The sequence below is a fragment of the Desulfosporosinus sp. genome (genome assembly GCF_014237355.1).
Classification (GTDB): Bacteria; Bacillota; Desulfitobacteriia; order Desulfitobacteriales; family Desulfitobacteriaceae; genus Desulfosporosinus.
The window spans coordinates 1-57671 of sequence record NZ_JABZFS010000076.1 but is presented as its reverse complement, the minus strand read 5'-3'; the positions used below and the strand labels follow the sequence as shown (position 1 = coordinate 57671).

The 57671-nt window shown below is 44.3% G+C and carries 57 protein-coding genes, 1 riboswitch and 1 other annotated feature (1 of these 59 running past the window's edge); of the genes, 2 read left to right on the top strand and 55 right to left on the bottom strand.

Annotated elements, in window-relative coordinates:
* The 19 genes from gcvPB to HGJ98_RS16940 all read right to left on the bottom strand — a co-directional run.
* Window positions 1–796, bottom strand: partial view of an aminomethyl-transferring glycine dehydrogenase subunit GcvPB gene (gcvPB, locus tag HGJ98_RS17030; RefSeq protein ID WP_291352890.1) — the 5' portion only. The gene continues 668 nt to the left of window position 1, outside the view; only the first 796 of its 1464 coding nucleotides appear in the window; it begins with the start codon at window positions 794–796; its stop codon lies off the left edge, out of view.
* Window positions 793–2133, bottom strand: a complete 1341-nt coding sequence (gcvPA, locus tag HGJ98_RS17025; RefSeq protein ID WP_291352889.1) for an aminomethyl-transferring glycine dehydrogenase subunit GcvPA — start codon at window positions 2131–2133, stop codon at window positions 793–795. The genes gcvPB and gcvPA overlap by 4 nt, the downstream gene beginning before the upstream one ends.
* Window position 2134: 1 nt before the next feature.
* Window positions 2135–2521: a glycine cleavage system protein GcvH gene (gene gcvH / locus HGJ98_RS17020; protein ID WP_291352888.1), complete on the bottom strand. Its 387-nt coding sequence runs from the start codon at window positions 2519–2521 to the stop codon at window positions 2135–2137.
* 94 nt (window positions 2522–2615) lie between these two features.
* Entirely contained in the window at window positions 2616–3716 is a 1101-nt protein-coding gene (gcvT, locus tag HGJ98_RS17015; RefSeq protein WP_291352887.1) for a glycine cleavage system aminomethyltransferase GcvT, read from the bottom strand.
* 377 nt (window positions 3717–4093) lie between these two features.
* A riboswitch (glycine riboswitch) is annotated at window positions 4094–4202 on the bottom strand.
* A gap of 58 nt (window positions 4203–4260) precedes the next feature.
* Window positions 4261–7032: an isoleucine--tRNA ligase gene (gene ileS / locus HGJ98_RS17010; RefSeq protein WP_291352886.1), complete on the bottom strand. Its 2772-nt coding sequence runs from the start codon at window positions 7030–7032 to the stop codon at window positions 4261–4263.
* 77 nt (window positions 7033–7109) lie between these two features.
* Window positions 7110–7320: a binding site (T-box leader), on the bottom strand.
* 36 nt (window positions 7321–7356) lie between these two features.
* On the bottom strand, window positions 7357–7845 hold the full coding sequence (locus HGJ98_RS17005) for a hypothetical protein (RefSeq protein WP_291352885.1): 489 nt from the start codon (window positions 7843–7845) through the stop codon (window positions 7357–7359).
* An 84-nt stretch (window positions 7846–7929) separates the two neighbouring features.
* Window positions 7930–8391, bottom strand: coding sequence for a DivIVA domain-containing protein (locus HGJ98_RS17000; protein WP_291352884.1), 462 nt, complete (start codon window positions 8389–8391; stop codon window positions 7930–7932).
* Window positions 8392–8401: 10 nt separating this feature from the next.
* Window positions 8402–9199 carry a YlmH/Sll1252 family protein gene (locus HGJ98_RS16995; protein ID WP_291352883.1) on the bottom strand — a complete coding sequence of 266 codons (798 nt, stop codon included), beginning with the start codon at window positions 9197–9199 and terminating at the stop codon, window positions 8402–8404.
* Entirely contained in the window at window positions 9196–9426 is a 231-nt protein-coding gene (locus HGJ98_RS16990) for a YggT family protein (protein ID WP_291352882.1), read from the bottom strand. The genes HGJ98_RS16995 and HGJ98_RS16990 overlap by 4 nt, the downstream gene beginning before the upstream one ends.
* A 43-nt stretch (window positions 9427–9469) precedes the next feature.
* Window positions 9470–9925, bottom strand: a complete 456-nt coding sequence (locus HGJ98_RS16985; protein WP_291352881.1) for a cell division protein SepF — start codon at window positions 9923–9925, stop codon at window positions 9470–9472.
* Window positions 9926–9958: 33 nt separating this feature from the next.
* The gene (locus HGJ98_RS16980) at window positions 9959–10654 is read right to left on the bottom strand and encodes a YggS family pyridoxal phosphate-dependent enzyme (RefSeq protein ID WP_291352880.1); all 696 of its coding nucleotides are present in this window, start codon (window positions 10652–10654) and stop codon (window positions 9959–9961) included.
* Window positions 10655–10720: 66 nt separating this feature from the next.
* Complete coding sequence (locus HGJ98_RS16975; RefSeq protein WP_291352879.1) at window positions 10721–11653, bottom strand: HlyD family efflux transporter periplasmic adaptor subunit; 933 nt, start codon at window positions 11651–11653, stop codon at window positions 10721–10723.
* A gap of 52 nt (window positions 11654–11705) precedes the next feature.
* The gene (locus tag HGJ98_RS16970; RefSeq protein WP_291352878.1) at window positions 11706–13076 is read right to left on the bottom strand and encodes an ATP-binding protein; all 1371 of its coding nucleotides are present in this window, start codon (window positions 13074–13076) and stop codon (window positions 11706–11708) included.
* A gap of 5 nt (window positions 13077–13081) precedes the next feature.
* On the bottom strand, window positions 13082–13768 hold the full coding sequence (locus HGJ98_RS16965; protein WP_291352877.1) for a response regulator transcription factor: 687 nt from the start codon (window positions 13766–13768) through the stop codon (window positions 13082–13084).
* A 198-nt stretch (window positions 13769–13966) separates the two neighbouring features.
* A complete protein-coding gene (gene pgeF, locus HGJ98_RS16960) occupies window positions 13967–14779 on the bottom strand; it encodes a peptidoglycan editing factor PgeF (RefSeq protein ID WP_291352876.1) in 813 nt (270 codons plus the stop codon).
* Between the two features lie 180 nt (window positions 14780–14959).
* Window positions 14960–15235 (bottom strand): YlmC/YmxH family sporulation protein, encoded by a 276-nt coding sequence (locus HGJ98_RS16955; protein ID WP_291352875.1) that lies wholly within the window; start codon window positions 15233–15235, stop codon window positions 14960–14962.
* Window positions 15236–15483: 248 nt separating this feature from the next.
* Complete coding sequence (gene sigG / locus HGJ98_RS16950) at window positions 15484–16257, bottom strand: RNA polymerase sporulation sigma factor SigG (protein WP_291352874.1); 774 nt, start codon at window positions 16255–16257, stop codon at window positions 15484–15486.
* A gap of 57 nt (window positions 16258–16314) precedes the next feature.
* On the bottom strand, window positions 16315–17040 hold the full coding sequence (sigE, locus tag HGJ98_RS16945; protein WP_291352873.1) for an RNA polymerase sporulation sigma factor SigE: 726 nt from the start codon (window positions 17038–17040) through the stop codon (window positions 16315–16317).
* Window positions 17041–17958 (bottom strand): sigma-E processing peptidase SpoIIGA, encoded by a 918-nt coding sequence (locus HGJ98_RS16940; RefSeq protein WP_291352872.1) that lies wholly within the window; start codon window positions 17956–17958, stop codon window positions 17041–17043.
* A 538-nt stretch (window positions 17959–18496) separates the two neighbouring features.
* Here HGJ98_RS16940 and HGJ98_RS16935 point away from each other — a divergent pair.
* Window positions 18497–20116: a methyl-accepting chemotaxis protein gene (locus tag HGJ98_RS16935; protein WP_291352871.1), complete on the top strand. Its 1620-nt coding sequence runs from the start codon at window positions 18497–18499 to the stop codon at window positions 20114–20116.
* A 134-nt stretch (window positions 20117–20250) separates the two neighbouring features.
* On the opposite strand, the gene HGJ98_RS16930 is transcribed toward HGJ98_RS16935, so the two are convergent.
* From HGJ98_RS16930 to HGJ98_RS16830, 21 genes are all read right to left on the bottom strand, one after another.
* Entirely contained in the window at window positions 20251–20427 is a 177-nt protein-coding gene (locus tag HGJ98_RS16930) for a hypothetical protein (protein ID WP_291352870.1), read from the bottom strand.
* 146 nt (window positions 20428–20573) lie between these two features.
* Entirely contained in the window at window positions 20574–21635 is a 1062-nt protein-coding gene (ftsZ, locus tag HGJ98_RS16925) for a cell division protein FtsZ (RefSeq protein WP_291352869.1), read from the bottom strand.
* 250 nt (window positions 21636–21885) lie between these two features.
* Complete coding sequence (locus tag HGJ98_RS16920; RefSeq protein WP_291352868.1) at window positions 21886–22215, bottom strand: small basic family protein; 330 nt, start codon at window positions 22213–22215, stop codon at window positions 21886–21888.
* 20 nt (window positions 22216–22235) lie between these two features.
* Window positions 22236–22961, bottom strand: a complete 726-nt coding sequence (locus HGJ98_RS16915) for an FtsQ-type POTRA domain-containing protein (protein WP_291352867.1) — start codon at window positions 22959–22961, stop codon at window positions 22236–22238.
* A gap of 141 nt (window positions 22962–23102) precedes the next feature.
* Complete coding sequence (gene murA, locus HGJ98_RS16910) at window positions 23103–24383, bottom strand: UDP-N-acetylglucosamine 1-carboxyvinyltransferase (RefSeq protein WP_291352866.1); 1281 nt, start codon at window positions 24381–24383, stop codon at window positions 23103–23105.
* 14 nt (window positions 24384–24397) lie between these two features.
* Window positions 24398–25291, bottom strand: a complete 894-nt coding sequence (gene murB, locus HGJ98_RS16905; RefSeq protein WP_291352865.1) for a UDP-N-acetylmuramate dehydrogenase — start codon at window positions 25289–25291, stop codon at window positions 24398–24400.
* Window positions 25206–26081 carry a hypothetical protein gene (locus HGJ98_RS16900; protein ID WP_291352864.1) on the bottom strand — a complete coding sequence of 292 codons (876 nt, stop codon included), beginning with the start codon at window positions 26079–26081 and terminating at the stop codon, window positions 25206–25208. Before HGJ98_RS16900 ends, murB begins: the two co-directional genes overlap by 86 nt.
* 212 nt (window positions 26082–26293) lie before the next feature.
* Window positions 26294–27403, bottom strand: a complete 1110-nt coding sequence (murG, locus tag HGJ98_RS16895) for an undecaprenyldiphospho-muramoylpentapeptide beta-N-acetylglucosaminyltransferase (RefSeq protein ID WP_291352863.1) — start codon at window positions 27401–27403, stop codon at window positions 26294–26296.
* 61 nt (window positions 27404–27464) lie between these two features.
* Complete coding sequence (spoVE, locus tag HGJ98_RS16890) at window positions 27465–28559, bottom strand: stage V sporulation protein E (protein WP_291352862.1); 1095 nt, start codon at window positions 28557–28559, stop codon at window positions 27465–27467.
* 14 nt (window positions 28560–28573) lie between these two features.
* Window positions 28574–29950: a UDP-N-acetylmuramoyl-L-alanine--D-glutamate ligase gene (gene murD, locus HGJ98_RS16885; RefSeq protein ID WP_291352861.1), complete on the bottom strand. Its 1377-nt coding sequence runs from the start codon at window positions 29948–29950 to the stop codon at window positions 28574–28576.
* Between the two features lie 50 nt (window positions 29951–30000).
* Window positions 30001–30348 carry a PAS domain-containing protein gene (locus HGJ98_RS16880; RefSeq protein ID WP_291352860.1) on the bottom strand — a complete coding sequence of 116 codons (348 nt, stop codon included), beginning with the start codon at window positions 30346–30348 and terminating at the stop codon, window positions 30001–30003.
* 127 nt (window positions 30349–30475) lie between these two features.
* Window positions 30476–31477, bottom strand: a complete 1002-nt coding sequence (gene mraY / locus HGJ98_RS16875) for a phospho-N-acetylmuramoyl-pentapeptide-transferase (RefSeq protein WP_291352859.1) — start codon at window positions 31475–31477, stop codon at window positions 30476–30478.
* A 15-nt stretch (window positions 31478–31492) separates the two neighbouring features.
* Window positions 31493–32914, bottom strand: coding sequence for a UDP-N-acetylmuramoyl-tripeptide--D-alanyl-D-alanine ligase (murF, locus tag HGJ98_RS16870; RefSeq protein ID WP_291352858.1), 1422 nt, complete (start codon window positions 32912–32914; stop codon window positions 31493–31495).
* Window positions 32895–34382, bottom strand: a complete 1488-nt coding sequence (locus HGJ98_RS16865) for a UDP-N-acetylmuramoyl-L-alanyl-D-glutamate--2,6-diaminopimelate ligase (protein WP_291353123.1) — start codon at window positions 34380–34382, stop codon at window positions 32895–32897. Before HGJ98_RS16865 ends, murF begins: the two co-directional genes overlap by 20 nt.
* A gap of 103 nt (window positions 34383–34485) precedes the next feature.
* Complete coding sequence (locus HGJ98_RS16860) at window positions 34486–36540, bottom strand: penicillin-binding transpeptidase domain-containing protein (protein ID WP_291352857.1); 2055 nt, start codon at window positions 36538–36540, stop codon at window positions 34486–34488.
* Between the two features lie 53 nt (window positions 36541–36593).
* Window positions 36594–37076 (bottom strand): septum formation initiator, encoded by a 483-nt coding sequence (locus HGJ98_RS16855; RefSeq protein WP_291352856.1) that lies wholly within the window; start codon window positions 37074–37076, stop codon window positions 36594–36596.
* A 29-nt stretch (window positions 37077–37105) separates the two neighbouring features.
* Window positions 37106–38038, bottom strand: a complete 933-nt coding sequence (rsmH, locus tag HGJ98_RS16850; protein WP_291353122.1) for a 16S rRNA (cytosine(1402)-N(4))-methyltransferase RsmH — start codon at window positions 38036–38038, stop codon at window positions 37106–37108.
* 16 nt (window positions 38039–38054) lie between these two features.
* Window positions 38055–38486, bottom strand: a complete 432-nt coding sequence (gene mraZ / locus HGJ98_RS16845) for a division/cell wall cluster transcriptional repressor MraZ (RefSeq protein ID WP_291353121.1) — start codon at window positions 38484–38486, stop codon at window positions 38055–38057.
* A gap of 551 nt (window positions 38487–39037) precedes the next feature.
* A complete protein-coding gene (lpdA, locus tag HGJ98_RS16840) occupies window positions 39038–40420 on the bottom strand; it encodes a dihydrolipoyl dehydrogenase (protein WP_291352855.1) in 1383 nt (460 codons plus the stop codon).
* Between the two features lie 318 nt (window positions 40421–40738).
* Entirely contained in the window at window positions 40739–41368 is a 630-nt protein-coding gene (locus HGJ98_RS16835) for a LysM peptidoglycan-binding domain-containing protein (protein WP_291352854.1), read from the bottom strand.
* Window positions 41369–41702: 334 nt separating this feature from the next.
* On the bottom strand, window positions 41703–41900 hold the full coding sequence (locus HGJ98_RS16830) for a DUF1858 domain-containing protein (protein WP_291352853.1): 198 nt from the start codon (window positions 41898–41900) through the stop codon (window positions 41703–41705).
* Between the two features lie 486 nt (window positions 41901–42386).
* Between HGJ98_RS16830 and HGJ98_RS16825 the strand changes: the two genes are divergently transcribed.
* The gene (locus tag HGJ98_RS16825; protein WP_291352852.1) at window positions 42387–42605 is read left to right on the top strand and encodes a hypothetical protein; all 219 of its coding nucleotides are present in this window, start codon (window positions 42387–42389) and stop codon (window positions 42603–42605) included.
* Between the two features lie 39 nt (window positions 42606–42644).
* Here HGJ98_RS16825 and HGJ98_RS16820 read toward each other — a convergent pair whose 3' ends face one another.
* From HGJ98_RS16820 to HGJ98_RS16750, 15 genes are all read right to left on the bottom strand, one after another.
* On the bottom strand, window positions 42645–43709 hold the full coding sequence (locus HGJ98_RS16820; RefSeq protein ID WP_291352851.1) for a methionine synthase: 1065 nt from the start codon (window positions 43707–43709) through the stop codon (window positions 42645–42647).
* Window positions 43710–43753: 44 nt separating this feature from the next.
* Complete coding sequence (locus HGJ98_RS16815; protein ID WP_291352850.1) at window positions 43754–45946, bottom strand: glycosyl hydrolase; 2193 nt, start codon at window positions 45944–45946, stop codon at window positions 43754–43756.
* A gap of 194 nt (window positions 45947–46140) precedes the next feature.
* Complete coding sequence (locus HGJ98_RS16810) at window positions 46141–46569, bottom strand: Fur family transcriptional regulator (RefSeq protein ID WP_291352849.1); 429 nt, start codon at window positions 46567–46569, stop codon at window positions 46141–46143.
* Between the two features lie 548 nt (window positions 46570–47117).
* Window positions 47118–47288, bottom strand: coding sequence for a DUF362 domain-containing protein (locus HGJ98_RS16805; RefSeq protein WP_291352848.1), 171 nt, complete (start codon window positions 47286–47288; stop codon window positions 47118–47120).
* Between the two features lie 466 nt (window positions 47289–47754).
* Window positions 47755–49107 carry a VWA domain-containing protein gene (locus HGJ98_RS16800; protein ID WP_291353120.1) on the bottom strand — a complete coding sequence of 451 codons (1353 nt, stop codon included), beginning with the start codon at window positions 49105–49107 and terminating at the stop codon, window positions 47755–47757.
* Window positions 49100–50011: a MoxR family ATPase gene (locus tag HGJ98_RS16795; RefSeq protein ID WP_291352847.1), complete on the bottom strand. Its 912-nt coding sequence runs from the start codon at window positions 50009–50011 to the stop codon at window positions 49100–49102. The genes HGJ98_RS16800 and HGJ98_RS16795 overlap by 8 nt, the downstream gene beginning before the upstream one ends.
* Window positions 50012–50340: 329 nt before the next feature.
* Window positions 50341–51471, bottom strand: a complete 1131-nt coding sequence (gene bshA, locus HGJ98_RS16790) for an N-acetyl-alpha-D-glucosaminyl L-malate synthase BshA (RefSeq protein ID WP_291352846.1) — start codon at window positions 51469–51471, stop codon at window positions 50341–50343.
* Window positions 51472–51538: 67 nt separating this feature from the next.
* Entirely contained in the window at window positions 51539–51898 is a 360-nt protein-coding gene (locus HGJ98_RS16785; RefSeq protein ID WP_291352845.1) for a YlbF family regulator, read from the bottom strand.
* 283 nt (window positions 51899–52181) lie between these two features.
* Window positions 52182–52874, bottom strand: coding sequence for a hypothetical protein (locus HGJ98_RS16780; protein ID WP_291352844.1), 693 nt, complete (start codon window positions 52872–52874; stop codon window positions 52182–52184).
* A gap of 73 nt (window positions 52875–52947) precedes the next feature.
* Window positions 52948–53448 carry a hypothetical protein gene (locus HGJ98_RS16775; protein ID WP_291352843.1) on the bottom strand — a complete coding sequence of 167 codons (501 nt, stop codon included), beginning with the start codon at window positions 53446–53448 and terminating at the stop codon, window positions 52948–52950.
* A gap of 13 nt (window positions 53449–53461) precedes the next feature.
* Entirely contained in the window at window positions 53462–54223 is a 762-nt protein-coding gene (locus tag HGJ98_RS16770) for a histidinol-phosphatase HisJ family protein (protein WP_291352842.1), read from the bottom strand.
* Window positions 54224–54247: 24 nt separating this feature from the next.
* Window positions 54248–55567, bottom strand: coding sequence for a metallopeptidase TldD-related protein (locus HGJ98_RS16765; protein WP_291352841.1), 1320 nt, complete (start codon window positions 55565–55567; stop codon window positions 54248–54250).
* A complete protein-coding gene (locus HGJ98_RS16760) occupies window positions 55564–57057 on the bottom strand; it encodes a TldD/PmbA family protein (RefSeq protein WP_291352840.1) in 1494 nt (497 codons plus the stop codon). The genes HGJ98_RS16765 and HGJ98_RS16760 overlap by 4 nt, the downstream gene beginning before the upstream one ends.
* Window positions 57058–57097: 40 nt before the next feature.
* Window positions 57098–57271, bottom strand: coding sequence for a hypothetical protein (locus HGJ98_RS16755; protein ID WP_291352839.1), 174 nt, complete (start codon window positions 57269–57271; stop codon window positions 57098–57100).
* A 243-nt stretch (window positions 57272–57514) separates the two neighbouring features.
* Window positions 57515–57671 (bottom strand): N-acetyltransferase (locus HGJ98_RS16750; RefSeq protein WP_291353119.1); only part of this gene is annotated, 157 nt, incomplete at its 5' end.

The window sequence follows — 57671 nt, the reverse complement described above, 5'->3', positions numbered from 1 at the left end:
CAACATCGAAACCCATATCTCCTGGTCTGGCAATACCCATTACTGCATTCGTATTCGCTCCATCGTAGTAGAGGAGACCGCCTGCATCATGAACCAGCTTAGTAATCTCTAGAATATCTTCTTCAAAAAGCCCCACAGTGTTAGGGTTTGTCAGCATTAATGCTGCAACTTCATCGTTAAGGACCTTTTTTAAGGCTTCTAGGTCAACCCCACCTCGTTCATTAGAGGGAATCTGAATCGTTTCGTATCCAGCCATTGCTGCTGTTGCAGGGTTGGTTCCATGGGCAGAATCCGGAACAATGACTTTTTTGCGTTTCGTATCTTGACGGTGATCGTGATAGGCTTTAATAATCAGTATCCCAGTCATTTCTCCATGGGCACCGGCAGCTGGTTGAAGAGTAAAGCCATCCATCCCCGATAATTCGCAAAGATCCTCTTGAAGTTCAGCCATAAGCTGTAAGGCTCCTTGAGTCAAGGACTCAGGCTGATAGGGGTGAAGGGCTGTGAACCCGGAAAGCCGGGATAACATTTCATTCACTTTTGGATTATACTTCATCGTACAAGACCCAAGTGGGTAAAAGCCTGTGTCTACGCCATGATTAAAGGTAGAAAGACGAGTAAAGTGACGAACCACATCAACTTCCGAAAGCTCAGGAAGTGACGGCTCCTGCTGGCGGAGCAAATCCTTTGGAATCAGAGTTTCAACGGAAACTTCCGGCACCTCACATTTAGGTAAACTGACAGCGCTTCGGCCATCGGCACTGAGATCAAATATTAGCGGTTCAAGATTTTTCATTGAATTGCCCCCAGTCTGGCCACGAGCCGGTCAATATCTGCTTTAGACTTGGTTTCAGTTACACAGAAGAGAAGATGATGATTGAGTTCTGGGTAAAAACGAGCCAGATCAAGCCCTCCGATAATTTTATCTTCTAGGAGAGCTAAGTTAATTTTAGCTGGCTCAAGCTTAGTCTCAATAACGAACTCATGGAAGAACGGTCCAGAGAAAGCTAAGCTCATTCCAGGGATCTTGGCAATCTCTTGCGCTGCGTAATGAGCATTTTGCAAATTAAGGTTCGCCAATTCTTTTAGTCCTGTTTTTCCAAGGGCACTTAGATGCATTGTGAAGGCCAGAGCGCAGAGGGCCTCATTCGAGCAAATATTTGAAGTAGCTTTTTCTCGACGAATATGCTGCTCCCGGGCCTGAAGGGTCAGAACGTATCCTTTTTTCCCATTCTTGTCAGTCGTTGCCCCTACGATCCTACCTGGCATCCGACGTACATATTTATCTCTACAGGAGAGAAATCCTAAATAAGGTCCTCCGAAATTTAGGGGATTGCCAAAGGGCTGTCCTTCCCCGACCACGATATCTGCACCACATTCACCTGGGGATTTTAGCAATCCTAAAGAAACCGGGTTGACTGACATAACCACTAATGCTCCTTTGGCATGAGCAAGATGCACAATGTCCTGGGCCTTTTCAAGGTTTCCAAAAAAGTTCGGGTTTTGAACGAGTACACCTGCAATATCTTCTTGAAGAGCAGCTTCAAAAGCGCCTTGGTCCATAACCCCATTTTGGAAAGGAATTTCAACAAGTTCTACTCCACGAGGGGGCAGATAGGTTTTTAGCACGTCTCGATATTCCGGATGTATGGTTTGCAAGACAAGCACTTTCTCCCGTCGTGTTGCGTCGCAGGTCATCAGAGCTGCCTCTGCTAAGGCCGAGGCACCATCATACATCGAGGCATTCGTTACATCCATGCCGGTTAATTCACAGACTAACGTTTGATATTCATAAATTGCTTGAAGCGTTCCTTGGCTAATCTCTGGTTGGTAAGGTGTATAGGCCGTATAAAATTCAGAACGCAGCAATAATTGGTCAACGAAACTTGGAATAAAATGCTCATAAGCTCCGGCACCAAGGTACGAGCTGTATCCTTCTACCGTTGTATTAAGATTAGCTAACCCTTTAACGTGTTTGACTAATTCCTGCTCTGACATTCCACCAGCAATCGCTAAAGGACGTTTCAAACGTACTTCCTTTGGAATATCTGCAAAAAGATCCTCAACAGACTCAACCCCGATACGGGCTAAGAGCCGTTGATTTTGGCTGTCCGTATTCGGTATAAAGTTCATTCTAATGATCCTCCTGTGCTAAAAACGTCTCATATTCATCAGCTGTCATCATACCATCCAGCGAGGATAAATCATCTGCTTCGACTTTAACCAGCCAGCCTTCTCCATAGGGATCAGAGTTAAGCAAATCTGGAGAATCCATGACCTGAGTATTGACTTCAACAACGTTTCCACTAACCGAAGCAACGATATCCGAAACTGCTTTTACTGATTCCACGGTGCCGTAAGATTTTCCAGCGGTTACTGTTGCGCCCTCATCTGGAAGCTCAACAAATACAACATCCCCAAGGCTATGCTGCGCATGATCTGTAATTCCAAAGGTTACTACATTTCCCTCAACTCGTGCATACTCATGCTCTTTGCTATACTTTAATTCTACTGGATTCATTAAAATCAGCCTCCTCATTTTTTGGTTATCCTACCCTAGGGTATAAAGGGTCATCCACATTTTTTCGCTAAAAACTATCGACTTGGGGCCTCGATCAAGTGCTTCGCTTGTAAAAGAGGGAAGGAATGATCTTAGCTTTCACTGCTTTTCCGCGAATCATAACGTCTAGGGTCTCACCTTGAATCGCTAACTCAGCTCGAATTAATCCCAGAGCAATATTTTTATTTAACGTGGGAGAGAATGAACCTGAAGTTACAAATCCTATTTCTTGCCCATCTTTTTGTAATGGGTAATGGGATCTGGCAATTCCACGGTCAATCATTTCAAGCCCAACCAACTTACGCGGTATCCCTTGTTCCTTTTGAGTAAGGAGTATATCCCTACCAATAAAATCTTCTTTATCCAACTTAACGAAAATTCCAAGACCTGCTTCAAGCGGAGTTATCTCGGCCCCTAACTCATTCCCGTACAAAGGAAGACGGGCTTCAAAACGCAACGTGTCGCGAGCGCCTAAACCTATCGGTTGTACTCCATCCGGTGCTCCAACTTCCAAGATCTTTTGCCATAGTTTTCGTCCATACTCAGGAGAAAGATAGATTTCGAACCCGTCTTCGCCTGTATATCCCGTTCTGGAAATAAGACAGCTGATCCCCTGAATGTCTCCATGTGTAAAGGTATAATACTTAATTTGTGCAAGATTAACCGTTGTTAAACGCTGTAAAACGATTTCTGCCAGCGGTCCCTGCAGTGCAAGTTGAGCGTATTGATCCGACACATTCTCCACGCTGCAATTAAAGTTTTTAGCTTGCTCTAACATCCAGGCAAAATCTTTATCCGCGTTAGATGCATTGACGACTAGGAAAAAATGTTGTGGGTTATAACGATAGACAAGCAAATCGTCAACAATACCCCCACTTGGATAGCACATGGGTGAATAAAGGATTTTGCCATCCTCAAGCTTACTGGCGTCATTGGTAATCAGCATATGGACAAAAGCCAAAGCCTCTTCTCCACGAACATCAATCTCTCCCATATGGGAGACGTCAAATAGACCCGCTTTGGTACGCACCGTATGATGTTCATCAATAACACCAGCATACTGAACAGGCATTTCCCAACCGCCAAAGTCAATGAGCTTAGCCTTAGCCCCTAAGTGTTCTTCGTAAAGCGGCGTACGTTTTGCTTCAGCAGCCATATTTAAACCTCCTCCAAATAAATCCTTGAAACTTTAAATCCCGATTCCTAAACGTTTATAAAAAAGTTATTAGAAACAATCTTATGTCATATACGTTTATGTTTATCGTTCCACCTAATAGCTCATGTAACCCGTGAGAAATCCTTCCAAAGAAAATCAATAAAGAAAACTTGGCTGGCGCCAAGCCGCAGGCGCAGGCGGCAACCTTAGTTGCACTTATGCTTCAGAAAGTATCAACGAAAGTTATACTTTCTGATTAGTATAAAAAAGGACAGAGAAGGTGCGTATTCGCACCTTCTCTGTCCTTTAACCTGAGAGATTCACTGTCGCCAGCTTCCCCTTTGGTGTTCTCTTTTACAAGAAACTCTCCAGAGTCCCGTCTTCTAGCAGTACATTTGCCTGAGAGCTTCCCCCCTTGAAAGAGCGACTTCAAGGGATTTCTCCTTCGGCGTCTGAAATTAATCAGATCTCTCCTGCTAGTGTCATTCGGTATTAACTATTAACTTATCATAATAATATGCGTTTTCACTCAAATTGTCTACTGTTATTTTTTCTCTGAAATAACAGAACTGCATCGTGGGCAAATTGTGGGATGCTCTTCGTTCTTTCCAACGTCCTCATGAAACATCCAGCATCGTTCGCATTTTTCCCCTTTGGCTGGCTGTACGAGAATCCCCAATCCCTCGTGTCCTTCCGCAGCCTGTACCCCTTCAGGTCGTTCTTCTTGAGGCCCGTGCACAATTAAATTCGAAACAATAAATATTTCAGCAAGGTTTGGAACCTTTGTCAAAAATTCAAACTGGGCAGCTGTTGGATAAAGATCTACCTGAGCAGTTAAAGGATGATTAATTAATTTTTCTTGACGAGCTTTTTCCAGAACTTTGGAAACATCCGACCGCAACTCTAAGATCTGATCCCAATGGTCAGCAATTTTCTCATTCATCCACTCTGAATTTACCTTTGGCATTTCAGCCATTTGGACATTTTCGGTGGTTTTTTCCCCTGGAATATATGGCCAGATTTCTTCTGTCATAAACGACAAGATTGGGGCCAATAAACGAACCATAGCATCAAGGACTTCATAAAGAACTGTCTGTGCAGAGCGACGAAGGAGCGAGGTTTTCCCTTCAACATAAAGTCTATCCTTAACAATATCCAGATAGACGGCACTTAATTCAATGGTGCAGAAATTATGAATTGTATGGTAAGCCCAGTGGAATTCATAAGTCTCATAACCAAGGAGTACGCGTTCCACGACCTTAGAAAGTTTAAGCAAAGCCCACCGATCAATTTCCTGAAGGTCTTGATAAGCAACTTTGTCCTTAGCAGGATCGAAATCATTTAGATTGCTAAGCAAGAAACGCAGGGTATTACGGATTTTCCGATAGGCTTCAGACATTTGCTTCATAATACGGGGGGAAGCCGCCACGTCATTCTTATAATCAACGGAACTAACCCAAAGCCTCAGAATGTCCGCACCTAGTTCTTGAACAACTTTAAGCGGATCAACTCCATTGCCCAGGGATTTTGACATCTTACGTCCTTGTTCATCAACAACGAAACCATGGGTTAATACATTGCGGTAAGGCGCCTGACCAAAAGCAGCCACTGAAGTTGATAAAGAGGAGTTGAACCAACCCCGGTGTTGATCAGACCCTTCTAGGTAGAGATCTGCCGGCCAAGAAAGCTCAGGCCGCTGCTTCAAAACACCCGCATGACTTGTCCCCGAATCGAACCAAACGTCCATGATATCCGTCTCTTTGCGGAATTTTGTACCTCCACAGTCACAAACGGTCCCTTCTGGCAACAGTTCCATGGCAGAATGGGCAAACCAAGCATCTGACCCTTCCTTTCGGAAAAACTCCTGAACCTTTGAAATGGTCTGGTCGTTCACCAACACTTTTCCGCAATCTTCACAGTAGAAGATAGGAATCGGGACCCCCCAGGTCCTTTGTCGGGAGATACACCAATCTCCCCGGTCTGCAATCATGTTATAGATCCGATCTCTTCCCCAAGCAGGAATCCAGCGAACCTTCTCAATTTCTTCTAAGGTTTCTTTTCGGAATCCATCTATAGAGGCAAACCATTGTTCTGTTGCTCTGAAGATGATCGGGCTCTTGCAGCGCCAACAATGAGGATAGCTATGTTCGATGGTTTCTTCAAGTACAAGATCTCCGGTAGTCTGAAGGTCCTCTACGATAACAGGATTCGCTTTTCCCGTTTTAAGTCCGACATAGGCACCGCCTTCTGAGGTGAATTTTCCTTGGTGATCCACCGGACACAAGGCAGGTAAACCATATTTCTTTCCAACTAAAAAGTCGTCTTCTCCATGGGCTGGTGCCGTATGAACACAGCCTGTACCAGCTTCCAAAGTGACATGTTCTCCGCAAATCACAACAGAATCTCTGTCCATGAGAGGATTTCTACAAATAACCCCTTCAAGTTCCTTACCAGAGAGAGTCCTTTCAACGGGCAGTTCTAACTTCCACAAGGAGCGAAGAGACTCTAACATTCCCTCAGCAACCACCCAATGCTCTTGTTCAACAGTAACGACCGCATACTTTAGCTCCGGATGTACGCTAATTGCTAGGTTTGCTGGCAGGGTCCAAGGGGTGGTCGTCCAAATAACGATAAAGGTTTTATCATCGTTAAGAGCACTTAAGCCATCGCGCACCGCAAATTTTACGTAAATTGCTGTGGCAGGCTTGTCTGCATATTCTATTTCAGCCTCAGCCAGAGCCGTCTCGCAAGACGGACACCAATAGACGGGCTTTAACCCTTTATAAATGTACCCTTTCTTAGTCATGTCCCCAAAGACCCCAATTTGAGCAGCCTCGTACTCTTTTTGCAAAGTTAGATAAGGATGATCCCAATCCCCTCGTACTCCGAGACGCTTAAACTCTTCTCGTTGAATCCCGACATATTTCTCCGCATAATCTTTGCATTTCTGCCTGAATTCCAGAGTTGATACCGCATGACGGTTTACTCCTAATTTCTTAATGACTTGTTGCTCAATAGGAAGGCCATGGGTATCCCATCCCGGCACATAAGGTGCATCAAAACCCATCATGGTCTTGTATTTTACAATGATATCTTTCAATACCTTATTAATAGCATGCCCAAGATGTATATCACCGTTCGCATAAGGCGGCCCATCATGAAGAATAAACTTCGGTCGACCTTCACGTGCCTTCTGAACCTTCTCATAGAGTTTTTCATCTTCCCAAGCTTTGAGGATTTCCGGCTCCTTTTTGGGGAGATTTCCTCGCATTGGAAAATCAGTTTCGGGTAGATTTAATGTATCACGATAATCCATTGATGATGTCCTCCTTTGATTAACTGTGTTTGTAAGGCAATTCATGAATTGCTCTAACAATTAAAAATCTCGCCCAAAAAAGGGGCGAGATTATACTCACGGTACCACCCTTGTCGCTATTGATAGCCACTCGGAAGTCTTATAACGGAGACGAACCGAACAAGGCTTACTCTATAGTTCAGCCTTTCACTCCAAGGGGATTCTCTTTGTCACTCCTCACGGGCTCACACCATTTCCCGCTCGCTGTTGAGTTCAATTAACAAAGACTGTCCTTTTCAACGTGTCTATACAATTTGGTTATGTTACACGAGTATATTATAACTATTAATCCTTTAAAATAACCTTGCGTAAGATGGTGACAAGTTTCGCTTGTCCTTCCGAATCAATTGGGTCGACCATCCAAAGACATAGGAAGGAAATCTTTCGGCTTCTCCACTCTTGAACAAAGGGATCGAGTTGTTCTTTAGATACGTATAAATGCTTAGAATCTTGAGGGGGTGTTAAACTAACTACAACTCCACGTTGCTCTATTTCATCCATGGCCCGAAACGCACGATCAAGTAAGTCATCACTACCGGTCATTAAGATATCCCCGGAGCGAAAATGTTGATCCGCCTCAGCAAAGCCAACACAAAAAATTTTTATATCCTTTTCATCTAATTGAAAACTTTCAGACTGTAAATTATCGATGGATGGTATAAGTTGAACCTCTTGACCCCCTACTTTGCCGACGTAAATCTCATTCTCATCTTGATGTAATCCAAATCCTTGAATGAGAAAGTCCGGAGATATCTCACTAATTAATCTATACATTGATGAAATCCTTCTCCTTCAAAGTCATCTGTAGACCATTTTACCATGAAACTAGACAGCTTCGCAACAAACACTCTAATACCGCTAAGCGATACCTTCGTTTCTCTCTTGTAACGTTTCCAAATCTAGGTGGGCTAACAGAAAAGACTTAAGTTGTGTCCGTAGCAAATCTCGTTTTCTGGAAAGGCCTTGGATCTCTTCCTGTATTTCTTCCCACTTTTGTTGTGCTTCAGACACTTTACTCATTTTTTCATGCTCTGCTTCTCTTAATATAAGTGACGCTTGACGATGCGCTGCCTCCTTGACCTCTTCCGCAGTTTTTTGGGCCAGCAATAAAGTCTGCTGTAAGGTACTTTCAATTTGACGGTAATGGCTAATTTCCGACTCCAGATCTTTTGTCTTTTCCCGCAGTTCAAAGTTCTCTGTGTATGCTGATTCGAATTCCTGACTTACAGTTTCGAGAAACCGTTCCACTTCCTCACATTGATAGCCCCGAATTCCCTTGCGAAATGTTTTATTTCGGATATCGAGAGGTGTCATCTCCATTTTATCCCTCCTACTGCCGTTTTGACCGAAAAAGTACGATTTGCCATGCTATTCGTTCTTTGCGGGTCTCTGAACGCTCCAAAAGTTTGATACGCCCATACCCTCGGCAAGAGATCATATTATCAGGCTGCACTTCTACATCCGCTTTGCACACCACAAGGCCTTCTCTTCTTACCTTCCCTTGGGTAATCCATTCCTGCGCTGTCCCTCGCGAAACTCTAAAAGCACTTGCGATGACTGCGTCTAAGCGGGACGAATTGACCGTAATACGGCGCTCCTCACCTAAATCAGGAAGCAAATCCGGTTGTCCTTCAAAGAGCGTAACCTTAATTCTCTCACGGCCCGACTGCGTCCATTGATTTAACAAAAACGGGGCAATTTCTAACGTTGTAGCGATATAGTAACCCTTCAGCCCCGCTTGAATATCTCCAAAGACATCCCGTCTAAAACCTAACCCCATAAGGGATCCTAGGATCTGCCGATGCTCGAGTTGTGCGCGGGGATCCGTCGGACGTACCCAGAGCAGAGAAATCTGTGAGTCCCTGACATCTAAGATTTTCCCCTTAGGGCCTATAACAATTCGAACCCGTTCCGTTTCTGGAAATCCTCCCTCCGCTAAATACGCGAGATGTTCCTTACGTAGAACTGATTCAGTCCATTCTCGCATGGCAAAGCTTAAAAATGGGGTGACCTGTTTAGACTGTTCATTCATCACCAGGTTCATCTGATCCAACAAATGCGCTGCTTCTAAACGTGCTTCTTTTTCATCCCAGAATTTAAGTACACTCCGATCAATTGAATTCTTCATCTGAAGAAAATCTGACCAATAAGCCACTGAGCAATATTAAGGGCAAAAATGGCGAAAATCGGAGAAAAATCTACGGTCATTCCTGCATTACCAAATTGAAAACGTTGAAACGGCTTAATAATTGGGTCGGTTACGTCATAGAGGACACTGACTAACTTGTTATTGTGAGGTGATAATTTAGGTCCAAACCACGACAAAATAACTCGAATAAAAATCGCGTATATCAAAATAGTGATCACTTTACTGATAACTTGACCGACGAATAAAATATTAATCCCTCCCTATTTTTGAACTTGGCCAAAACAAGCCTTTATCTTGCAGCTCGTCACGCATCTCTCCGGAAATATCCACATTATTTGGCACAAACAGAAAAATACCATTTCCTACTTTTTGCATATTACCATTTAAAGCATAGGTTGTCCCACTTATGAAGTCAACGATTCGTTTAGCCAAAACTTTTTCAGCGTTTTCAAGGTTAACAATAACTGGCCGGCGTGTTTTAAGTTGATCCGCAATATTTTGAGCCTCTTCGAAGGAATTTGGTTCCATAACAACCACTCTCATTTGTTTTTGAGTGTGTATGCTTACAACCGGAGCATTTTTCCGGCTTGTTCGAACCTCTTCTTGAGCCGCCTTTTCACGTTCATTCTCTTCAAAGATATCCTCGTCAGGCTCTTCATCTGCAAATCCCATTATTCCTATCACTTTATCAATTAATTTAGCCACTTCATTAACCCCTCCCCTTCCATTGAACCATAATTAACGTTTACCGAAAATCTGGGTACCTACACGAATAAGGGTTGCCCCTTCCTCAATAGCCAGTTCAAAATCTTGACTCATCCCCATCGAAAGCTCCTGCAAGTCAACTCCGGGAAAAACTCTAGACTGCAAAGTATCACGCAACTCACGAAGTCGCCGGAAAAACCCTTGTGTTTCCGTTGCGCTTGCCCCTAAAGCACCAATGGTCATTAACCCTTGAACCCGGACATGGGAGCATTCTCTAACTGAACTCAAGAAGTCTGGTACTTCCTCTGGCATAAGTCCTGCCTTAGCCGGATCCCTAGCGGTATTCACCTGAACTAGGGTCGTCCAAACAATTCCACGTCGTTCACCTTGTGCATTAAGTGTTTCCAATAACGGAAACCGATCCAAAGAATGGATCATGGCAACGTTCTGATCTAAATACTTTACCTTGTTCGTTTGAAGCCTTCCCACTAGATGCCATTGGCAATCATCCGGCAGCGCAGGCGCTTTCTCCAGCCATTCTTGAACCCGATTTTCTGCAAAGACTCGTTGTCCCGCCCCATAAGCCTCCTCTATAACAGAAATCGGTTGGGTCTTAGAAACCGCCAATAATCGAATCCTACTCGGGTCTCTTTTACTTCGTGCAGCGGCTTGGGTTATCCGCTGACGAACCTCAGTCAAGCGTTGCTCGATACCCGCTCTTGCCAACATCAGACTATCTCCTTCGCCATAAATTCTACAAGCTTCCGTTGGTTTCCTGCTAATTAAAAGCTTGGTCTAGATATTTTTTACCTTAGCTACTAATCCCTCAAGACCTTCACGGGGGGTTATTACAACAGGGATACCGCTAGGTAGATTCTCTATACAGGCCATATCATCATCTTCGTCAAGAACTTTCACCTTTCTAAACTCTACAACCCCCTCACTCCAGAGAAAAACTCCCAGCTCCTCGCCCTGAGTCCACAATGCAGTTTTCGGTATTAGAATTCCATTCGTTGGCGGTCGATAGATCCAGGTCACTTCTTGCCGTCTTTGGGCCGTTGTACCATCTATATAGTGAGGAAATTGAACAATTACTCCCTTGGGTTGATCCGATTTGCGTAATATTTTCGCACTAACCGTTTGATTTGCAATCGTTAGACGTATCAACTTACCATTGGAGAGTCCGTCAAGACTCGACATTTCAAGAAAGGCCACTGTAGGAACGAGGTTATTTACAATCTTTCCAATGATTTCTCCTGCTTGTGCTGTTGCTCCTACTACCCTTACTTGGGATGTCTGAGTCAGTAGTTTGTTAAGATCCATCATGATTAGGTTTTCGCTAGTCAAAATGGTTTCCAAGCCATCACTTTGGCGAAAAAACAGCCCGCCCATAGCCGCTGTAATTGTCTGGTTCTGTAGGCTTTCTTTTGTTCCAGGAGCTGCCCCTTCAGGCAAAACTACAGCCACTGGCTCTCCACGCCTAATGCGCTGACCATCCTCCGCTATGTATTGTACCTTACCAGAAAGCGGTGCAATGACTGGTAATTCTTGATTAGCAAACGTTGCAGCTACAGAGTGTTCATGGTTAATGGTTCCCGTTTGAGCCGTTACAAATTTGATTGTTCCGGCAATATAAGTAGAACGATAAGACCATACAATTCCACTTACTAAAACAATAAACAGTATACCCCAAAACCAATAATATTGTTTTCTTCTTTTCCCCTCCATTTTATCCTCCCCAGTGAATTACCTATCTGACGTTCGAACTACGAACCACTAACTACGATTTCGCCCTTGGTAAAATACACGTAAAGACAGTCCCAACTCCTACCTTAGAATTTACGCTAATACTTCCGCCTAGACCTTCAACCATGTGTTTTACAATACTTAGTCCAAGTCCAGTCCCGCCTTGTTCTCGTGAACGGGCCTTGTCCACTCTATAGAAGCGCTCAAAGACTCTTGGCAAAATATCTTCTGGTATGCCGCAACCCGTGTCTCCAAACTCTAAGCGAAGATATTTGGGCCCTACTTGTGCATGCAGCCAGACTCGACCTGATGCTGTATATTTGACTGCATTTTCTAAAAGATTTAAGAGAAGCTGACTTAATAAATCTTCGCCTATGATAAGCGGAGGCAAGTTTTCCGGCAGCTCTACTTCCACCTGAATTCCTTTGGCTTGAGCTATACTTAGAATAACTGGTTTAATCTTATTGTACGCTTTTTGTACATAACTCACCTTACTAGAACTCACTTGCATCCGATTTTCCTGTCCTTCAAAACGGGCTAATGTTAGTAGGTCTTCAATGAGTCGTTGCAAGCGTAAAGTCTCTGCTTGAATTATATTCAGGAATCGATTCCGTAACGAGGGATCATCTGCAGCTCCATCGAGAAGTGTTTCTACAAACCCTTTAATCGAGGTTAAGGGAGTTCTTAATTCATGGGAAACATTGGCCACAAATTCTGTACGCATTTGTTCCAGTCGCCGAAGCTCTGTGACATCATGAAAAACAATGACCGCCCCTCGTGACTGACCCTGCTCCGTTAAAATGGGATTTATCTTACTTTGCACTGTCTTTTGCGCAATTTGTAATTCTTTCGTTGCCGAAGGTTGCCCCGAAAGCACCTTGCGGGTTAGTTGCTCTAGCTCTAAGTCACAGGTTAGCTCCAGGAGATATTCCAAGTCTCGAACAGTACCTTCTCGTTCAAAAATCTTCTCAGCTGCAGTATTCACTAAGACAACTCGCCCTACATGGTCTACAGCTACTACACCTTCTTGCATCCCTGCCAAAATTGCCTCCATTTTTTGTGCTTCTTGAGTACCATTCTGAACAATCTTCTCGACGTGACGGGAAAGACTATTGAGCTCCACAGTAAATTGTCCTAATTCATCCGTAGAATCTGATAAATCAATATGCCCAAAATCTCCTCGAGCAATTCGTTGGGTTGCAAAGTGAAGTTTTTCCATTCGACGTGTTAGCTGGCTAGTGAAGAAATAAACGACTCCAGCAGGTAAAAGCAGCGCAAGGGTAATAACTCCTATACTCTGTTGCTCTCCGGTTACCAGCCTCGCGCTTTCCCCCACCCAGAATAGCAGCAGGGAAAGCCCAGTCATACCCAGGAATAATCCGGTTAATCGCCATTTTAAACTCATATCTACTATCCTTTAAAGCGGTAGCCAATTCCGCGTAACGTTTCAATGTACTCAGGATGCGAAGGATCCTTTTCGATTTTTAAGCGCAGATGACGAACATGTACGTCAACTGTACGGGTATCCCCGTCATATTCATATCCCCAAATTCGCTCTAGTAAATCATCCCGGGAATAAACCCGACCAGGATGTGTCATCAAGACACGCAGAAGTTCAAACTCCTTGGGGGTTAATTCGGTCTCCTCACCCCGCACATAAACACGGAACCCATTTACATCAATTCTCAATTCCCCCCGTATAACCTGAGAATCTGCCTCCTCAGACGAATTGATTCTGCGCAAACGTGCTTTAATTCGAGCTAACAATTCACGAGGACTAAAGGGTTTTGTCATATAATCATCGGCCCCGAGCTCAAGGCCTAGGACCTTATCAATAACTTCACCTTTGGCAGTTAACATGATTATGGGCAATTGCTGGAATTTTGGAATTAAGCGAATTCTTCGACAAACCTCTAAACCATCCATTCCCGGCAACATAAGGTCTAACACTATAAGATGAGGTTGTTCCTTCTCAACAGAATCCAAGGCCTCCTGACCATCCTTTGCTACACATACACGATACCCTTCCTTCTCTAAATTAAATGTAAGAAGTTCAAGAATCGGTTCCTCATCATCAACCACTAAGACGGTTGCCACTGACCCACCCCCCTAATCGATGTTCGATGTTCGATATTCGAGGTTCGAAGCTCGAATTGGTTCTCTCGAACATTTAGCACATGCATCGTGCATGGTTCCTTGAATATTTAGCCGCTTTGTCCTAGAACTCGTCTGTACTTAAGGTTAGACGAAAGTTCATTATTTCGCGCCTTATGTATCTCTCGTGCCTCGAGTATCTCACCTCGTACTTCGCACTCGGATCCATCCTGCCATCCGCCCTGTCCGGACACCATCTCGACGATGGGAGAAAAACCATTCTGGATTATCTGCGGTGCAAATTGCAGCAACATTAATATTTTCCGGGCGAACTCCTGTTTCTAAGACCACCATTCGGTTAGCTTCCCATAGATCAAGCAAGTAATGTCCATCCTCTTGGGGACGAAGAAACGGGGTTTTATCAAAGTTGGACTTAAATTGCAGAGCTACCCGTTCGTCAACAACGTAACAACATGGACCAATGCTTGGTCCAATCGCTACCCAGGCATTTTCCGTGCGACCTCCAGCGTCTTCGAAACATTCTAGCGCTTTTTGTCCGATTTTATTGGCAGTTCCCTTCCACCCTGCATGTACAATTCCCACTGCCTTAAGATCTGGGTAATAAAAATAGAGAGGAACACAATCTGCAAAAAAAGCCATTAGGCCAAGAGAACTTTGGGTTACTAACCCGTCGACGGCTGGAATCGCCGTCTCTAATTCCCTCGCGCCTCGTCCCCCGTCTTTTTCTTTAACCCATATCACATCAGTCCCATGAACCTGTTCTCCCACTACTACCCTAGTCCAGGGAACTCCCCATTGATCAAACCAACGCCTGCGGTTTTCGAGAACGACGTTCGAATCATCTCCAACATGGAGCCCTAAATTCAATGTATCATAAGGAACTATGCCCGCTCCCCCAACACGAGTTGAAAACCCCAAATCAATACCTTCAGCTTGCCATTTTGGAACAGTAAGGTAGTTTAAACTACCACTATTGTGCCATTCCCAGCTCATTCGTTTAACTCCTTCAGTTTACATTTAATATATCATTTAATACCCTTAAGGACAAACCTCCAAAAGTCCTAGTATAACCGGAAATGCGACTATTCTTTTAATCTAAGTCCCTAGAAATACAAATAGACATAAACCTTTGCCCCGAGCGAGAACAAAGGTTTATGCTTTTCCAATTCGGGATTAGCGTCGATCCTCATTTTCTGTATTGAATTCTGGCAAGTCGTTGACATCCACCAAGATGACATCAACTCCAATTTTTTTTACGTGATCCCATGGAACAAAAAAATCCTCTGTCTTTGGACTGCCAAATAGCCCCCAGCTTCGTGAGGATCCTGGCACAATAATTCCTTTAACGACACCTCGGTCTAAATCTAAATCCAGATCTTTGATTGGCCCTAGCCTACGACCATCCTTTACATTCACTATATCTAGTAATCTTAAATCCGAGACCCTCATTGCCACCCCCCCTTTAGCGAGGTTCGAGGCTCGATGTTCGAGGTTCGAATATCAAGCCCAGCCCCGAGATAGGTCCTACTATACACTTTATGTGCATCGTACTTCATATATCATACTATGAGGGAGAGTCTCTAAATAGCATGGGCCATCTGATTATTTTACCCATCACACTTACCAAGCGTTTTTAAGATGCTGCGATGCCCACTAGTCCCCCATCGAACTTCGAGCCTCGTGCCTCGCACATCGCGTTACACGAACTTTCGCATATGCTGCATGGCAGCTTTCTCAAGACGGGAAACCTGAGCTTGAGAAATTCCAATCTCATCTGCAACTTCCATTTGGGTCTTACCCTGGAAAAACCGCAGTGATAAAATAAGTTTCTCTCGTTCACTTAGACGACGCAAAGCTTCTCGCACAGCCAGACCTTCAACCCAGCCAGTATCGGACTGCTTATCATCCCCTATTTGATCCATCACAAATATCGGATCCCCGCCATCATGGTAAATGGGCTCGAATAAAGAAATTGGTTCTTGAATAGCATCTAAAGCAAAAACAACATCTTCACGTGGTAGAGAGAGTTTATGGGCAATTTCCGCTACGGTTGGTTCACATGACCGTTCACTTACCAACTGGTCTCGAACCTGAAGCGCCTTGTAGGCAATATCACGCAAAGACCTGCTTACTCTTATCGGATTATTATCCCTTAAATACCGACGAATTTCCCCAATAATCATTGGGACAGCATAAGTAGAGAACTTGACGTTCTGCCCAAGATCAAAATTGTCAATAGCTTTCATCAACCCGATACATCCAACTTGAAAAAGGTCATCCACATATTCTCCACGATTCGTAAACCGTTGAATCACGCTAAGAACAAGGCGGAGATTCCCATGGATTAGTTTGTCACGGGCACTGCGGTTTCCAGCTTGGTAAATCACAAATAGCTCTTTCATCTTCGCGCTGGATAACACAGGCAACTTTGAGGTGTTCACTCCACAAATCTCAACTTTATTCAATGCCAAACTACGAGCACCCCCCAAGCAAATTCTGTTGGGAAGTATGCCCTAACACTGTTTAGGTTATTCCAATCGACAAAATTCTTTACGTAATCTGCGAATAATTCGTTTCTCAAGTCGGGAGATATAGGACTGCGAAATTCCTAAACGATCCGCTACTTCTTTTTGAGTCTTCTCTACTCCATCATCCAAACCAAACCTTAATTCCATGATGACCTTTTCTCTATTGGTCAGCCTCCCCATTGCTAAATGCAAGAGTTGACGGTCTACCTGTTCCTCAATAGGTTTGGAAATGATATCATTTTCCGTGCCTAAAACATCGGATAAAAGCAACTCGTTTCCATCCCAATCAATATTTAAAGGCTCATCAAAGGAGACTTCGGATCGAGTTTTATTGTTACGTCTAAGATACATCAATATTTCATTTTCAATACACCGTGAGGCATAGGTTGCCAGCTTAATTTTCTTCTGAGGATCAAAGGTATTGACAGCTTTAATAAGTCCGATAGTACCTATAGAAACCAGATCTTCGATCCCGATTCCGGTGTTTTCGAATTTACGTGCAATATAGACTACAAGACGAAGGTTACGTTCAATTAAAATATCCCGTATTGATCCGTCTCCCATTTCTAAACGCTCTAGCAGCACTCCTTCTTCATCCGAGTTAAGTGGTGGCGGTAGGGCTTCACTGCTTCCAACATAATAAATTCCGCTAACTCCAAAGATTTTTTGAACGAAGATAACCCACAGGCGTCTAACCTTACCTTGAGCATTACTCCACCACTTCATTTATCCATCTCCACCTTTCTGCACATGTTCTGGGTGTAGTAACGCTTGGTATTCACCCTCTGAACTTAACACTTGCTTGACAAGTGCTACCGTAGCATGGATTTGCTGAGATCCCTTCTTGCTAAAAAAGGTCACACGTTCAGGTCTTATCCCAAGCAGCCAACTCTGGGTATCAATGGTTTGAAAAGGGATAAAAACAAGGTGTTTTACTAATTTCGGGTTGAGTTTCCATAGTAGGGGCCAAGGGTCTGCGTAATCCTTCCAAGGGATATCTAGGAATGCCCGAATACTATCCGGCATAGCACTTGCGGCAACCTCCTCTTCTAGAAGAATAACTGGGGACCCCGTTAACGGATCTCGCAAATGATTTCCAGTATCCATTAACGCTCTTATATTCACGATCCCACGCTCTTCACCACCAAAGTTAATTTCCAAATCGTAGATAGTTCTTTCCAGAACCGACTTCCTATCCTGCCATCGCTGCCAAAGGCACTGTAAAACCCACCATAGTATTACCCCTGCCGGAAGGACCCAGAAATTACTTAAGACCAGGGTTAATTGCTCACCACTTTGTCCGCTATCGAATTGAGTCCAACCCCATGCTGCATACAGAAAACCGCCAAGTCCAGCTGAAAGAAGCCAAAAACCAATGAATGCCCTGAGCAAGATCCTCGGCCCAAGTTTTGGAAATGCGACTGCCACCATAAGAAATGGAATAAACCATTTACATAAAATGGCCCATGGAGGCGCATAATAACACGCTAAAATGACCGGAACCTCACCGAGCAACGCAGCTATTAGGATTCGGCTTGGTCGGACCGGGAGGTGGATAAGTCGACCTAGAAGGATAAGCAGAAGAGTGTCCATTCCCCCATTAATGAGAATAACCAGATCGAGATAAGTCTCTGCAACGCCCATCTGGTGCACCCTTTCAATAATGCTTCTTAAAAAATTATATCTGAAAGATGAAGTAAAACCTGTCGCTTTCAGGGGGGTATAAATGGATATTTTAGGAAAACTAATGCGATTGATGTAGTTTTTTATCTAGGAAGCATCCGGAACAACAATGATATTTAGTCCTTTGCTTAAGTAATTTTATAAATAATGTCAAAAAAATCTGTCCCAATGAAACCGTCGGTTCTACGAAACAGGTTCATCTTACTTAACAAAAAATAGAGCCCCCTTCTGATTGATGAAGAAGACTCTTGACGATGACATAACTAAGTTTAACAATATAAAAATTATCAATAAATATTAATTAAAATAATATTAAGTCATTTAAGATGAAATTAATTAACATTTCGTCATTTTTCAAACAATTTCATTGAAGAATTAATTCTTTCATGGTATTGTATTAGTAATTTTATACAAATATTTTTATTCCTAACTTTGATATTCACGTCTTCTTAGATTAATGTCAACTATTGTAATTCAAGTCATAAAGGCGGTTTTTTTAATGTCAAAAAATGTATCCATAGGCTTTACTCAGAAGAAACATGGATTAGAAACTATAACTCGTATTGCCAAAGAATTCGAAGGCATCTTAGCACAATTTAAAGATTTGGAAAGTGCCCGCAAACCAATTAGAGAAGCCATTGACCTAAACCTCCAAAACCATGAATATTTGTTACTCTGTGATCTTAAGGGATTGGCAGTAGTGCACTCAAATCGTTTACGAGAAGGTATGTATTTTAACAATGAAATTGAGTTAAGAGCCGCTCAATGTTCCGAACCAATTACCCAGATTTATCACCGCAACACCGGAGAAGTGCTACTTGACGCTGCAAGTCCAGTTTTCGTTCACGGAGAGCATACCTATGCTGTACGCTTAGGCATACCCCTGCACAAGGTTCGACTAACGAAGCAAGTTTTTACAGGCGTACTGCCCACTCTCTTTCTCGGTGGAACCTGGATTGGCCTGAGTTCTTTTTCAACTGTTTCCATGCTTTCATCTATGCTTGCACTAGGAGCACAAATCTTTTACAGTGTCTGGCTGAAAAACAAATTAGCAACTTCCCTTCAGGAAACATTTAAAGTAACCAAAGCAATTGCTAAAGGAAATCTTACGGTTCTGGCCAAAGCACCTTCAGATGACGAATTAGGCAATTTATCCTATGAAGTAAACAAGGTATCTTTGGGTATGAAGTCCATAATTATGGATCTGGCTTCTTTTTCCGAACGAGCACAAAACATGAGCCAAACCCAGGCCTCCCATGCTCATGTATCTGCTGAAAATCAAGAAACCTTAGCAGCTACTTTAGAAGAGTTTAGTGCCGGCGCAACTGACCAAATTCAAGGAATGAAAGCGTCTCAAAAACAAGTAGATGAAATCCAATCCGCTTCCCAAAGCATCTTATCAAGTACTCAGGAAGTTCTTTCCTTAGCTACATCCGCTAAAACAACCAGTCAAGAAGGAACGCGGGCAATCAATGAAGCGATTCGTGAGATGGGCATCATTTATCAAGTCACTGAACAAGCGAATCAATCTATTCTAAACTTAGCTGAACAGGCACAAAAAATAGGAGATATTATCTCAGTTATAACTGGCATATCTGAACAAACTAATCTATTAGCTCTGAATGCGGCAATTGAAGCTGCCCGGGCCGGTGAACATGGCAGAGGATTCGCCGTTGTTGCAGAAGAGGTTCGAAAACTAGCCGACGGTTCGGCCAATTCTTCTCGCCAAATTATGGAGCTGATAACCGGGGTTCAAACTATGGTTGATGCAACGGTTAGTAATATCAGTCAAGGTATGGGTGAGGTAAACCGTGGAAAAGATGTGATCGAAAAGGCCGGACAAGCTATCACATCTCTTGACGAAGTAATCAATGCGACATCATCTAAAGTAGAAGCTAATCTTCAAAATGCAGATAGTCTTCTCATTCAAAGTCAACTCTTAGCAGAAACTCAACGGCAAGCGACTACAATCGCCGTTCAATTTGCTGAAGGGGCCACTCAAGCAGCAACCACGGTCGAACAACAAATGGTTTCGACCCAAGAAATAGCCACAATTTCTTCTGAATTAGCAAAAACATCAGCTCACTTACACAAGGTTATTCGACGATTTGAATGGTAACATGCTCTATAAAAACTTGTCTTGAATGTTATAAATAAAATTGGGCAGATCCTTCGAATAATGGATCTGCCCAATTTATTGACGTTTAAGATATTAGATGATAAACCAAAACCTAATTACCCATTTAATTGCTATCAGAGACTCTGATCACCCTTCAGGTTCTCCAAGCCCATAGTGTTATTTTTAAGATCTTCATTCAGGGTTCCCAAACTCTCTGTGTTATTCTGTACTTCTATCTTTAGTGTTTCTACAGCATCTAATCGTTTTGTCATTGTTGTTTGATTCTCAAGGATTTTGTTGAGTACTTTCATTATCTTTTAGTCCATTTTACTCCCCCCTGAGACATACCTTTGTCTGCCACATAAAAACGAGATGCAATTATGAAAAAGCGTTATGTCGTAAAAATTTAACGCATATTACAAATAATTGCATCTCGTTATATTACTTACTAGTTTCTTTAACGTCTGCGTCTAAGAAACTCCGGAATATCCAGATCCCCTTCTTTGGGTACTGTCTTAATAATATTCTCCTGAACTTTTCCAGGGGCAGCTCCAAAGCCAGCCCACTGCTGGTCAAATCCGGTGGCTATCACTGTGACTCTGATCTCATCTTTTAGATCCTCGTCGATTACCGCACCAAAAATAATATTAGCTTCAGGATCTGCTGCTTCCTCAATGATTCCCGCAGCTTCGTTTACTTCAAAGAGAGTTAAATTACTTCCTCCAGTAATATTAAGCAATACGCCCTTAGCTCCTTCAATCGAGGTTTCCAGTAACGGACTAGAGATTGCTTTCCTAGCTGCATCTGCTGCACGATTTTCTCCAGTTGCCTGACCAATACCCATTAAGGCTGATCCAGTATTTGACATAATTGTCTTGACATCAGCAAAATCTAAATTTATTAAGCCAGGAACTGAAATTAAATCTGAGATACCTTGTACCCCTTGTCGAAGGACATCATCTGCAATTCGAAAAGCTTCATGGATAGTAGTATGCTTGTCCACTACTTGCAACAAACGATCATTTGGAATTGTGATCAGAGTGTCCACTTTGCTTTTGAGTTCGGCAATCCCTTTTTCCGCCTGCATAGCTCGTTTACGCCCTTCAAAAGTAAAGGGACGAGTAACTACACCGACGGTTAATGCTCCCATTTCTTTGGCCACTTCTGCAACGACTGGGGCCGCACCAGTACCAGTTCCGCCTCCCATTCCTGCAGTTACAAAGACCATGTCCGCTCCCTTTAAGGCTTTAGCGAGTTCTTCACGGCTTTCTTCCGCTGCTTTAGCACCAATTTCCGGGTTTGCTCCTGCCCCAAGTCCTTTGGTCAACTTTATCCCTATTTGAACTTTCTCACCTGCACGGGAGAGCTGTAAAGCCTGGGAATCTGTATTTACCGTAACAAAATCTACTCCTTGTAAACCAGCGCTAATCATGCGATTAACCGCATTGTTTCCACCACCACCAACACCAATAACCTTAATCTCTGCAAATTGGTTTAAGTCTGTATCAAATTCCAGCATTTAGGCTTTGACCCCCTCGCTCATTCTTACCTGCAATATCCTTAAAAACACAGGTTATAACAAATATTCACTTGTGCTGTCCAACGCCCAAGTGTGTCGTTGAACATGCATAAACATTTAAAACTCTACCCACTTAAATGCACACAACATTACAAATTCTATGTCCTTATGCATTAACCCTTTTTTTTAGAGATAAAAATTTCTGTAAAGTAATGACAAATTGATAACAAGAAAATCAAGACCGTTCAATCTACTTTTTAATGAGGTGCCGACGTATACTCCCCAAGTTTTGAAATATACGCACGCCAAACGCGACCACAGCTGCCAGGTACAAATCAACGCCAATACGATCACCAACGTAGGCCAACAAGGCAGCCAGAAGCATATTGCTGAAGAAACCAGTCAAAAACACGGTGCTGTCGAAATGATCCTCTTGAGCAGAACGTATCCCCCCCAAAACAGAGTCTAATGCTGCGAGAATTCCAACAGATAAGTATTTGGCGTATTCAATAGGAACTGAAAACGGGCTGACATACCCAATCGCCAATCCCAAAACCAAGCCTAATAACGGTAACCACATAAACCTAAAATCCTCCTACCTTAGCGGCCAATTACTGGCTTAGCCGCCGTGAAATCAATATAGCGTACCCCTTGTTGAATCGACGTATACCCTTCATCAATTATGAGCTGATAGAGGGCATTTAATTTATCGATCCAGTCATTAGCTTGTCCTAGTCGGACTTCCACACCACTCGTCAGAAATAAAGTAATCTGTTCTACCGCATTTACGTGCACTTCTCCAATCTGAGCAACCAATTGGGGTGGAGCTTGTCCCAGCAAACGAAGTGCTGCGGCAAGAAGAGGACTCTCAAGATTTTGTCCCGGTCCTACTGTATCCGGGAGTTCGATTCCGCTAATAACGGGGTAATTATTTTTGGGCCAACTCTCCAAACGCCTTAGAAAGGTCCCTTCCGCATCGACTTCCAAGATCCCCTTTGGGACGACTACCAAGGCTGCCGGAGTTCTCTCCTTCACCTGAATAACGAGTGTCTGAGGAAGGTTTCTCTGGAATTGCACACTATGTATAAGTGGGTGTAAGGAAATTTTATATTCAAGGGCCTTGCGATCAAAGAGCAACAAGTTTTGTCCCTGAATTCCGTCGGATAGTTTTAGGATTTCATTTTCTGAGATTAGACTAAGCCCCTGAACCTTAACATTCTGAATAGCAAAAGCATTCGAGCGCAAAAAGAGCGCCAAGCCCAGGGATAGCAGAATCGTTAAAACTGAGACATAAAAAAAGGACGTATTCATTTTCTTGGGTTCCATTGTGGCGTTTTCCTCCTTCTCCCAAGTATAACGAATACAGTCCTATTCTGTACATGCCTTTTTTGAAATTTTTAAAAATAAAATTTAAATTAATAAGCATCTATTCGTATAATTCTCTAAAACCAAATTCAAGGTTGAAGTTTAATGTGTCTCACTTTTACCTTTGTTTGAAACACGCAGTAGTTTTGCTCCCAATTGACAATATTTTTCTTCTAATTTCTCATATCCACGATCTATATAATCTACCTTTTCGAGTACGGTTGCTTCTTCTGCAGCTAAGGCTGCTAGGAAAAGCGCTGCCCCGGCCCGAAGATCTGTCGCCTCCACAAAAGCGCCTTCAAGGGTTTCTACTCCGCGAATGATCGCGGTTCTTCCTTCAACGGTAATCTGGGCTCCCATGCGACGCAGCTCATCGACATGTTGATATCGGTTTTCAAAGATCGTTTCGGTTATAATACTAGTTCCTTCTGCGCCAGAAAGCATAGCCATAAACTGTGGCTGCATATCTGTTGGAAATCCAGGGTAAGGCATAGTCTTAATATCTACCCCTCGAATCCCTCCTCCTTGCTGCACACGAATTGAATCATCTAAGAGGGTTATAGATGCCCCAGCCTGCCTTAACTTAGCTATTACTGGTTCTAAATGTTCAGGGACAACATTTTCAATAACCACATCCCCTTTAGTCATAACTGCTGCAATCATATGCGTACCTGCTTCAATTCGATCAGGTATCACAGTGTGTTCAGCAGGATGGAGTGCGTCTACCCCGTCGATTCTTAAGACATCCATTCCTGCCCCCCGTACTTTTGCTCCCATTTTGTTCAAGAAATTCTGCAGATCGACAATTTCCGGTTCACGGGCTGCATTTCGGATGACCGTAGTCCCTTGGGCTAAAACTGCAGCCATCATAATGTTTTCCGTGGCTCCTACGCTCGGGACATCTAAGTAGACATCCGCTCCCCTAAGCTGGTCCGCCCTAGCTTCAATATAGCCATGCTTTTCCTTAACCTTTACGCCAAGAAGTTGCAGCCCTTTGATGTGTTGATCCATCGGACGTGAACCAATGGCACACCCACCCGGTCGAGAAATCTTTACTCGTCCATACCGGGCTAGTAAAGGACCTAAAATAAGATTGGAAGCTCGCATTTGCCGCATAAGTGCTTCATCAACTTCACAAGATTCTAATCCGCCTGCATTAATAAGCATTGCCTCATTTTGACGCACTACCTTACAGCCAAGATGCTCAAGCACCTCAATCATATGTTTAATATCTGCTAACTCTGGGATTTCTAACAAGCTGGATGTCCCTTCAGCTAAAAGAGTTGCTGCCAGTAAGGGAAGGGAAGAATTCTTTGCCCCGCTTACCCGAATACTTCCTTCCAACCGCTGTTTTCCGGTAATAACATAGCGATCCATCGTCATATTCTTTCCCCCATTCACGCTCCACGATTTCCAGTTAAGATACTCTCTACCTCTGTTTGCAATGTAATTCCATATTTTATTTGTACATCCAATACAATGGCTTCTATCAAGGCGAGTACATCTTTAGACTTGGCCCTTCCCGTATTCACGATGAAATTAGCATGTTTCTCTGAGACTTTTGCACCGCCAATGGTCTTACCTTTCCAACCAGCGGCCTCAATCAATCGTCCTGCAGAATCTCCAGGAGGATTACGAAAAACACTGCCTGCATTAGGCTCCTCAAGTGGTTGATTAGCCGTACGTTTAGTTAAGTTTTCTTTCATGTGGTGTAAAATCTGCTCACGATTTCCTGGAGAAAACATAAGCTGAGCCTCCAAGACCCACGCTTTACCGCGCAAAGAGCAGTGCCTATAGGCAAACTCGAACTGTGATCTCTCTAATTTCCTAATACTTCCGTCCGCCCAAAGCGTGGAAATACCGAGAATACGAGAAGCCATTTCACCACCATGGGCACCAGCATTCATCATGATTGCCCCCCCAACCGACCCAGGGATGCCCCGGGCAAACTCTAGGCCGCTCCAGCCACGTTCTCCTGCTTCTTGGGCTAAACGAGCTAATGTATACCCAGCTTCAACTCGAACTGTGTAATCCCCCCAGCTAATTCCGCGTAGGGAAGTAGTCACTAAGGTTATTCCGGGCAGTCCTTCATCTGGAAAGAGAACATTAGACCCCCGACCGATGAGCCGCACGGGAATTTCTGCCTCTTGGGCATTCTTCCATACACTTGACAAGTCTTCTACAGTTTCAGGCCAATAAACAGCCTCAGCGGGCCCACCAATCCTCCACGTGCTCAATAGATTCAGAGGATAATTCTTCTCGACACGCCCCGGCATTCCATCCAAAATCATGACTATTCCACCTCAAGTTATTTACCATTGTTATGTTCTTCCAAATAGAGCTTAAAGCTAGCCTTATGTCTAACCAGGAAACACCTAAATCTATACACTTAGCTATGCATTGAGCAGCCATTTCTTCTTGGTTCAATTCTGGCCAACGTGGCAAGTGACCTATGAATTTTTGACCATCCTTCGAACGATAAAAGTCAATCCGAGTATCACGAACCACCCACGAGGTCCTTTCCTCCTCTTTGTTCCCTATCGTTCCTCTTCCCAAAGTGCTTTTCTCCATAAGCCCTACTAGCCAGGACTCTGGAATCAGCCAATGTAGTCCTTGCCTCCGCTCACATTCCCATCGTCCATCGGCTCTTGGCCAGAGTATCGTTGGTTCAAACCCAGCTTCTTTTAAGATATGCCCTAACAAGGGGCGCTCGTTAAAAAGAACTGTCGGTTCTGAAACCCATAAAATTAGTTCATCCTCCAAAATATTATGTATTAACGATTGAACAGATTGTTGTTTTATCCCTTGTTCAAGTATGGTATCTCGCCAGGAATCATCGTTCTGCTTCTTAGGCCAGTATACCAATTCGGTTACGGGGCTGAATTGATCGGAATCAGATATGGAAGCAGCATCAAACGGCTTCTCCATCCACCGTTCCGAAAATTCATGGCTTAAATTCTCCGTAATCGGCTCAACCTCGGTAAATTCAAGCTGATTCCCCTTCAATATAGCCCGAACTCCACCAATTCCTGGAGCCGCAGCAGAAGCAACCAGTTGTATTTTTCGCCTTGGCCACACCATGCTCACTCCTTTCCTTTGTTCCTGCCATATGCTATGCATAGGAGCGAAAAGGTGTGAACATAATCGTGGTTCGATATTCGATATTCGTGGTTCGAACGCGAATAACCGAATACATTTCTATGCAAAGTAGTCGATAATCAATGTTTAAAGCCATTGGGCTGAGCCAAGGAGAGGGGAGTTTCGTACCACGAACCACGAATATCGAACCACGATCACCGCCAAGCGGTCTCTAGACATAGATCTACGATTCTATTTAAAGCATTTGGCTGAGCCAAGCTACGGGCAGCCGATCCCATTTTAGCTAGACGTGTTGGTTCAGAAATAAGTTTATCAACGTCTTTCCATAGCCGTTCACCATCACATTCCGAGTCTAAGATAAGTTGAGCTGCGCCAGCTTGGGCTAGTGCCTGAGCATTATGTTCTTGATGATTTTCCGCTGCGTAAGGATATGGAATTAGCACGCTGGGAATTCCGGCAACCATCAGTTCAGCCAGGGAAGTTGCCCCAGCCCTGCCGACATATAGGTCTGTGCAGGCTAAAGCCTCCGGCATGTCCTTCAGATATTCCAGGACACGCCACTGAGGACGCTGCCAAGAAATACCCCTTTTCTTTAATTCCTCAATGGTTTCTGGGTAGGTCATAGTTCCAGTTGCCCAAATCACTTGAATATCCGAACGCTGAGCAAGATGTTCTAAGACATTGATCATAGCTTGATTTAAGGTGCGTGCTCCACGGCTCCCACCCGTTACTAATAAGGTTAAACGGTCCGGTCGTAATCCAAAGTGCTTCGCTCCAGCTACACGTCTTATTTGTCCAATTTCCTGACGAACTGGAAGCCCCACCAATTCCAGCTTATTTTTAACACCAAAATGCGCTATACTCTCGGGAAAGGTAACCATTACTCGGCGCACAACCCGTGCCAAAATTCGATTTGTAATACCCGGTAAAGCATTCTGCTCATGGAGCAGGGTTGGAATATTGAATAAAGAAGCGGTTAATACAACAGGACCAGACACATATCCTCCCGTTCCCACGACAAGGTCTGGATGAAATTCACGCAAAATCCTCTTTGTTTCCCACAGAGCCTTGAAACTTTTGCCGATAACTTTTATTGCTTCCACACTTAACTTGCGGGGAAGTCCTTGTCCCGAAATACCTTTAAAAGCTGTTCCTGCCTCCGGAACCAACCGGGCTTCCATTCCATCTTGAATTCCCACGTAGAGAATTTCAATCTCAGCATCACGCGCCAATAACCCTTTGGCGATGGCTAAAGCCGGATAAATATGTCCACCTGTTCCACCACCGGTCAAAATTACACGCACCATCAAAACCCCCTAAAGCCCTTAAAGCACACCTCGTACCTCGTACCTCGTACTTCGATTTTCACCTTACTTCCCTAGAAATATTTAGCAGCACCCCAACTCCCACCATGGTAAAAACAAGGGATGTTCCTCCATAACTTATAAACGGCAAGGTGATTCCCGTAACCGGCAACACCCCGCTGACGACGCCCATATTGATCATTGCCTGAACAGATACCATGGCAGTTATGCCAACAGCAAGAAAGCCCATAAACGCGTCGGGAGCCCTCATTGCCACTCGAAATCCTCGCCAAGCGAAAAGGAAGAAGATTAAGACAACCAAAGAAGCACCCACAAAACCAAGTTCCTCTCCAATCATAGCGAAGATAAAATCCGTATGGTTTTCCGGCAAATATAAAAACTTCTGCCGACTTTGCCCTAAGCCCAAGCCAAATAATCCACCAGGGCCTAAGGCCAAAAGAGCTTGAATCGTCTGATACCCATTTCCTAAGGGGTCAGCCCAGGGATCCAAAAAGGCGAAGATACGCCGCATTCGGTAGGGGGCAGCCGCTATAGCAGCTACTACCAGACCTAATCCAGTCCCGCCTAAGGCCAGAATATGCCCAGTCTTGGCCCCAGCCGCAATCAACATAAAGAACGTGGTCGCCGCTATTACCAGGGTCGTACCCAGATCGGGCTGGAGCATAATCAACCCTGCGATCATCCCCATTAAACCGAGAATGGGCAGAACCCCTTTGCGAAAGGATTCAATCTTATGAGGATTAAGAGCAAGCAGATGAGACATCATCAACACCATTGAGAGTTTTATCACTTCCGAAGGCTGAATCGATAATGGCCCAAGTCCAATCCAGCGGTCAGCGCCATTTACTCTTCGCCCAATTCCTGGTATCTTGACCGCAATTAGTAAGACAATCGCTATAATAAGAGCCGGCTTGGCAAATTTACGCACCCAGCGTAAATCGACCACCATGCTTATAAACATCGCTATTAGTCCCATCGTAACCCAGAGTATCTCCATCTTGAGATAATGATAGGGGTCATCGTACTGTATGTAACCCCTTACAGCACTTGAGCTATAAACCATAACAAACCCTATCGCTAACAGAGCCATAATCGCCCCGAGCAAGACTAAATCTGGCCGATGGTACTTTCGCATATATAGATCCCCCTTTATTGTTGAATGGGTTCCCTATAATGCCTACGCACTAACTCCTTAAACAATTCCCCTCTTTGCTCATAATTCTTAAACATATCCCAACTTGTACAAGCTGGGGATAGTAAAACCACATCCCCGGGTATCGCTTGAGAGATCGCTTTATTGACAGCTTCCTCGAAGGTTGTCACTTTGACGATCCTCTGAACTCCTTCATCCTTGGCAGCTTGCTCCATTTCCTCCGCCGCCTGCCCTACCAGCACTAGACTCTTAACCTTTCTCTGGACAACCTTCATAAACTCATGAAAATCCAGACCTTTGTTTTTGCCTCCAGCGATTAAGACCAAGGGTTCATCGAAGGCCAACAACGCTTTGGTAGCAGCATCTGTATTTGTCCCTTTAGAGTCATTCACGAAGAGTATTCCTTCAAAGCTGCCTACGACTTCTTGCCGATGCTCAACCCCTTTGAATCGAGCAAGACCTTCAGAAATCTCAGTCCAGGAAAGACCAAAGGCTCTCGCAGCTGCAGCCGCAGCCATAACATTCTCTAAATTATGGGAACCCCGTAGTTGGAGATTCTTCCGTGAAATAATCGGAATCATCGTCCTTTTTTCTTTTTCAGCATAGACGATATCGTCGTGCCAAAGACTGATTCCATCCTGCAAAAAGGTTGTCGGGCTAAAATAGATCACTCGGCTTTTTAGTTTATTACCTAGGTCTCGGACTAAAGGGTCATCCCAATTTAAGATCGCTAAATCCGTGGGAGCTTGATTCTTAAAGATTTGGGCTTTGGCCTCCAAGTAGTTTTCCAGAGTTCCATGCCTGTCCAAATGATCTGGTGTCAGATTAAGTAAAACCCCGATATGAACTCGTAATTCATCGACAAATTCTAACTGAAAACTAGAAAGTTCAGCAACAACAATACTGTTATCTCCCAGGTCATTCGCTTGACTACTTAAGGCCACTCCGATATTACCAGCGACGATAGTCGCTCGTCCCGTCTGCTTAGCTAACTCACCAATTAGAGTTGTGGTTGTCGTTTTTCCATTAGTACCGGTAACCCCGACACAAAGCGCAGGACAATCATGCATAGCAAGCTCGACTTCGCTCCACACAGTCACTTGTTTGGCAATTCCCTCCTGGACCAAGGAGAGCGTAGGTGACACCCCTGGAGACAAAATAATCAGTTCAGGATTGATTCCTGCAAATTCAGGTACTTGACCTAATAACAAATGCTCAGGATCAAGTCCTATCTCCTCTACACCTGGAAGCTTCTCCACCGACTGACTATCCGTCAGAAAAACCTCTGCCCCCAAACCCTTTAGTTTGCGAACTGCTGCCTGGCCGCTTAGCCCCGCACCAATTACCAGAACGCGTTTATTCAACCATTCCACACCACATACCCTCCGTTTCCGAGTCATTATATTGCTGTTCTAGTCGAAAATTACTTCTGCAAATTCAACTCGAACCTTTCAAAATATCCGATTAACTCTCCATTCTCATCCCTTACCGGCACAATATATATTCGTTCATTTCTAGGACTAACTTTTAGAAAGACCTCATTGGCATGGTTTTTGAGTTGTTCGACAACGGATTTTATCATTTCCTCCGATTTAGGATTTAGATGACAATCAAAAATTGATTTTCCAATTAAATCTCGATAACCACGCTCTTGATAATAATGATATTGTGCCCGTTTGTTAAGGTATCTAATAACATGGTCACAATCGACAAATGCAATAGGGTATGGGTATGAATCCAAGATATACGATAACATTTTTTCTCTATCCACAAAAATTCCTCCTAAGTGAGTTTAGATCTATTGGGTCTTTGAAAGCAAGGGGACATTGCACGTTCACACACGTTCCCTTCACTTGCGCGTTAGATGTTGAAGCTATTACGCCAACCTCTGGGCTGTTTTACCCCAGGGTCGGCATATAACCAATGATCCCGAGAATGGCACAAATCAAAGCAACAGACCAAAAAACGATGACCACTTTCCACTCACTCCAACCCACAAGTTCAAAGTGATGGTGAAGTGGACTCATCCGGAAAATCCGTTTTCCCGTCGTTTGGAACGAAATAACCTGCAGAATGACAGAGAGGGCCTCTGCTGCAAATAATCCACCGATAACTATAAAAACAAATTCACTCTTAGTTAGGACAGCCAAACTAGCTAAAGCTCCCCCTAAGGCCAGGGATCCCGTATCACCCATAAAGATTCGTGCAGGGTAGGTATTAAAGCGCAAAAATCCTAAAGTACCCCCTACTAAGGCAGCCGCAAACACCGCCATATCCGTTTCGTGGGCTAGAACAGCAACCCCATGGATTGCAGCCAGTAGGGCAATTACAACATAAGCAGCACCGGCGAACATGGTGCTTCCTGCCGCCAAGCCGTCTAGACCATCTGTGAGATTAACTGCATTGGTCATTAACACTATAACCAAAGAAATTATTACATAGTAAAACCAACCTAATTCCAGGTGGATGGATGTGAAAGGAATCGCAAGATCTGTCCCCCTTCCCAACCAATGAACGGAAATCCACATTAGAATAAACGCCAAGCCAAACTGACCTATAAGTTTCTGGTAAGCCCGAAGCCCCAAGGAGCGATGCATTACGACTTTAATAAAATCATCGATAAATCCTATTATCCCATATCCTAGTGTAATACCCACCAAGGTCACCATTTCCAGGGAAGTGGGTTGTTCTGCTGTAATCAAAGAACTGACAATAATTCCAACAAGAAAAATAATTCCACCCATCGTAGGGGTTCCGGCCTTTTTTAGGTGTCTTTTAGGGCCATCGTCCCGTACATTTTGACCGAACTTAAGAATTCTTAAGACCGGTATCAAAAAGGGGCCCAAGACCAACGTAATAATCAGGGCTAATCCTGCCGCCAAGACCAAACGCTCAGACATGTGCTATTCCATCCTTTACTCTGAACTTTCCAGTTCTGCCGTAATTTTTTCCATCCGCATACCCCTTGAACCTTTTATAAGAATCCATGTTCCCGGACCTAACCTACTTAGAAGATCCAGGGCTTTTTGACTTGCTTCCTCAAGTGAACCCGTCACGGTAATCTGATCTTCAGCATATCCAGCCAGCCGTGCCCCTTGCGCGATCTCTTCTGCCAGTTTCCCCACAGTTATTAATCCACTTATACCCAGCCCTGCGAGGGTTCGACCGACTTCCTGATGCCCTGATTCTGCAGAGCTGCCAAGTTCGTACATCTCCCCTAAAATTGCGAGGGTCTTATTCCCAGCGGCGCGCTCTTTAAGGACATTCAAGGAAGCCTGCATTGAAACTGGATTGGCGTTATAGACATCGTTGATAAGGATGGTTCCCAGAACTCCTTGCCGAATTTCTAACCTCATCTTAGATAATTCCAGCTCACTAAGCCCTTTACACCCTATATCCAGAGGAACTCCAAACATCGTACCCACAGCTAAGGCTGCTAAGGCATCCAGCACGTTATGAGTACCAGGCAAAGGCAGATTTGCTGTCGCTTTTTCATCCTGAAAGTTTACCACAAAGGACGTCCCTAACTCGCCCCAAGGCCGTGGTTGAACCCCTCTGATGTGAGGGGTTGCAAAAGCGCCTTCAAGACCATAATAACAGATTGAATGGGAGTCTTTGATTGCTTTTTGAACTGAGAAGAAATCCTCGGCATTGATAATAGCCTTTCCCTCATCAGGCAGTGCCTCGACAAGTTCCCACTTGGCCTGAGCAATCCGCTCTTGGGTAAGTAATAACTCCAAATGGGTGGTGCCGATATTAGTAATCACCCCAAGATCCGGTTTTGCTATCTCACATAAAGCACTGATTTCCCCCAAACCGCGCATACCCATCTCCAGAATCAATATCTCTGTGCCCAACGGTGCATTAAGAATTGTCATCGGCAACCCTAATTCATTATTATGATTTTCTTTATTCCGGTGAACTTGGAAGGTTTGCGACAAGACCGCATAAATCATATCCTTGGTAGTCGTTTTTCCGTTGCTCCCAGTGACACCAACCACCTTGGCCTTTAATTTTATACGCCAGCACTTAGCCAATTCTTGGAGGGCTGTAACGACAGATTTTACAAGCAAAAGTGCTTTCCCAGCTGGAATGTTAGGCTTCTCTTTCATTTCCCGATAACGAGCTTCATCCGCAATTGCGAGCACTGCTCCATTTTTCCAAGCAGCCTCAATATAATTATGCCCATCCACTTGTTCCCCTGGTAAAGCAAAAAACATTTCTCCGCCCCTAGCCTGGCGGCTGTCTATAATACATCCTTGAACCTCTAAGCCTCCGTCCCCAAGCAAGGTCCCCTTAGCGACTTGAGTAACTACCTCAACGGTCCATTTGCCCATATCCCAGCCCCCTTAATGCTTCACGTGCTACCTCTCGATCATCAAAGGGATGAACCTCCGTGCCAAAGATCTGATAGGTTTCATGTCCTTTCCCGGCGATGAGGATCGTATCTCCAGGTTTAGCCTGTTGACAAGCCCTCCCTATTGCTTCACGTCGATCTGCTAAGGCAATATAGTCCACACCTGAAACGCCTGTTAGAATTTCCTTGATAATTTGATCTGGATCTTCAGTACGGGGATTATCCGACGTCACGAAGAGAAAATCACTTCCCCGTGCCGCAACCTCTCCCATCAAGGGTCGTTTCGTCCGATCTCGGTCTCCTCCACATCCAAAGACCGTTATTAGTCTTCCTTTCGTAAAGTCCCGAGCGGTTCGCACCACATTCTCCAACCCATCAGGGGTATGTGCGTAATCCACAATAACTTGGAAAGGCTGACCAAGCCGAACACTTTCAAAGCGTCCCGGTACACCGGATATTTCTGCCAAAGCTTCTGCAACCGTCGCTGGCAAATATCCTCGTTCAACTCCCCAAGCAAAGGCAGCCAAGGCGTTATAGACACTAAAATAGCCTGGGGTAGCATACCAAATATCTTGGATTATCTCACCATAGCGAACCTGAAACCGCACTCCCTCTGTGGTAACTTCGACATTTTCCGCACGGTAATCCACGTTATTATGGATACCGTAACTGACAACTGGGGCAATTGACGCCTTGCTCAATTCTCTAAATGCAGGATCATCCCCATTTAAAATACTGATCTTAGGTTGTTTACTTCCCTTTAAATTTGCAAATAAAAGAGATTTTGCGTAAAGATAGTCCTCCATTGTCTTATGATAATCTAAGTGATCTTGTGTCAAATTAGTAAAAATACCCACATCAAATTCACACCCAGTAACCCTTCCTAGGGACAAGGCGTGAGAGGACACCTCCATGACTGCAAGACTCACTCCTTCAGCGACCATTTCACCTAAAAGTTTCTGAACATCTATGGATTCAGGTGTTGTCCGGTCCCCTGGAATTGACCGCCCATCAATTCTAGATCCTAGAGTACCGATCAGACCAACCTTCTTACCATTCTTAATCCCTATTTTCTCAATAAGATAAGTAATCGTTGTCTTGCCATTTGTCCCAGTCACGCCTACCAACTCTAGTTGCTCACTGGGGTTACCGTAAACCATGGCCGCCAATTTTCCCACAACTTGGCGCACATTCGAAACCTTTACCTGAGGAACCTCAATGGGTAAAAACCGCTCTACGACTAAAGCCACAGCTCCAGAAGCCACAGCAGCCGCCGCAAAATCGTGACCATCCACCTGAAAACCCGGGATACAGGCATAAAGATCACCCGGCTGAACAAGCCGTGAATCCATTGACATTCCACGGACAATGACATTACTATCCCCCGTAGAAGCTTGAACCTCGATTCCGCTAATAATGTCTTTTAGTACTATATTGGCTGTTGGCATTCCCCATCTTTCCTTTCGAACGTTTTTGAACACCATTCTATTAACATATTTACCTAAATTTATTATAGACAAATTAACCTTGCAACAGACCTTACACCACGGATTATCGCCCAAGCGGGCTGACTGAAATTGGTAAACGGCCTGTCAAACTACGAATTGCTTCGACATCTTCATCCTCTTCTACCCACCATGGGCCAAGGGTCGGAGTCGATGCATCCGCTCCCAAGTAGAGGAGCACATTCGATTCAGCTTCTACTTGCGCATCCCCATGAGGAATTTGATCTAGAACAATCTCGCCCCGACCCTCCGTCATCGTCTTAAACCCTGCTTCAGCTAAGATTTTTTCTGCCTCTGCTAAAGGAAGCCCCAAAACTGAAGGTACCGTAGCCGCTTTCTTAATGGGCGGGAATTCAAGACCAGGCATAGGTTTCCCAGGGGTTAAGGGTGCCTTAGGATCGGGCTTGACACCTAAATATCTCAAGGAATCCAGCATAACGGTCTGCACAACAGGGCATCCCACAACTCCACCATAAAAGGGTACACCGTCAATTACACACAAAATAGCAAGACGTGGTTTATCCGCAGGAGCAAAGGCTACAAAGGACGCCACATACTCCCCTTGAATATACCCGCCATTTTGAACTTTTTGCGCTGTTCCAGTTTTTCCTGCCACTCTATATCCCGGTAGAAAGGCCCGACGCCCGGTACCATTCGTTACAACAGATTCCAGAACCTCACGTTCTAATTTTGAGGTATCCTCACTGATAATACGCCTGATTTCATCTTTTTTAAAGGGGGTAATGACTCTCCCGCTCGGTCCAACTATTTCCTTTACAAGTTGAGGTTTCATTAACGTCCCACCGTTCGCCACCGCAGAAACCGCAGCCAATAGTTGGATAGGGGTAACGTTATTTGTTTGACCGATGGACATGGTCGCTAAATCTAAGGCTGTAGCCTTTTTCTTATTTGCCAAAATGCCCTTTGCTTCACCAGACATCTCAATTCCCGTCTTCTGTCCAAATCCAAAATCTCGCAGATATTTATAAAACGTATCCATTCCAAGACGCTGTCCCATCTCGATAAAACCTGGATTACAGGAGTTTTCGGCCACTTCAGTAAAGCTTTGATCCCCATGCCCTCCTGCTTTCCAGCAGCGCACATTCTTTCCCAAGACTGTATAAGCGCCTTTATCGAAAAAATGCTCATTAAGCTTAATTTTCTTCTCCTCTATGGCCGCCGCCAAGGTAATAATCTTAAAGGTGGATCCCGGTTCATATCCATTCTGAATAGCAATATTCCGCCGCGTGCTGGGATCCGCTTCCTGATATCGATTAGGATCAAAGGTAGGTGCAGAAGCCAAGGCGAGCATTTCCCCTGTATTTGGATCCATCACCAAAATTGAGGCATTCTTAGGCACCTGCCCGTTCATATTGACTCCTTGACCCGTCATCAGCTTTTGCAACTCACGTTCAGCAAATGCTTGAATATTCTTATCAATGGTCAATCTCACTGTGTTTCCTTGTTTGGGAGCCAAGTACTGGTGTTCTGCCTGAGGCAGGGGAATTCCATTAGCTCCGAATTCTTGGAGAATACTACCGGGAATTCCTTTTAGCTCGGATTCCCTAGTTAACTCTATTCCTTCAAGGCCCTGACTGTCAATTCCTGCATATCCGATGATATGAGCCGCTAAAGTCCCATTGGGATAATATCGTTGGCTATCCTCCGTCGTTCCTATTCCAGGAAACTCTAACGCCCGAACCTGGGCCGCCACCTCTGGGCTAACCCGTTTTTGAACATATTCCAAAGCAGAACGTTTCGTAATACGTGCTTCAATCTCCTGGGCCGGCTTTCCGAGCAAAGGGGACAACGTCGCTGCCATTTCCTTGGCTCGACCAGACTGCCGAACCTCCGCCGGAACCGCGTATACTGTTTCCGTGCTGACGCTCATGGCTAGGACATTTCCCTCACGATCCTCGATATTTCCACGTTTAGGCGCCACTGGCACACCGCGGAAGTGAGAATCATCAGCCTTTTTACGCAAATCTGCTCCTTGACTAAGTTGAACAAAAGCCAATCGAACAATTAGCACAACTAAAAAAATACTAACACACAAAAAAAGAAAAGCGATTCGTTTACGCATGACGACATAAGGACTCACTAGCCCTCACCCCCACCTTTCCGGGGTCTCCGCGTACCCAAAGCGCCTTTCTCTTAACGTTGTGTTGAAGCAAAAAAGCTTGTAAATTTTTGTGAAAACTGTTTAAGTGCAGAGGGTTGAGCCTCTGCGGTTTGAGTTACGGCTTGGGTCAACGGAGCCCCCTCTTGATTTTTGGCCGCAGGCACGACACCTGCCATATACACTTTCCCCGTAGGTTTTTCCATACCCATGGATAGGGCTACACTTTCAATCCGTCCTACTGAACGAAGTTTATCAGCCTCCATTTGGAGAAGATCGTTCCTCGTTTGAATTGCGGCTATTTCAGTTTCTAGAGCTCGTATTTGAGCTCCTTGAACGACTGTCAGATGAATTGTTTCCGCTCCAATTGCACCCGTTAAACCAACGATGACTGCCAACGCCATAATACTTTTAATCTTAGAGTACCCTTTTCCTTTTCTCACGGGTTGAGGATTTCTCTTGGCATGTGTATGAGTTAAAGACTCCTGCCAATCAACTGTTTCCTGCGCCACTACCATGGGTATTCCTCCTCTTATTGCTTTAGACATTATATTTTTTCGGCCACCCGTAATTTTGCACTTCTTGATCTAGGATTCTGTTCAACCTCTTCTTGTGACGGTAGAATGGGTTTTCTGGTTAACACCTTAGCTATTGCTTTGGCGTTGCAACGACAAATCGGTAATTCCGATGGACATGTGCAGCGTCCAAGCCAGGATTTCATTCTCTCTTTGACAATTCGGTCTTCAAGGGAGTGAAAGGTAATCACTCCGACTCGTCCTCCATGATCTAAACAACCCATTGCTTGATCCATGACTCGATCTAGAACCCCTAATTCATCATTCACAACAATTCGAATAGCCTGGAAGGTTCGTTTGGCTGGATGAGGTCCATTTCGTCGAACCGCTGCCGGAACCGCAGCTTTAATTGCTTGTACCAGTTCCCCGGTAGTTTCCAAGGGATGATCCTGGCGAGCTTTTACGATAAATTGGGCAATACGTTTCGACCATTTCTCTTCTCCATAGTCCCAAATAAGCTGGGCTAAATCGTCTTCAGACCACGAATTTACAATTTCCCGGGCATCCAGCACACCCGTAGGATCCATACGCATATCCAAAGGTGCGTCTTGCATATAACTAAACCCTCGTTCAGCTTCATCCAATTGAGGAGATGAGACTCCTAAATCGAAGATGATTCCATCGACGGGCAGTAAATCTAATTCTTTGAGTGTCTCCTTCAAGGATTCAAAGTTTCGATTAATTAAGATAACCCGTTCATCCTGTCCAAAAACTTCTTCTGCATGACGAATGGCTTGTCTATCCTGATCAAAACAAATCAATTTCCCTAAGGCATTAAGCTTTGATAAAATCCTTTGACTGTGACCTCCACCACCTAAGGTGCAATCCACATAGGTACCTGCGGGGTTCGTGACGACTGAATCCACCGTTTCTTCCAATAATACTGTTACATGATGAAACTCCAAGTTAAACCGTTCCTTTCTATATTCCAAGCTGGACCAGGGATTCTGCAGCGCTGGCATAAGCACTTTCTGCTTGTTGACTGTATTCTGTCCAAAGTGTCTGGCTCCAAATCTCGACGCGGCTTGACACTCCTACCAGAACCAAGTCTTTCTCTAATTGCGCATAATCACGCAAATTAGCTGGCAGTAGAATTCTTCCCTGCTTATCCAGTTCACATTCCGTTGCGCCAGAAAAAAAGAAACGGACAAATGCACGCACATCAGGTTGAGTAAACGGCAACTCACGAAGTTTCTGTTCTAAGGTGTTCCATTCTGCACGAGGGTAGACAAACAAACAGTGATCTAAGCCTTTGGTCACAATAAATTGTTTTCCTAAGGCTTCTCGGAATTTGGCAGGAATAATCAAGCGGCCTTTTCCATCAATCGTATGAATGTATTCCCCCATAAACATGCAGATCACCCCACCTCTGTGGTAATTCGCCCCACTTCACTCCACATTACTCCACTTATTCTACGCTAATGACCTTAATCCTGCAACCAACTCTTTTTTCTTAAAACAATATCTAAACAAAGGAAGAAGGTCCTACTCCTCTTACCCATTAGGCTTGTGACTAATTTTGTCGACTATACACTAATAACCACTGTTAAACGGCATCAAATCTTCATGATTATATTCAATAGTTGCAAAAACGACAATAAAAACGAATCGCCTCAAATCTATTAGAAAATACTGACAACTATTGTCGTTTTCTCTAACCATCTATCTAAGAAAAAAATTCCCAGGATTTTGAGCAAAAATAATCGCCGTTTAAGGTTTGATCCCTTAAACGGCGTTCGATCAAGTGATTCTTAGCTTCAGATGGAGTTTGCCTAAGAGGAATACTTACTCCATCTGAAGCTTAGAAGAACTTATCCAGGGACGTAGCAGCCGTTATCTCCCACTTATAGAAGATGGGAGTCTTACGGCTGGTAGTCATCGGATAAAACGACCTCACTATGAGACTATGCTAAATGAAGTGGTTTTCCCTCAATCCCATGTGCTGCCTCCATAATTGTTTCCGGCAAGGTTGGGTGGGCGTGGACCGTCCGTGCAATGTCCTCGGCTCTAAGCCCTTTTTGCACGGCAAGAACTAATTCTGATATTAAGGTACTCGCCTGTGGACCCATGATGCTGGCTCCTACGACAACCCCTTCAGCATCTGCCAAAATTTTAACCAGCCCAATGCTTTCTCCTAGGGCTAGGGCCTTACCATTAGCGGAAAACGGAAACTTACTCACACGATAATCCTTCCCTGAAGCCTTTAATTCCTGTTCAGTATACCCAACGGTGGCAATTTCAGGATGAGTGAATATTGCACTAGGTATTGCTTTATAACTCATCTCAACTGAACGGCCAGCAATATGTTCTACTGCGATGATCCCTTCTTCAGAAGCCACATGGGCCAACATAATACCTCCGACAACATCACCGATCGCATAAACATTGGGAAGGTTGGTCTGCATTTGAGAGTTCACTTTGATGACCCCTCTTTCCGTCTCTAAACCTAAACCTTCCACGTCGATCCCCTTCATACTAGGTCTCCGTCCAGTGGATAACAGGACTCGATCAGCCGGAATGTCCTTTAAACCTTTAGCATCTTCAACCTGAACGACGAGATTATCCCCTTCTTGCCGAATCTGTTTTACAGCAGTCTTGGTCAGAATATCGATCCCACTGCGTTTTAACAACGGAGTTAACCGCTTGGGAATTTCCTCATCAATGGTAGGCAATAACGTCGGGAGCATTTCCACCACACTAACCTTAACTCCAAAGGACTCGTATATCGAAGCAAATTCTAAGCCTATTACTCCGCCTCCGATAATAACTAGACGTTTTGGCAGATCTGTCCCTTCGAGAATCTCATCACTAGTCTCAACACCTGGAAGGTCAGCCCCCGGTATCGGGATACGTACAGGCACAGACCCTGTGGCCAGGACAACATTTTTAACGTTTAAATCTTCAACTCCATTTTCCGTCGTCACAGAAATCTGTCCAACTCTTTTAAACTCTCCCCAACCCTTTACAACACGTATATTCGCTGATTTCATTAGCTTCTCTACTCCGCCTACCAGCGAATTGACAATTTGATCTTTACGAGCAACCACAGCTCCATAATCCATTCGTTTGTCACCGGCGAACAAACCAAATTCTTCAGCACGCCCCATCTCACGCCATAAATCCGCACTCTTAACCAATGCCTTAGTAGGAATACACCCCCGGTTCAAACACGTACCACCTAAACGATCACCCTCAACCAGTACCACTGATAAGCCCAGTTGGGCAGCTCTTAATGCACAAACATATCCTCCAGGTCCTCCACCTAAAATACCAACCTGATAATCCACGTTACCACTCTCCTTCTGTACGATTCTCCAATATTCAACTTACCTTATCATTATCCCTGCTAGATTATCAAGGAATTATTGCAAGGCTAAAACCCCTATCAATATGTCCATCACTATCCCATCATATGCACCCGATTCTGAATAAGCCCTTTGTACTTGGGATACAAGAGGTCCTAACATCAGCACCGTCCTTACTAATAATACCATGGCCACTCCAGGGGCATGAAGCACGCACTAATAGGAAGCATGAGAACTATCCCATGCTTCCTAAACGCTTAATACCAGTGCAGAGTTCCTTACCGCCTCTGTCTAATGGATTTAACCGTAAAACTCCATTGTAGATACCCCTGGTATCAATAAGATTTGTCCCGGATAAATAAGATCTGGGTTGCGCAAGTTGTTCGCAAGAATAATAGCCTGCATCGTCGTGCCATAACGATTAGCGATTTTCCAAACGGAATCACCTTTTTTCACTACATAAACCTCAAGCTCAGGCTTCGGTGTAGGGAGAGGGGAAGGCATTGGACAATGATGTTCGTGGTGATGCTGCATAGGTGTTCCACAAGGTGAGCAAGGCCGTGGGCCATCAAGATCGAGGGTAGCATAACCAGGATCCATATCAACGTCTAGATTCACAAAGCCCCCAGGCGGATACATACCAGGTGCACAACCCATCATGCCTCCCGCCATTCCTGGCATACCGTGGTGCATACCATGCATGCCTTGCATTCTTTGCATGCCTTCCATACCCTGCATACCTTCCATACCCTGCATACCCTGCATACCTTGCATATCTTGCATATCTTGCATACCTTGCATACCTTGCATTCCTGCCATACCTTGCATTCCTGCCATACCTTGCATTCCTCCCATACCTTGCATTCCTCCCATTCCCGGAAACATACCAGAAGAAAGATTTGGATTATAAGCAACGGAACGTAAGTCCATATTAATTTCCTCCTTTAACAGTAGCAAGATTATCTTTGTTACGTTTTATTATTTTCTTGCCCTTAATTAATAACAATATATGGTTCTCAATCCATAATGTGTATGTACTTAAAAATAATTTGATTCTGTTTTAAATTAATGAGTTTACCTTAATAAACCTTGTACTTTAATGAATAGAACCAGTCTATAATTTAGAAAACTTGGCTAACACAAAGCCTTTAGGCGCTGTAGCCATGGACGACCAATTCAAAAAAAGAACTGGCCTTTTAGACCAGCTCTTATCAACTAAATATAATATTATGTGTAATTATCCTTTACAAACTGTAAGGTTCTTCTACACAGCAGCAATAGCCTTGTTTAATTTTGCAACGAGTTCATCAGGATTTTGTCCATGGGTTAAAGCGGCACCTTCTACACTTTCCATAGTAGAAGAAGGACATCCTAAACAATGCATCCCAAGTTCTAAGAAAACTTGAACCGTTTGAGGATACTGCTTCAAGGCTTGGCCCACAGTCATCTCTTTTGTGATCATAAAATTACCCCCTCGTAATTCTCAGTAAAATACTGGGTATTATTATAGAGCATAATTGCCTGTTAGGCAAACCAGATAACCGAGGTCCGAGGTCCGAGGTACGAAGTCCGAACTCTAGGTTAGAATAATTGCATGGACGGTGCACATGAAATGTGCCGCCTTCCCTAAACTTCTTTCCTAGACCCTAGCCCAGGACGCAGTGTCACACGAGCGCGAGGTCTTTACGTAAGCAGCTAAGCAAAACTTCCGTTTGGAAAGCTAGGAGGGAAGCTATCGAACCGTCCCTATGCTTCCACAAACTTGCATGGACGTTGCACATGAAATGTGCCGTCTTCCCTAAACTTCGTCCTGGACCCTAGACCGGGACGCAGTGTCACACGAGCGCGAGGTCTTTACGTAAGCAGCTAAGCAAACTTCCGTTCAAGCGACCCCAGACCGGGGTAGTGTACAGGGTCCCCTCCCGCCATCCTGCAAGAAGGCTAATCCGTGCGAAGACAGTGTCTTCGGGCTCCGGGGACACTTGGCCATCCATGGCCTGCGGATGTACACTACCACCAATGCGCCATGGACGGCGCTTTTGGTACGATAGTCTCCAGTGGAGATTATCGCCGTAGGCGGGTTCTTCAAAATAAATTCTATCGCCGGAGGATGAACCCCGCTCCCCAAAGCCAAGAGCTTGAACGGTTAGTTTGCTCTGCGTCGTAAGCACCGAGCGCTGTGTGACACAAGTCCCCCACAAGTCCCCTACACAAGTCCTCTCATCCCACCCAAAAGCCTATAAATATGCTCCGACAATTCCTTTTCAAGAGTACCAGTTCCACAACTTGGTGTTAACATGCTTTGTTGGCGAAGAAGATCCTCATCAATTCCACGTTTAACGAGCTCCTTAATGTTGTTTTCCAAGCGCTGAACTAAACTTGGAGCAGTTTCTTCCCAGGCGACAGGATTGGTAGGAACAATACCCCATGAGATAATGCCTCCCCGATTTAAAAACCCTTTAAGGGGCTCAGCAAGAGCCATCATGCTCTGAAAATAATCATATGCATCAAAATTGACAACTTGAACCTTAGAGTCAAAAAGAAGGCTCCAATCCATGCCTGCACAGACATGCGCCCCTGGAATCCCCCCTTGGCGGATAATTCCTTCAAAAATTGTGTCGAGATCTTGGATCAGCTGCTCCCGCTTTAAGGTCACATGGGTTGAAGCACCAAAACCATAAAGTGCAGGGTCATCAACAGTCATTAACACAGGCAAACCAAAGGTTCGGAGCCGTTTTGTCTGCCATTCAGCATGCAAGGCAAGGGCTTTAAGCAACATGTCCCGAAGGGTATCATCATAATAACTAGATCGTCTGTTTTTATCCGTAATTTGCATTCCCACCGTTAATGGGCCGCTGAGCTGTCCTTTAAGCAGCAAAGCATCCCGAGTCCCGAAACCCTCAAGATCACGATAGAAGGCTTCGAATCCTTCCCCGCCTTGCGGACTGAAGCCAAAACGTTCCAGAGCTCGTTCATTTCCCTCAATAGCCTCTAAATAAAGGGAATAAAATTCAGTCATTCTTTCAACCCAATCCGTAGTTTCCATTTGAAACTTGGGATTTTCGAAATCTTCGATGATGCCGGTTTCAATCAAAACATTTAAGTATTGCCCAACAAATGAACTCTCTGGTCCTGCTTTAGGAAGCTGAGGCCAATGGGGTGCTTGGGGAGCACTCTCCCAAATCAGTTTTAAAGCTTCATCGCCACTAGTTTGAGGAACACTGCCGACTCCTGTTGCTAGAAAATGGGGTCTAAAGTTTTCGTTTTTCATATTCATACCATCCAATCTGAATTAATTATCCTACTAAACTCACTTTAGGTAAACAGATTTAGAAATTGAGTGTGCCACATGGTCCTCAATTGATCGAGGATCGGTTCAACTAGTGGTAACAACCAATTCCAAAGGAAAATCCAATCTGCCAGGTAGAAAAAAGCCCCTACTGATAATGATGCAATAATGACTCCTGGTACCCAGAGGAATGGATGGTAGCGACCCTTAATGCGGTGGATATCATGAATACGTATCGGCAGAAATAACGATAGCAAAAGGATATAACCAATAACAGGTCCATAATAGGGAACCCCCCAAGGTAATAAAGCCCAGCTAATTGCTACAAATATCGCCCAGCGATAACGCCTTTCCAGCCAATATATTAGTCCTATTTCATGAGGTACATCTGGCAAATGAGGTGCAGCTACACCAACTTGAAGCAATCTCATAAGCATAAATAGCCCTACAAAGGTCGCCCAGATCAACCAAGGAGATTGGGCCTGTAACAACTCAATTCTAGGCCATAAATGCGAAAACCAAGGATTAATATGAATGGGAATTCGAAACAAGCCAGAAGTGACGAGACCTGCTAGCATACAGATACGCGCAAATACAAACAATCCATTCCAGAGCCAAGCGTTGCGCAAACGGCGTTTCGGCTTTGTATCAAAAATCTCCTTATAGCGCCAAGTTACTGATCGTATATTCATCCAGCCTAAGAAAAGCATTATTACGGCTAAAACTCCCGCGAAAATGTGTTCCTTTTCCCAACGAACATCGATGATTGGAGGAGTACTGACTGTCACCTCTCCCCATTCTTCTTGGATTGCCGTGCCTTGAACAACAATGGATTGCTCTTTCGAGAGTCCTGTAAGACTATTAGTATTTAATGTGAGAGCAAAGGCCAAATTCGGGTGAACTTCATTTTGAGCCTGTTGAAAATACGTCTGAGCCAAGCCATCAGAGGCCAGACCTTTTCCAACCGTCCAAGCCCAGAGAGAAGGATGAAGCATCTTCTCTGAGATTAGGTTTCGAAAATCATCCGGTTGTGGTAGACGCTGAGAAGGGATTAACTCAACGGGTAGTTCAACCCATAAACCTATTCCTACTTTGTCAGCAGCCTGTAACCAAAGTTCATCTGGGAGCTGCCCAATGAAATAAATAAGGTTGGTTCCCTTTTGTCGTTCAGATTTTAACCAGGCTTCTAAATCTCCAGTATTTCTTAGTTTATATTCCTCCTGAGGAGTTAAAGCCTCCCCAATAATCGGGATTATTTGATCATTTAAAACCCACTTCCCTGATTCAAGGGAGATGGTACGGAGACCTAAGGGCAAAGACAAATCATCCATATCACCTTTATTGTTCGAAACGATTAAGCGTAACTGATAGAGATATGGATCTTCCATTGTCCAACGCCGAGCTTCTGGTATTGTAAAGCTTAAGGTCACAGCTTGGCGATCCGCACTTTCCTCGGGAGGTATAGTAAGGGTTTGCTCGGCTAGACCTGCCGAGCCATCTGAGATCACACCGTAAACCGTCCAAGGTCCTTCCTGTAAAAAACCTCTATGCAACAAATCAGTCTTTACTGTTATCTGAGCAGTGGTCCCTATCCAATCAACCTTCACCTGCGGTCGCATAATGGTCGTTTCTACGACGGCTTCCAAACGGATATCACCCTTGATATACCCGGACTTTGGCCAAGCGGACCCTAAGAACGAAGCTCGCTGCCCTTCACCTCCCGTGAGCTCAACTAAAAGAATATTATCCTCCCCATAGCGAAATGCCTTTGGCAAAATCTCTAATTCATTCGCCCCGCCGCTTCCTTCAAATTCTCCTATTTTCTGGGTGTTAGAGATTCCATTTAAGTAAACGTTAGCATGCCCTTGAACACCGTTAAATGTCAGCACCATGGTCCTGGAACTCCACTCTCCAGGGATTAGCAATCGTTTAGTTACCACTGAAAATCTCGAACTTGAAGGAAGAACTAATGAACTTCCTCTCGTTAGGAAGGATTGATTGTTATTTCCTTGGGAACGTTCAGATTCCGTAGTCCAAGCCTGGCGCAGTGACGTAAACTGATTCCAACTCCCGTTTAAATTCTGAGTAAAACGGGTTGAGCTTATACCACTTTGCCCTGCATATAAAGACTCTCCTTCAGGACTCCTCCAATTCCACCAAAGACTTCCTATTGCTAATGCCCATAAGGCCATAAAAATCATGAAGCGACGATTGAACATATAATTGCGCTCCCCTTCATTAATACAGTTAGTAATCTTTTATTGATAATTGAGGTATTCGTGAAAGATTATTAAAACCCTTGCACATAATAAAAAAAACCCACTTAAGTAAACCTAGTTCCTAAAGGACCAAGTTTTTTAAATGGGTTTAACGTAATTTTACTAACATTTTAATTTTAGCTAAACAAGTTACCCTAATTTAATTTTTCATCCTTACGGCACTCTGGGCAAATACCATAAAACTCCATACGATGCCCTAGAATTAGAAAACCGGATTTTTCCATAACCTCTTGTTCCATTTCAATAAGGGGACCATGGAAATCTGCTACCTTACCACACTTTGAGCATACAATATGGTAATGGTTATTTGGGTTACCGTCAAAACGACTCGCCATATCCCCATAGGACAACTCCAGAAGATGTCCATGCTCTTTAAGCATGTTTAATGTATTATAAATTGTCCCTAGACTAACCCCTGGAAACTTTGCCTTAACGTGATGATAAATTTCATCAGCCGTAGGATGAGAGCGAGTTTCGAGAAGAAATTCTAAAATTGCTTGCCTCTGGGGTGTAAAACGAACACCTTTATCTTTTAATTGTTTAAGGATCCCAATTGCATTCATGTGCTGTATCCTCATTTCCTAGTGTTTGAAATTATTTTTAATTAGATTTTAAGTCAATCTAGTAAATTTGTCAACGTCTTAATAATTTACCCTTATAAGAATTGAAAAAAAGATCCTTCGCCATGCTCAGGATGACACTGTACTATGTCATACTGAACGCAGTGAAGTATCTTGACCCAATACTCTTTTTTAATTCCTCAGTGGTACATCCTAAGCTGCATGGAAGTCTGATACGTTAAAGAAAACCCGGCTTCACCGAGCCTTAGCGAAAGCGAAACCGTTGGTTGCACCGGCGAGTGGGCGAGCCTCGGAATGCTGCGGTGACACGAAGACACTGTCTTCGCACGGATTACCCTTCTCGCAGACACTGTCTTCGCACGAATTAGCTTTCCTGCAGGATGTGGGCGATGCTACCCGACCCAAAGGACCTATTTTCATTCATCAGTGGTGCCGCAAAGCGGCATGGGGGTCTGATAAGTATTAAAAAGGAGAGTTATGATTAACTCTCCCTTTTCTGTAGCTTTGTTTGCTTAATAATACTTAAATACTTACGCTGGGTTTGGTGCTTCAACTGGACAAACGGTAGCGCATGAACCGCAATCGATACAAAGTTCTGCATCAATTACGAATTGTCCGTCGCCTTCACTAATTGCAGATACTGTGCATTCTCCTTCACAAGCACCACAACTAATGCATTCTGAATTAATAACGTATGCCATGACAAAAACATCCCCTTTTCTCCGAACTTCTTCGAAATCAATATACCAAAGCCACGGAAAAAAGGCAAGCTAAAAAAATTAGCATTTCCAATTACATAAAGAAAACTTGGCTGGCGCCAAGCCTTCGGCGAAGGCGGCAGCCTTAGTTGCACTTATGCTTAGAAAGTATATAACGTAAGTTTATACTTTCTGGAAGTAAAAGAAACTATCCATTGTTTAAAGATCTCTTCCTGGCCTATAAGGCACTTGATATAGTCGGCGCATACAATGGGAACAATATGGCAGTACACGATTACTTACATGATTCCTGCGAAATAGAATATGTCCTAAGTCTTCATGTTCAAAACCACAAGCTCTGCATTTTTCCAGCATTACAATTAACCCCCTCACAATCTTTGTGTGTTTCTGTACAAATACTTCAGTTATAGTATGCTCTTTTTTTCTAAAAAATAAACAAGCAATTCCCCTAGAATTGCTTGTTTAAAATCTGGGATAAGTGACCAAGGGTATAGCATTCATACATCTGGCAGAATGGAAGAAACGCTTTTACATAAGGAGTCTCTGACCAACGACGTTCTGGAAGAGTATTAAGCCATAGTACCTGACGGACATGTCGTTGAACCTCACCCAGCAAAGTTGCTGCTTTGTCCCCTTCGAGAGTTTGTGCATCACTGACAATAAGGAGTAAGGTTTGCTTATTAAATGTATCAGGATACTTTTTTTGCAGTGTTTCTAAGGCACTAGCAAGGTTGGTTCCGCCTCCCCATTCTTTCCCCGATATAGAGAGGGCTTCCTTAACCATAACCTCAAAGGTCTGCCCTTTACGGAACTTTCCGGTCAAAGGAATCAGTGCTTCACCGAAGGCGAAGGTTTTTATTCCACTTACTACACTCGAAAGTCCATAGACGAATTGCCAGATAAACTCTGTATATTTGAGCATTGAACCCGATATATCACAAAGCAATACAATCCTCGGCCTGCCTTTGCGGCGACTGCGATAGCTTCGATCGACAAGCACTCCGCCATAGCGTAAATTTTTCCGTAAAGTAGAGCGCATATCCAAGCCACCACGCCTGCGGGCCGCCCTATAACGACGAGTCACCTGACTTGCCAGGCGTTGACTAAGACGGCGAATTAAGCGAATAACCTCTGGCCACTCTTCAGGAGAAATCTTCTTCAAATCCCGACTTAAGACCTCTACCTCCCGGTCACGCAACGCGCGTTCCACTTCAGAGAGAACTCCATCCGAAGACCCTGGGGAAAGAATTGGATCATCTTCATTTAATTTCTTACGCCAATATTCCAAAGATCCGCGGAGAACCCGTTCTACCATGGGCTGATAGGTATGATCCACCGGAACCCCGCTTCGTGTACCCTTTGAAGACTTCTCCAGAAAGTCCCGTAAACGTTGTTTGTCTTTCTCAGGCAAATTAGCGTAAACAGCCCTTTGGTCATCACTAATCTCTAATTCATTATCTTGAAAGCGCAGATCTTGGTAGGTCTTCTCGATTTGTTCATTCCATTGGCTTGTTTTATGGGCCGCTTCCTTCTGCCAAGCCTCTTTTTGTTCTAAAGAGGCAAAGTAAGCTCGAAAGGCCTCTTGGAAAGCAGATATATGCTGGACATTTTTAACCAATGTCGCTTGCAGAACAGCCTCTACTTTTTCCCGATCGACTAAACCAATTAGAGCTAAACCTTCAGTTGCATCTGAAATTTCAGAAGGGCTAATTTTAAGTCCCACTGTTCTTAACAACTGGGCAAATTCTACTAAGTATCGATCTAATTCACTGGCTCGATGACTGTCATAGTTGTTACCCATGGACATGCCTTTCACCCTGTGCCAATTTACTAGATTCAAAAATGAGACGCTCCGCTCCCATCTCACGATAGAAAAGCTCAACATCCTCCTGACTCTTAAGCAACAATGTCAATGTTGCCTCAACCCAAGCCGGATCGAGACCCGTCTTGCCCATTACGAGCAACGCCTTAGCCCAATCCATTGTTTCAGATACAGAGGGAATTTTATTTAGTGAGAGTCGTTCTCGCAGCACATTAACAGCCCTAGCCACTTCTAAGGCTAATCGCTCCGGCAAATCAGGAACTTTGGCCCTCAGGATTCTAACTTCCTTATTTATAGAAGGCGGCTCCACATGAAGGAAGATACACCGTCGCTTCAGCCCATCTGAAAGTTCTCGTTCTCCATTGGAGGTTAAGACCACCATCGGTCGTTCCTTAGCCTTAATCGTTCCCATCTCGGGGATCGTTACTTGGAACTCCCCTAAAAGTTCAAAGAGGAATGCCTCAAACTCAGAATCTGTTTTATCAATTTCATCAATAAGAAGGACGGTTCTCTTCTCACTTAAAAGTGCTTGTAGTAAAGGTCGAGGCAGTAGATAGTCCGTGGAGAAAAGGTCGGCTTCTTGAAGATGCTCACGTCCCATCTGTATCTTCAAGAGTTGACGCTGATAATTCCATTCGTAAAGGGATTTTGTCTCATCTAGGCCTTCATAGCATTGTAAGCGAATCAAAGGAGCATCCAGAACTTGACTTAACACTTTAGCAATTTCCGTCTTACCCACTCCGGCTGGCCCAGAGACTAATAGTGGTTTACCTAGCTCCGTGGCTAAAAAAGCTGTCAGCGCGATTCGATCATCCCGTTCAGTTATGTACCCGATGGCTTCTAACTCTCTCTCAAATTGATCCAGATTCCTGCGGTTTGTCATCTTTACCCACCCCCCGACTCGAGATTCGATGTTCGATATTCGTGGTTCGAATATACCACTCAAGCATAGTTATTCGATATCAAACGACTATTTAACCATGGACTCTAGTGAAATAACCACAGTACTTCTGAACATTAATAATCCCAAAAAAATTACTGGTAATATAACTAATATTATTATAAATATTCAGAAAAAATAGTGCCCAAGAACACTATCTGTGTGTGAGATAAAACACACTCATTGGAATGTACGAAGGGCAGTCCTTATCTCCATTCCTGACGAGCTCGAGAGGGATTCAGCCTTTCAGACCTTCGGCAATCAAACTTCGACTACGAACCTTTGATCACACGTTCATAAACCAATTCATAACTTCTTACGGCTCGATCAACTGGAAATGATTCTCTGGCCCAGTTCGCTGCTTGTTCAGAAAAAGCCTTATATCTTAAAGGATCCGTCAGCAGCTTAAGAGCTGCCTCACTCATCCCTTGGATATCTCCGACCTCTGCCAGATAACCAGTTTCTTCATGCTGAACAACTTCTGGTAATCCCCCAACCCGACTGGCAACCACCGGAACCCCGCAGGCCATTGCCTCCAAGGCTACGAGACCAAAGCTTTCTTGTGCTGAAGGAAGCAGGAAAATATCGGCCATCTGTAAAATATCCTGAACACTTTCCTGTTTCCCTAGAAACTGGACTTTTCTCTCAAGCCCTAATTTAACAACTTCTCGTTCTACCCTAGCCATCTCTGGCCCATCACCAACGAGTAGAAGGCGACTAGGAACCACTTTTTCTACTAATGCAAAGATTTTAACCACATCGACAACCCTTTTTACTTCCCGGAAATTCGAAATATGGGTAAGGATCTTTTCTCCGCAAGGAGCAAAATGTTCCCTGCATTTTGCATTTATTAGATCTCTCGATGAATAGATCTTAGGATCTATGAAATTTGGAATAACCTCAATCTCTTGATCCAGCAACCCAAAAGTCTCTATAGTTTCCTTTGCCAGGGCGTGGGAAACTGCTGTGATACCATCGCTAACCCGCAGTGCTAAACAAGTTAACTGCTTAAATTCTTCGAAAGTGCCCACTAAGGTGACATCTGTACCATGTAAGGTCGTCACCAACGGAACTTGCTTTGTCATCATTTGTTTGGCCAAATAGGCACTAATACTGTGTGGAATAGCGTAATGGGCATGAATTACATCCAGCCCCGCATAATTAGCCACCTCCACAATCTTATTGGCCAGCAACAAGGTGTAGGGAGGATATTTAAACACTGGATAGCTAACATCGGATACTTCATGATAAAACAGCCTCTCATGAAACCGACGTAAGCGAAAAGGGCGAGCCGAGGAAATAAAATGAACTTCATGTCCTCGTTCCCCGAGGGCATACCCTAGCTCAGTTGCGACAACACCGCTCCCACCATAGCTCGGGTAACAAACCATTCCGATCTTCACCAATTGCACCTCTTTTAATTAACATGCTCCTCTGGTCAGTGATGGCCAAGGTGCTCAATTTTGAATATCAGGGATTCGTTTCTTCAAATCCTATGGGCATTGCGTCTTGTATGGCTTCTCCGATAATCTTTTGAATATCATTCACCATACAAGACACTTCAAACTCGGCTTCTAAGTATTCCCTTGCCGTGGGATTAATGCTTACAAGACTGTATAAACGTTCTAATTCTTGCTGCTTTTCTTCACTGATCTCTTGCTCTAACATTTGAGCCTCACGGATCTCCCATTGTTTCAATTGAAATTCGCGAACCATCTTATGATTATTAGCGTCGCTCATTACCTTTTCTTTTGACTTAAGAAACTGCTTGAATTGAAGCGATTCCTTTAGCGTACGAGCAAGTTCATGAGCTAAATCTGTCGTCGACATATTGTCCCTCTCCTCTATCTCCATCTCTATCTCTATCCACCGATCTATAACATCTCTTAATCTAACCATTATTCATTATATAGAATTATATTGTCTCAGACAAATCTTTGCGACGACGGACGCTGGCCAAGGATGGCCAAGTGTCCCTGTAGCCCACCACACGAAAACACTGTTTTCGCACGGATTATTCTTCTTGCAGACACTGTCTTCCACGGATTACTCTTCTTGCAGGACGGCGAGAAGGGACCGCAGTCCAAAACTTGAACAAGTATGTTCGAGTCAATTATTTCTGAGCTTTCTTAACAATCTCCTCCAATAAATCGAAGGCCTCTAAACGACTAAAGGACAATAAATCCGTCCACTGGTCTCGAGAAATGTTCCATGGGCAATGAACAGCCACTCGACTAGCAAACCCTAAGGGACTGCCACCATACATTTTTTCTAGCCGACGTTGAGCAAGACTTATTAAGCCAGGCGCATGGGCATTACACGAAATTGGTTCCAGGCATAACACCGGCTCACTGTCATAGGTTACCTGCAAACTGAATCTGGCAAGCTGTCTAACACCTACTTTCTCACGACAAATAGGCTCTTCTAAAGGGACAGGGTCTGGTTGGATAACTCCGCCCAATTTCCGCCAAAAGCTCTTCTCAGAGGAACTAGCATTGGAAATACACACCCCCAAAGCACCCATTTGCAAGGCAAAACGAACGACAAAACGAGCAAAATCGCATTCCACATTTCCCTTTAAGGATAATCCATCTATAATTACAAGCCGCTCAGCGCTGCTTAAAGTAAGGTCTCCGATTCCCGCTTCCCCTAACTGAACCACATTATATCCTGGCAACATTTGAATCTGTGGATTCGACCCAGTTCCTTTCTCAGTTAGAAAGGCCCCTAGGGCAAGTGCCCAATCCTCAAGACCATCCTCATTCCACTCTGAATGAGGAGAAAGTGCAATTTCAATCCAAGGCATAGTCTCGTCTCCTTCACAAACTGGCTCACCTATGATTAGTGTTTCACCAGAATGTAAAGTCTATCCCCCAGATTTATTGCAATCGTTTTAAGAGCGCCCAACGCCGTTCCACAAAGTCATAGAATAACAACCAGATAATTTCGAAATCAGAAGGAGGCACAACAATACTTGAGGCGTAAATCTGGAAATTACATATATGAAATAGCGGGGAGACCACCCTAATTAAGAGGGCTAAAGGGTACTGATGATTATATCCTTTAGCCTTCTCGCTCTTTTGTTGCAACAAAGCATTTAGACGTCGAACATATCCCTCAATATATTCGGAATCCGGAGGGTGATCCACTTCTTCATGAGAGCGACCAAATACATAACGAGCTTCCTCTGAATCGTAAAAAAGGTGGGTTACTTCGACACCTAAGCGTGTACCATCCTCTTGATTTTCGATTACAATATCAGGCCGATCATCATGGGTGACAATTTTATAGCGCTTTCCCTGTTGAGAATTTAATATTTCGACTAAAGCCTGAGCCGCACTTTCTTCAATGATCCACTTCTCATCAAGAAAATCTTCCAAAAGTGTGTCCCCCCTAATCTAGAGTATAACTAACTTTATCGAGTCTGCTAAACCCGACAACGGATTGAACTCCAATCTCACGCAACATCTGACTCGCTTCCTCTAGATCCCGTCCAACATTTTCCGCAGAGTGGGCGTCCGAGCCTAGTGTAAATTCAATACCCCGCCGCTGAATTTCCTCCATCAGACGTTGCTCTGGATAAAATTCTCGAACGGGTTTGTACCGGCCATTTGTATTAACTTCCAGCACCAGACCCCGCTCTTCAACCGCAGTTAACGCCTCATCCGCTAAAGTTAAGATATCCCTCCTAGGTCGCACACCAAAGACTTTAATAAGATCTAAGTGGCCAATGGTTGTAAATAGCCCACTTTTAGCGGCCAGAGTCACAACCTCAAAATATCTGGCATAAAACTCGTCTGCATCTTTTTTGTGATGCATATGTTCTTCTTCCGGGATATCGAAAATCCAGCCGTCAAACTCATGGACAGATCCTAAGACAAAATCAAAAGGAAATTGATGGAGCAAGTTTTTGATTCTGTCTTCTTCATGAGGACGATATTCAGCCTCGAATCCAATCCGCACAGCTAAATTCGGATAATCCTTAGCTACTTCACGGATTAATGGAAAGTTCATTTGATCCCAATAATAATCATGATCTGCAAACCCAATTTCTTTTAATCCTCGACGTGTGGCTTCGTCTAAAAACGCCCGAATGGTTTCCCGGTTAGCCTCCCGATCCTTATGCCCGAGAAGGTGAACATGTAAATCCAACATCTCTAAAAGGTTCCTCCCCTATTTCTAAAGACTTTGCACCCCGGTTCTTAATACTAAATATGGGTGTGTATCCAGGTCAGACAGCGCCGTCTTTGTAGTTGATGCTGCCAAATCCGCGAAAAAGTTGCCCGTTAGTTTAACATCCGTTTTGCCCACGATTTGGCCCTTCATAATTCGCAAACTATGAGGCGCACTAAGTGAATACGAACCTGAAACGGAATCCTGAGTATGTAAACCGAGCACTGATAAAATAAGAACTCCATCTTCCACTCCCTCTAAGGCCTTAACCCAAGGAACCTCCGCTCGGTGCTTAAGATACAGTCCTGCCGTCCCTTGCGGAACAGCCGTGGGTTTTGCACCCCAGCGTACAGCATCTTTAACTTTGAGAAAGGGAGTCTTTAGTTGTCCGTCCTGTACTAAAATCGTTTGATTAGCGGGGACCCCTTCAGGTGTAACTAGATAGGAACCCAGCTCTAACGGGCGGAGCGGATCAATCGCCAGGGTTAATTCTTCGTGAAATACTTGCTTTTGTTCTTGAAAACTCTCCTTCGAGAAAGCTCCTTGCCCTTCAATCACTCGATCACCTGAAAAGTTCGGAAGTACAAACTGCCTTAGCATGTCTTCCGTCATAGATGGCGCCAAAATCACTTGGGTCTGGGGTCCAACAGGGGGTGCATCCTTTTGCATCCACGTATATTGATTCACCGTCTGAGCCCATAACTCCTCCTGCTCCATTGGCTGAATTAAGCGACGCTTAGCGAATCCCCCCCCAATTAAACTGTCAAAGGAAAACCACGACACAAATTGGGATTGCTGGTAGGTAACAGCAAGTCCCGTTGAGGTTCGAACATGCCGATAACCCCAAGCCGCTTGGATACTTCCCTGCATTTTCGCCTTTGAAGGTTTATCACTTAACCATCGATCGACCTGATTAAATAAAATCTTGTCATCACCGGAAATAATCTTTTGAACAGCCCGGTCCTCTACCGCTACAAGGGGTAAGGATTCCGGAGCTGGGATATGTACAGCATCCGGGTCTTCATAAGATGCCTGCCGCCATTGTTCTAAGGCTTTAAGCCAATACTCGGATTCCCTTGAAAAGGGAAGCTGAACCATAGCTTGACTGCACGTTCCATCCCCCCATACTAGAAAAACATCCCCACTCTCACCCTGACGATAACTTGGAGGGGTATAAACACTGCCTGGGGAATTATCTTTTATTCCTAAGGCTACTACTTCTGATTCATGAACCACGATTCTCCAAGCTGAGAGCCTGAGATCTTCCCGCTTCGGTGCCCGCTGGAATTGGTGAAGAAGATCCTCTAATTGTACAATGAGTTTCACGCCTGTTCACCCCCTAAACTTACTTGTTGATCCGCATCCATGAGCAGATAGCGATGGCTTCCGCCGCTAGAGGCTACAGATTGTCCACCCTTTCCGCAGGAACCAATAGCATCATAACATCCTTCACCTAACCCTCCGCGAATTGCCTCTAAGGCAGAAAGAATTTTTCCGCTAAAAATTGAGGGCTGGTAAATAGGCAAGTCAGGCTCAGCAACATCGATAATCCCGTCACATTGAAAGACAAAATCCCCTGTTTTAGGATTTACTTGACCGCCTCGATACCCTAAGAGAAGTAAATTCTTCTCTCCCTCACGCAGCTCTCCATGTTCTAAAAGAGTTTCCCTTACTGCTTTCACTTCATCCATCAAATGCTCCCCAGGGGTTAAAGGAAGCATTCGCTCAACCAGTAAGCGGATATTGCTCATGCGAGGCAAAGGAATATGCCCATAACTCTCCGCACGCCCAGCTCCGGTGATAGGCATTCCTGCTTCTTCAGCCGAAAAGATATCCCCTAGCCCGGCTTCCAATAGTCCATTCCGCACGATGGTCACGGTCTGTCTGGGGAGACCATTAGCTGAAAAAGGTTGATTAGCCCAGTCCCCAACAAGGGGTCCATCAATAATATCGACACCTGGCCTTGCTACACGCAGTCCCTGACGCAGTTTACCTTTTTCCCCAAGGACAGATTCATTCATATGATCGGATTCTACAGCATGTCCGAAGGCCTCATGGGCCAGCCCCTTTGCCAACCCATAATCAATAATCAACGGATAATGACCCCTCGGCAACTGTGGCGCACTGCATACAGCCCTTGCAAATTCTGCTCGGTCCATGGCCTTTTTCTCAAGAACATGGTCCTCTAACTCTTCAAAAAGCAGGGTGGCATCCATTCCACTCCGGTGAATCAGGGTACTTTGAGCCTTACCCTGATTGCGCACCGTCCCTTGATGCATCAACACCGCCCGTGGAATGACAAAAGACACCAGGGTTCCATCTGACCGTCCGATACACCATACCTCTTCAATTTGACGATAACTAGATTGCCAAGCTCCCTCTGGGAAAGCGCTCCTCAAACGGGCATGTAGGTTCATCACCATCTCTTCGAGCTTGACCAAAGGAACTTCCTCAAACCCTTTTTGGGCAGAATTCGCTACCTCCTCCTCAACCCGAGGGGCCTCCCAAATCGTCCGATTTGGTTTTGACCCAATTTCTTCATTTCTGCGGGCCAACTGTAGCGCTTTTTCCACGAGTTTACGACCGATCCCTTCTTCTAAAACATCTGATGTAGCAAAGCCTGAGGCCCCTTTTTCAGTAAAAGCCTGAACCCCAAATCCGCTATCTTCTCCTGTCGATACCCTTTCAAACCGTCCGTTACTTAGCCGCATACTCCACTCTCGGCGGGACTGGGCCCGCACAATAAAGTAACCTTCAAGTCCCTTAGCCTCTGCCAAAACGGATTCAACCAATGCCTTGATTTCTTTTTGCTCCAAAAGTGAAACCTCCTATATAAAACAGCTGGTATAATTATGCTTAAAAACCAGCTTTACTACTCATCATGGATATTATACCACGGAGAGAATAAACTCGCTTACCGTCATAAACTTGTTTGCCGTCATCCTGAGCGATAGCGAAGGATCTGGATCCTTCAGTCGTACCTCCTTCAGGATGACACAGTTGCTTAAGTTGCTTTCGTAGCAATGACATACGGCTTGGGTTGATTTAAAAGCAATGACACAGCGAACCTCGAACTTCGAACCTCAAACTTCGAATCTCGATCTTTGCCAACCCCTCTGAATGCTAGGGAAAAAATATATCCCAAGGCTTGTATAATTAGTAAAGCCTCGGGATATGATTTAATTAGTCTCACTTTTTAATTTTTATCCCCACTCCTCTCTTTTACTTCACTTGCGACAGTTTCTACGTCGCAAGCTTTTTTTGTGTGAGCAATCAATCCAAACTCTTGACCAGCAGTTTGCGTTCCTCTGCAAATCCGAAATTCTCATAGAGCTTCAGCGCTTTCACATTGTGGCTGCTAACTGCAAGGCCTAGGTAAGCAATTCCATGTTTGCGACAATAGTCTTCTGCAGCATCAAGCAGCACCCTA

Excerpts from the sequence above, each read along its gene's own strand:
- gcvPA (WP_291352889.1), bottom strand. The coding sequence starts at position 2,133 with ATGAACTTTATACCGAATACGGACAGCCAAAATCAACGGCTCTTAGCC.
- gcvH (WP_291352888.1), bottom strand. The coding sequence starts at position 2,521 with ATGAATCCAGTAGAATTAAAGTATAGCAAAGAGCATGAGTATGCACGA.
- gcvT (WP_291352887.1), bottom strand. The coding sequence starts at position 3,716 with ATGGCTGCTGAAGCAAAACGTACGCCGCTTTACGAAGAACACTTAGGG.
- ileS (WP_291352886.1), bottom strand. The coding sequence starts at position 7,032 with ATGGATTATCGTGATACATTAAATCTACCCGAAACTGATTTTCCAATG.
- HGJ98_RS17005 (WP_291352885.1), bottom strand. The coding sequence starts at position 7,845 with ATGTATAGATTAATTAGTGAGATATCTCCGGACTTTCTCATTCAAGGA.
- HGJ98_RS17000 (WP_291352884.1), bottom strand. The coding sequence starts at position 8,391 with ATGGAGATGACACCTCTCGATATCCGAAATAAAACATTTCGCAAGGGA.
- HGJ98_RS16995 (WP_291352883.1), bottom strand. The coding sequence starts at position 9,199 with ATGAAGAATTCAATTGATCGGAGTGTACTTAAATTCTGGGATGAAAAA.
- HGJ98_RS16980 (WP_291352880.1), bottom strand. The coding sequence starts at position 10,654 with ATGTTGGCAAGAGCGGGTATCGAGCAACGCTTGACTGAGGTTCGTCAG.
- HGJ98_RS16975 (WP_291352879.1), bottom strand. The coding sequence starts at position 11,653 with ATGGAGGGGAAAAGAAGAAAACAATATTATTGGTTTTGGGGTATACTG.
- HGJ98_RS16970 (WP_291352878.1), bottom strand. The coding sequence starts at position 13,076 with ATGAGTTTAAAATGGCGATTAACCGGATTATTCCTGGGTATGACTGGG.
- pgeF (WP_291352876.1), bottom strand. The coding sequence starts at position 14,779 with ATGAGCTGGGAATGGCACAATAGTGGTAGTTTAAACTACCTTACTGTT.
- HGJ98_RS16955 (WP_291352875.1), bottom strand. The coding sequence starts at position 15,235 with ATGAGGGTCTCGGATTTAAGATTACTAGATATAGTGAATGTAAAGGAT.
- sigE (WP_291352873.1), bottom strand. The coding sequence starts at position 17,040 with ATGAAGTGGTGGAGTAATGCTCAAGGTAAGGTTAGACGCCTGTGGGTT.
- HGJ98_RS16940 (WP_291352872.1), bottom strand. The coding sequence starts at position 17,958 with ATGGGCGTTGCAGAGACTTATCTCGATCTGGTTATTCTCATTAATGGG.
- HGJ98_RS16935 (WP_291352871.1), top strand. The coding sequence starts at position 18,497 with ATGTCAAAAAATGTATCCATAGGCTTTACTCAGAAGAAACATGGATTA.
- HGJ98_RS16930 (WP_291352870.1), bottom strand. The coding sequence starts at position 20,427 with ATGAAAGTACTCAACAAAATCCTTGAGAATCAAACAACAATGACAAAA.
- ftsZ (WP_291352869.1), bottom strand. The coding sequence starts at position 21,635 with ATGCTGGAATTTGATACAGACTTAAACCAATTTGCAGAGATTAAGGTT.
- HGJ98_RS16920 (WP_291352868.1), bottom strand. The coding sequence starts at position 22,215 with ATGTGGTTACCGTTATTAGGCTTGGTTTTGGGATTGGCGATTGGGTAT.
- HGJ98_RS16915 (WP_291352867.1), bottom strand. The coding sequence starts at position 22,961 with ATGGAACCCAAGAAAATGAATACGTCCTTTTTTTATGTCTCAGTTTTA.
- murA (WP_291352866.1), bottom strand. The coding sequence starts at position 24,383 with ATGACGATGGATCGCTATGTTATTACCGGAAAACAGCGGTTGGAAGGA.
- murB (WP_291352865.1), bottom strand. The coding sequence starts at position 25,291 with ATGATTTTGGATGGAATGCCGGGGCGTGTCGAGAAGAATTATCCTCTG.
- HGJ98_RS16900 (WP_291352864.1), bottom strand. The coding sequence starts at position 26,081 with ATGGTGTGGCCAAGGCGAAAAATACAACTGGTTGCTTCTGCTGCGGCT.
- spoVE (WP_291352862.1), bottom strand. The coding sequence starts at position 28,559 with ATGCGAAAGTACCATCGGCCAGATTTAGTCTTGCTCGGGGCGATTATG.
- mraY (WP_291352859.1), bottom strand. The coding sequence starts at position 31,477 with ATGTCTGAGCGTTTGGTCTTGGCGGCAGGATTAGCCCTGATTATTACG.
- murF (WP_291352858.1), bottom strand. The coding sequence starts at position 32,914 with ATGGGCAAATGGACCGTTGAGGTAGTTACTCAAGTCGCTAAGGGGACC.
- HGJ98_RS16865 (WP_291353123.1), bottom strand. The coding sequence starts at position 34,382 with ATGCCAACAGCCAATATAGTACTAAAAGACATTATTAGCGGAATCGAG.
- HGJ98_RS16855 (WP_291352856.1), bottom strand. The coding sequence starts at position 37,076 with ATGGTAGTGGCGCAGGAAACAGTTGATTGGCAGGAGTCTTTAACTCAT.
- mraZ (WP_291353121.1), bottom strand. The coding sequence starts at position 38,486 with ATGTTTATGGGGGAATACATTCATACGATTGATGGAAAAGGCCGCTTG.
- HGJ98_RS16835 (WP_291352854.1), bottom strand. The coding sequence starts at position 41,368 with ATGGACTTACGTTCCGTTGCTTATAATCCAAATCTTTCTTCTGGTATG.
- HGJ98_RS16830 (WP_291352853.1), bottom strand. The coding sequence starts at position 41,900 with ATGATCACAAAAGAGATGACTGTGGGCCAAGCCTTGAAGCAGTATCCT.
- HGJ98_RS16820 (WP_291352851.1), bottom strand. The coding sequence starts at position 43,709 with ATGAAAAACGAAAACTTTAGACCCCATTTTCTAGCAACAGGAGTCGGC.
- HGJ98_RS16815 (WP_291352850.1), bottom strand. The coding sequence starts at position 45,946 with ATGTTCAATCGTCGCTTCATGATTTTTATGGCCTTATGGGCATTAGCA.
- HGJ98_RS16810 (WP_291352849.1), bottom strand. The coding sequence starts at position 46,569 with ATGAATGCAATTGGGATCCTTAAACAATTAAAAGATAAAGGTGTTCGT.
- HGJ98_RS16805 (WP_291352848.1), bottom strand. The coding sequence starts at position 47,288 with ATGGCATACGTTATTAATTCAGAATGCATTAGTTGTGGTGCTTGTGAA.
- HGJ98_RS16800 (WP_291353120.1), bottom strand. The coding sequence starts at position 49,107 with ATGGGTAACAACTATGACAGTCATCGAGCCAGTGAATTAGATCGATAC.
- HGJ98_RS16795 (WP_291352847.1), bottom strand. The coding sequence starts at position 50,011 with ATGACAAACCGCAGGAATCTGGATCAATTTGAGAGAGAGTTAGAAGCC.
- HGJ98_RS16785 (WP_291352845.1), bottom strand. The coding sequence starts at position 51,898 with ATGTCGACGACAGATTTAGCTCATGAACTTGCTCGTACGCTAAAGGAA.
- HGJ98_RS16780 (WP_291352844.1), bottom strand. The coding sequence starts at position 52,874 with ATGCCTTGGATTGAAATTGCACTTTCTCCTCATTCAGAGTGGAATGAG.
- HGJ98_RS16770 (WP_291352842.1), bottom strand. The coding sequence starts at position 54,223 with ATGTTGGATTTACATGTTCACCTTCTCGGGCATAAGGATCGGGAGGCT.
- HGJ98_RS16755 (WP_291352839.1), bottom strand. The coding sequence starts at position 57,271 with ATGTCATTGCTACGAAAGCAACTTAAGCAACTGTGTCATCCTGAAGGA.